This is a genomic window from Nonomuraea sp. NPDC005730 (assembly GCF_040630865.1).
Classification (GTDB): Bacteria; Actinomycetota; Actinomycetes; order Streptosporangiales; family Streptosporangiaceae; genus Nonomuraea.
The window spans coordinates 1-56,906 of the sequence record NZ_JBEXYK010000017.1; the positions used below are offsets into that span (position 1 = coordinate 1).

Genomic DNA, 56,906 nt, shown 5'->3' on the forward strand with positions numbered 1-56,906 from the left:
CGATATCTACCCGACTTGCTTCCCCCTCCCCCCCCCCCCGCTCTTCCTATCTTAACCCGCGGCGTGTAACGCCGTGGGGGCGGGCCGCCGCGGGCGCCCCGCCCTCTCGCATGTCCGCGTGTCGAAGCCTCATCCGGTGGGCACCGCTGCGTTACTCTGCCCTCAACTCACGGTCATCCTGCCTTGTCATGGTCGGGGTTGTCGGTCTCTCCCCCACCGAGGAGATCCATGTTGCGGCGACTCGCCCTGTTCCTGCCCCTCGCCCTCCTCCCCCTGGCCTCCCCGCCCACCGCCGCCGCCGCTGCTGTGACCACAGTGGTCAACGTCGCCCACCGGGGCGCGTCGGCGTACGCGCCGGAGAACACCGTCGCCGCCTTCCAGCTCGCCGCCCGCCAGGGGGCCGACATGTTCGAGCTGGACGTCCAGGAGACCAAGGACCACGAGCTGGTCCTGATGCACGACACCACCCTCGTCCGGACCACCGACGCCGAGCGCGTCCTGCCCGGCCTGGCGCCGTGGCGGGTGCGCGACCTCACGCTCGCGCAGATCCGCAGGCTGGACGCGGGCTCCTGGTTCGACCGGGAGTACACCGGCGAGCGGGTGCCGACCCTGCAGGAGGCGCTGCGCGCGATGGCCGGGTCCGGCGCCGGCATGCTGCTGGAGGTCAAGGAGCCGCGGCTCTACCCGGGCATCGAGGCCCGCATCGTCCGGGCGCTGCGCGCCGAGCCCTCCTGGCTCGGGCCGGGGCGGCTGGTGGCGCAGTCGTTCGACTGGGACTCGATGCGCGCCTTCCACCGGCTGCTGCCCGACGTGCCGATCGGGCTGCTCGGCACGCCGGGCACCGCCGCGCTGCCCGGTCTGGCCAGGTTCGCCGACCACGTCAACCCGCCGTACTCCGCGCTCACCCCTTCGTACGTGAAGCTGGCCCACGAGCACGGCATGAAGGTCTTCGCCTGGACGGTCGACAACCCCGACGACATGCAACGCCTGCTGACGTACCAGGTGGACGGCATCATCACCGACAAACCCGACGTCCTGCGCGACCTCCTGACCGGAACCTGACCCCGGAACGCCGATGAGGGGGACCCGTTCCCGGGCCCCCCTCATCTCAGTTCAGCGTGGATCAGCTGCAGCCGCTGGTCGAGCCGCAGCCCTCGCACACGTAGCAGCTTCCGGCCGGCCGCATCTTGGTGCCGCAGGTCATGCAGAGCGGCGCGTCGGCGGTGAACCGCTGGTGGCTCTCCAGCGTCAGCTCCCGGACCGGCTCGTCCTTCGGCTCGTCCTTCGGCTTCTCAATGGGCGCCGACTGGGCCAGCGCCTCCCGGTCGACCGCCTCCTGCAGCGCCGCCGGGTCCTCGCCGCGCTGCTGCGCGGCGCGCTCGGCCGCCGAGAAGATGCCGAGCGCCGCCCGCTCGTCGTAGGGCAGGTGGTCGAGGGCCAGGCGGCGGAAGATGTAGTCCATCACCGACGTGGCCATCCGGATGTCCGGGTCGTCCGTCATGCCCGCCGGCTCGAACCGCATGTTCACGAACTTGCTCATGTACGTCTCCAGCGGCACCCCGTACTGGAGACCGATGGAGATCGCCACCGAGAAGGCGTCCATGACGCCCGCCAGCGTCGAGCCCTGCTTGGACATCTTGAGGAAGACCTCGCCGAGCCCGTCGTCCGGGTAGGACGAAGCGGTCATGTAGCCCTTGGCGCCGCCCACGGTGAAGCGGGTGGTCATGCTGGGACGCTGGTTGGGCATGCGCCGCCGGGTCGGCCGGTTGACCTCGATGACCTTGACCTCGGGCTCGGCCTCGACGGCCTTCGGCTCGTCCTTCTTGGCGCCGGTGCCGGCCGACAGCGGCTGGCCGACCTTGCAGTTGTCGCGGTAGACGGCCAGCGCCTTCAGGCCGAGCTTCCAGCCCTCCAGGTAGACCTGCTCGATGTCGTCGATCGTGGCCGACTCCGGCAGGTTGACCGTCTTGGAGATCGCACCGGACAGGAACGGCTGGGTCGCCGCCATCATCCGCACGTGGCCCATCGGCGCGATGGCCCGCTCGCCCATCGCGCAGTCGAACACCTCGTAGTGCTCCTTGCGCAGGCCAGGGGCGTCGACGACGTGGCTGTGCTCGCCGATGTACTCGACGATGGCCTCGATCTGCTCCTGCTGGTAGCCGAGCTGCCTGAGCGCCCGCGGGATCGTCTGGTTGACGATCTGCATCGAGCCGCCGCCGACCAGCTTCTTGAACTTGACCAGCGCGAGGTCCGGCTCGATGCCGGTGGTGTCGCAGTCCATCATCAGGCCGATGGTGCCGGTGGGGGCGAGCAGGCTGGCCTGGGCGTTGCGGTAGCCGTTCTTCTCGCCGACCTTCAGGCACTCCGACCACTGGCGCGACGCCTCGGCGTGGATCTTCGCGTCCATGGTGCCGACCGTGCGCAGGTCGTCGTTGGCCGCGGCGTGCTTGCGCATGACCCGCTTGTGCGGCTCGGCGTTGCGGGCGTAACCGTCGTACGCCCCGACCACCCCGGCCAGCTCGGCGCTGCGCCGGTAGGACACACCGGTCATCAGCGACGTGATCGCCCCGGCCACCGCGCGGCCGCCGTCGGAGTCGTAGGCGTGGCCCGTGGCCATGAGCAGCGCGCCCAGGTTGGCGTAGCCGATGCCGAGCTGGCGGTAGGCCCGCGTGGTCTCGCCGATGCGCTCGGTCGGGAAGTCGGCGAAGGTGATCGAGATGTCCATCGCGGTGATGATCAGCTCGGTCAGCTTGACGAAGTCGGCGACGTTGAAGGTGTTGTCGTCCTTCAGGAACTTCAGCAGGTTGATGCTGGCCAGGTTGCACGAGGAGTTGTCCAGGTGCACGTACTCGGAGCACGGGTTGCTGGCGGTGATCCGGCCGGTCTCCGGCGTGGTGTGCCAGTCGTTGATCGTGTCGTCGTACTGCACGCCCGGGTCGGCGCACTCCCAGGCGGCCTTGGCCATCTTGCGGAACAGGTCCTTGGCGTCGACCTTCTCGATGACCTCGCCGGTCAGGCGGGCACGCAGGCCGAACTCGTCGCCCTTCTCCACCGCGCGCATGAACTCGTCGGAGACGCGCACCGAGTTGTTGGCGTTCTGGTACTGGACGGACACGATGTCCTTGCCGCCCAGGTCCATGTCGAAACCGGCGTCACGCAGGGCGCGGACCTTGTCCTCCTCGCGCGCCTTGGTCTCGATGAACTCCTCGATGTCGGGGTGGTCGACGTCGAGCACGACCATCTTGGCCGCCCGGCGCGTCGCGCCGCCCGACTTGATCGTGCCCGCGGAGGCGTCCGCGCCGCGCATGAAGCTGACCGGCCCGCTGGCCGTGCCGCCGCTGGAGAGCAGTTCCTTGGACGAACGGATGCGGGACAGGTTGACGCCCGACCCAGAACCGCCCTTGAAGATCACGCCCTCTTCCTTGTACCACTCCAGGATCGACTCCATCTGGTCGTCCACGGAGAGGATGAAACACGCGCTGACCTGCTGCGGCGAGGCGGTGCCCACGTTGAACCAGACCGGCGAGTTGAACGCGAAGACCTGGTGGACCAGCGCGTGCTTGAGCTCGTGGTCGAAGATCTCGGCGTCCTCGTCGCCGGCGAAGTAGCCGTGCTCGACGCCCGTCCGGGTGTAGACGCCGACCACCCGGTCGACGAGCTGCTTCAGGCTCCACTCGCGCTGCGGCGTGCCCACGGCGCCGCGGAAGTACTTGGTCGTCACGATGTTGGCCGCGTTCACCGACCAGAACTCGGGGAACTCGACACCCCGCTGCTCGAAGTTGATCGAGCCGTCGCGCCAGTTCGTCATCACGACGTCACGGCGCTCCCACTGGACCTCGTCATACGGGTGCACGCCGGGCTTCGTGAAGATCCGCTTCATCCTCAGCCCCTTACGCGGCCGCTTACCCCCGCGCGCCACTGAACCGCTGGCCGTGTCCGTCATGACTCCCCCTTCTCCGCCTTCAACTGTGAGATCTCGGCCTCGAAGTCCGCCAGGCTCTCGAAACCGCGATAAACCGATGCGAATCGCAGGTAGGCCACCTCGTCCAGCTCCCGGAGCGGGCCGAGGATCGCCAGGCCCACCTCGTTCGACGGCAGCTCGGCCGCGCCCTTGGCCCGGATGGCCTCCTCTACCCGCTGCCCGAGCTGTGCCAGCGAGTCCTCACTGACCGGCCTGCCCTGACAGGCCCGCCGCACGCCCGCGACGACCTTGTCCCGCGAGAACGGCTCCGTCACCCCGCTACGCTTGCTCACCATCAGCAGGACGGTCTCCTGCGTGGTGAACCTGCGCCCGCACTCGGGACAGGTGCGGCGGCGCCTGATGGCCGCGCCGTCGTCCGTGGACCGGCTGTCGATGACCCTGGTGTCAGGGTGGCGACAGAACGGACAGTGCACGGCTTCGCCTCCTCGACCCGCCCGGCCCACCACACGCGTAAAACCCTCGCCGCGGTACGCTCGCGCACGCCCCACGGCTCGCCATGGTGCGGTCACGGAAACACAAGGTGTGGTGAACCGACATCGGTGTAACTACTAGATGTTGTGGTCCAACCGTAGAAGCGCGCGACCATGAACGCAAGTTGAGCAACACCGTGGAGCTGAAGTCGCTGATCAGCCCCTCAGTCACAGGAGCCTCGGGCGTGTCGCCCCGGCCGGCGCCCCGCGCGCCGCACCGGGCCGGCCCCCTGTCACCCGACGGCGACCAGCCCAAACAGGCCCCACAAAGGTACCGGAGCCCACAGCCTCCCCCCACCTCCCACCACCCCCGAAGCCCCCTCCACTACCCCCACAGAACGCCCGGAACCCCTACGCCCCGCCCCCGTACGCCCCGCCTCCTTGAGCCCCGGTCCGCTTCCGCCCCCGGGCCCGTTCCTCGGGGCCCGTTCCCTTGAGCCAGGCCACCTGCCCACGTTCCGCTTCCTCGGGGGCGAGGCCGGGTGCCGGCTTTCCGCTTCCCTGGGCCAGGTCGGCCGAGCCCTCGTCCCGAGGCAGGGCGCGCCAGCGTGGGGCCCATCCCCTGGGCACCCCTTGGGGCCACGGGGCTCTACCCCCTGCACCCAGCGTCCGCGACCCCCGCAGCGTGTTCCCTCAGCCGACCTTCGCCCATGGCAACGCCCGGCCAGGCATCCCGGCACCCACAGCCACGTGACCAGGCACCCCGACGCCCACAGCGGAACCTCCGGGCATCCCGACGCCCACAGCCGCACGGCCGGCCGCCCGCGTCCCGAGCCAGAACCCGCCCAGGGAGAACAACACCATCGCCACCACCAGCACGATCCGCCCCCGCCGGGTCAGCCGCACCGGAGGAGCCGGAGCCTTGACGCCGGCGCCACCTCCAGAAACCACCCCGGCACCCCGCCTCCGCCGCCGCAACGTACGACGATTCCGCACAAGCCCCGCACCGTCACCGGCCGGAGCACCTTCCGCCCCCACAACACGTCCCAACATCTCCCGCCCCCCGCGAGCCTCACCGTCACCAGAACCCCCGTTCCCCCGCGCCCCCTGACGCCGCGAGCCCCCCGGCCCGCTCATCACCTGCCCCCGCTCCCGTCCCGCGACCTCCCCCGAGCGCCGCCCCCGTGCCATGAACCGCTCCGCCGTCCGTCCCGAGCGCCGCCCCTGCCTGCCCGACCGCTCGACCGACTCTCCCGAGTTCCGCCCCGGCTCGCCCAGCCGCTCCACCAACCGTCCCGAGCGCCGCCCCTGGTTGCTCGACCGCTCGGCGGTCTCCTCCTGGCGTCGTCCCTGCTCGTCCAACCGCTCGCCCCTCTTCCGGCGTCGCCCCTGTGGTGCGGGTTGCTCGGTCGACTCGCCAGAGCGCCGCCTTCGTACCTCGGGCCGGCCTGCGGGCTCACCCGAGCGCCGCCTGCGCAGGTCGGGGCGGCCCGTGGCCTCCCCCGGACGCCGCCGTTCCCAGGGGCGATCCGCTCGGGCTTCCGCCTGGCGCTCCTGCTGCCCTTCCGGCAGGATCGCCGAGTTCCGGCCCGCCTGTCGCGCCGCACGGCCCCCTCGCCCCCGCCTCTCCGACGCCTCCCCCTGAACTCGCCTCTCTGACGCCTCCCCCTGAACTCGCCTTCCCGGCGTCTCCGCCAGACCTCGCGTTCCCTGCCGCTCCGCCTCGCCTCGGCTTTCCCACCCCGCCGCCTCGCCCTCCGGGCGGTGTCCGCCCGCTTCGGGTGGCCGTCGGTGACGGGTGCCGGGCTCGGGCGGGCGGGCGCGGGGTTCGGTCATGTCCGTGCCGGGCGCGCCTTGCCTGCCTTCGGCTCGGCGGCGGGTGGTGAGCGTGTCGTCGGCGAGCGGCTGCCCACCGCCCTCGTGAGGCAGCGTCCGGTCAGCGTCCGTATCCGCGTCGGGACGCGGGGAGGGGACCAGCCACAGTCGGGGGCGGTCCGAGCCGCGGGCGGCTCCCCCGGAGCCGCCGGCGCGGCGCCGCCGGGTGTTCGAATCGGGAGCCGGTCGTTTTCCCGGATTTTCCTGGCGGCCGGAGTCGGTACGCGGGTCGTCGCCTCGTCGATCCCCGCCCCGGGTGGCGTCGGCGATGAGGGTGAGCCGATTGGCGTCTTCGCTGGTCGTGTCGGTGTTCGGGGTCGTTCGCACGATTGACCTCCCGCCGTCTGGCCCGAGGAAACGGCCAAAATAAGATCAGCAAATCGAACACGGTGTCGATCGAACTCCCGTACGATGTTGTACACCACGCTGGCGACAATTTCGAGGAAGACTCGAACAATTGTTTGAAGATGATCTTCAACAGCGATACGGTCGCTGTGTGCGACATCAAGACCACGGACCGGGAGGTTCGCCGGTGAGGCGGGCCGCCGCCAGGCGAGGAGGAAGAGCATGAGCGAGCGGGAAGACGCTAACGGGGTCACAGACCTCGCGGTGCGCCGGCGCGACTCCCTGGGCCTGACACCCAGGCAGCGCAAGATCCTCGAAGTGATCCGCGATTCGGTGCAGCAGCGCGGATACCCGCCCTCGATGCGCGAGATCGGCGAGGCCGTGCAGCTGACGAGCACGTCCAGCGTGTCGCACCAGTTGACCGCCCTGCAGCGCAAGGGCTACCTGCGGCGCGACCCGCACCGGCCGCGCGCCCTGGAGGTGCGCCTGCCCGGCGAGCCCGTGCTGTGGGTCGACCCCGACGCGACCGACGACGAGGCTCCGGTGAGCCGGCCGACCGCCGCCTACGTCCCGCTCGTGGGCCGCATCGCCGCCGGTGGCCCGATCCTGGCCGAGGAGAGCGTGGAAGACGTCTTCGCCCTGCCCAAGCAGCTCGTCGGCGAGGGCACGCTCTTCCTGCTCCAGGTCGCCGGTGACTCGATGATCGAGGCCGCCATCGCCGACGGCGACTGGGTGGTCGTCCGCCAGCAGCCGGTCGCCGAGAGCGGTGACATCGTGGCCGCCATGATCGAGGGCGAGGCCACGGTCAAGACGTTCAAGCGCAAGGACGGGCACGTGTGGCTGGTGCCTCACAACCCGAACTACGAGCCCATCCCCGGTGACGAGGCCAGCGTTCTGGGCAAGGTGGTGGCCGTCCTCCGCCGCCTCTAGTCCTCCGCCGGCCGGCCGCCCTCCCTGAGAGGCTGCGGCCGTCGTTCGATTTCTCGCGATCCGGCCTCCCTCGCACGGGGGCTGCGGTCGTCGGCGCCCTGTGGCGATTCCTCGCAAGTCGCACGCACCGAACGCCGCCCTCCAACGTCGAGGCCCTTCCATCCCGGCCTCGCGTGGGGGGCGGCGTCGTTTCGCCCGCTCGCCTTTCTCCCGGGACGTTCCTTCGGGCCCCGGACCAGAACGCGCCTGCCCCGACCGAGGCCTGAGCCTCCGTCCTCGCAGCGACGGGCGCCTCCACAACGCCCCCATCCGCGGGCACCGGCACCACGCGCACGCCTCCGCCCCGCCACACCGCACACTCCTAGACTGTGCCCGTGACCGACATGAATGCCCCAAAAGAGACCCCCGCCTCCAAAGAGATGAAGGACCTCAAAGAGACGCATGACGGTCTCAAATGGGCAATCACCGCCCCCGGTGTCATCCCCGCCTGGATCGCCGACATGGACCTGGCCACCGCCCCCGAGGTGGTCGAGGCCCTGACCCGCCGCGCCGCCGGCGATCTCGGCTACCCGACCTGGCTGGACAAGCCGCAGGGCGGCCCCCTGGCCGAGGCGTTCGCCGAGCGCATGGCCGCCCGCCACGGCTGGACGGCCGACCCCTCGCACGTCCACACGTTCAGCGACATCAACCAGGCCCTCCAGGTGCTGCTGCACCTCTGGACCAGGCCCGGGGACGGCGTCGCGCTGCACACCCCCGCCTACCACCCGTTCCTGACGACCCTCGGCGTGATGGAACGTCCGCTCGTCCCCATCCAGCTCGAACCGGACGGCGACGCGTGGCGGTTCAAGGTGCCCGACCTGTCCGGCTGCCGGGTGCTCCTGCTGGTCAACCCGCAGAACCCGACGGGCCGCGTGTTCACCCGCGCCGAGCTGGAAGAGCTGGCCGAGCACGTCGAACGCCACGACCTGCTGGTGCTGGCCGACGAGATCCACGCCGACCTCACCTACGAGTCCCACCGGCACATCCCCTTCGCCACGATCCTCCCCGAGCGCACGGTCACGCTCACCTCGGCGACGAAGGCGTTCAACCTGGGCGGCATCCGCTGCTCGGTCGCCCACATCGGGCACGCCGGGGTGCGCGCGGCCCTGGCGGCGCAGCCGCCGTTCCTCTTCGGGTCGACGCACCTGTTCGGGGTGGAGGCCACGGTCGCGGCCTGGCGGCACGGCGACGCCTGGCTGGACCGGACCCGGGCGCTGCTCGACCGCAACCGCCGGCTGATCGCCGAGCGGCTGCCGGACCGGTTCGGGTACCGGATGCCCCAGGCCACCTACCTGGCGTGGCTGCACACCGGGCGGCCCGGCATGGCCGAGGTCATCGAGCGGGAGGCCAGGGTGCGGCTCAACGACGGCGCGTCGTTCGGGCCGGGCGGCGCGGACTACGTACGGCTGAACTTCGCGACGACCGAACCGGTGCTCTCGGAGATCCTCACCAGACTGAGCTGAGAGAACCGGCGTTCCCGGAGATCCTCACCAGACTGTGCTGAGGGGCGGCCCCGGCGGGCCGCCCCTCAGGGCGGTCAGGCCAGCGGCGGCAGGTCCGGCGCGGTGGCGGCCGGACGCTCCTCCAACGCGGCGAGCGCCAGCTCGACCGCCTTCGCCAGCTGCGGGTCGCGGCCCGCCACCCGGTCCTGCGGCGTGATCACGACCTCGACGTCGGGATCGACGCCGTGGTTCTCCACCCCCCAGCCCGGCCCGTCCAGCCAGAACGCGTACCGCGGCTGGGTCACCACGGTCCCGTCCACCAGGGAGTAGCGCGAGTCGATGCCGATGACGCCGCCCCAGGTCCTGGTGCCGACCAGCGGGCCGAGGGCGCGGTTCTTGATCCCGGCGCTGACGATGTCGCCGTCGGACCCGGCGAACTCGTCGGCGACGGCCACGATGGGCCCGCGGGGCGAGTCCTCGGGGTAGCGCATCGGCTCGTAGCCGCGGGCCCGCGCCCAGCCGGTGACCTTGCGCGACAACTTCTCCAGCACCAGCTCCGACAGGTGCCCGCCGCCGTTCTCGCGCACGTCCACGACCAGTCCGTCGAAGGCCATCTCGGTCCGCAGGTCGCGGTGGAACTGTGCCCATCCCGAGGCCACCATGTCCGGGACGTGCAGGTAACCGAGCCGCCCGCCGGACGACTCGCGGACGAAGGCCCGCCGGCTCTCCACCCAGTCGTGGTAGCGCAGCTGGCTGTCGTCGGCGAGCGGGGTGACGACGACCCGGCGCGGCGAGCCGCCGGCCGCGGGCCGCACGGTCAGCTCCACGGGCTGGTCGGCGGTGCCGGACAGCAGCGCGAGCGGGCCGCGTACCGGATCGACCGGACGTCCGCCCACCGCCACGATCGCGTCGCCGGGACGGATCGCGACGCCGGGCGCGAGCAGCGGCGAGCGGGCCGCGTGGTCGGAGGTCTCGCCCGGCAGGATGCGCTCGACCCGCCAGGTCCCGTCCTCGTCCTTGGCCAGGTCGGCGCCGAGCAGGCCCTGGCGGCGGCGCGGATCGGTGACGCCGTCGTGGCCCCTGGCGTAGGCGTGCGAGGTGCCCAGCTCGCCCTGCACCTCCCACAGCAGGTCGATCAGCTCGGAGTGGCAGCCGAGGCGGTCGACCAGCGGCTCGTACCGGTCGAGCGTGGCCTGCCAGTCGACGCCGCCCATGTCCTCGCGCCAGAAGTGGTCGCGCATGAGCCGTCCGGCCTCGCGGTAGCCCTGGCGCCACTCGGCGACCGGGTCGATCTGGACGGTGATCCGGTCGAGGTCGATCGTGACGACCTCGTCGCCCTCGCCGGCCGCCCGCGTCTGCAGGCCGTTCTTGCCGTTGGTGACGAGCCTGGTGCCGTCGCCGCTGACCTCGAAGGCCCGCACCTCCTTGCCCAGCTCGGCCTTGGCGCGCTTCTTGAGGTCGTAGCGTTCGAGCACGATCTCGGTGACCGGCTCGGTGCCGTCGCCGAGCTGGCCCGCAAGGGGGTGGCGGAGCCAGAGCAGCGCGTCCTTGGCGGTCCTGAGGTTGCCGTAGCGGCCCGCCGGCACGGGTACGGGCACCACGCGAGAGGCCAGCGCCTCCGGGTCCACCTCGGTACGCGGCGGCGCGTCGTCCTTCTTGTCGTCCTTGCCGGGCTTGTCGTCCTCCCCGTTGAACCCGCGCCCCTGCAACGAGGGGTCGAACGGCGACGGCGTGGCGGCCTGCAGCGGCACGATGTACGGCCGGCAGCCCGCCGGGAACGACAGGTCGAACACGTGCGCGTCGTACACCGGGTCGAACGTGCGCACCGACAGGAAGGCCAGGTGCTTGCCGTCCTTGGTGAACACCGGGTCGTAGTCGGAGAAGCGCAGCGGCGTCACGTCGATCACGGACGTGCCGTCCACGCGGCCCATCTTGATCTGCGACAGCGGCTCGTGGTCGGGGTGCACCCAGGCCAGCCAGCCGGAGTCCGGCGAGAAGGTGACCCCGCTGATGTCGCCCTGCGTGGTGCGGTCGAGCTCGCGCAGGTCGCCCGACTCCAGGTCCACGACGAGCAGCCGCCCGTCGTGCGTGGCCACGGCCGCGTGCTTGCCGTCGGGCGCGGCGGTCAGTTCGAGCACCCTGCCGAGCTGCCCGCCGGCCAGGCTCCTGATCTCGCCGCCGGGGGTGCCGATCTCCAGCCCGTCCTCGCCGCCGGCGTCGGAGACCCACACGGCCCGCCCGTCGGCGCCGAGGGCGCGCGGCAGGCGTACCCGCACGCCGGGTTCCACCCGGAGCGCGCCCGCGGGCCCGTCGCGGTGGGTCACCCAGTGCGCGGTGCCGCGGATCTCGACCGCGCTGGCCCGTCCGGTCGCGTCCGGGGAGAAGCCGCCGACGCGCGTGGGCGCGGGCCGCCGGGCCCGTCCCGGCCGCGGGCCGCCGAGCTTCACCTCCAGCTTGTACGGCTCGGCGTCGAGGCTCTCCAGCAGCCACAGGTCCCCCGCGTGGCTGTAGATCACCCGCTCACCGTCGCTCGTGGCGTGACGGGCGTAGAACTCGTCGTGGCTGGTGTGCCGGCGCACGTCGGACCCGTCGGGAAGGGCCGAGTAGAGGTTCCCCACCCCGTCCGCGTCGGACAGGTAGACGATCCGGTCGCCGACCCAGTTCACCGCCCAGTACTGGGCGGGGCTGTCGGCGAACAGCCTGGCGAACTCCCCGTCGCCGTCGGCGTCGACCCAGATCTTGGCCGCCGTACCGCCCCGGTAGCGCTTCCACTGGGACGGCTCGCGCCAGACCGGCGACACCGTGGCCACCTTCGCGCCGCTGACGGCCGCCTCGCCGACCCACCCGTACGGCAGCCGCTCGGCCGGCCCTCCGTCGAGCGGCACGGCGTACGCCCACAGCCGGGTACGTGACGCCTCCCCGGTGGAGCTGACCGCGAGCACGGCTCCGTCCGCGGTCCAGCCGCGGACGCCGGTCATGGCGTTGCCCCAGTGCGTCAGCCGGGTGCCCTCGGCGCCGTCGAGCTCGGCCGCGAACACCTCGGGAGCGCCCTCCTTGCCGCTGGTCCACGCGATGCGCGAGCCGTCGGGCGAGAACCGCGGGGAGGAGACCGGCACGCGGTCGGCGGTGAAGCGCCAGGCCCGGCCGCCGGCGACGGGGGCGAGCCAGACATCGTCGTCGGCGACGAAGGTGACCAGGTCACCGGACAGATGTGGATATCTCAGGTATGCGCCATATGTCACAGCTAGACACTAATGCGAGACACCAAACGAGCTAAAGATTTTCTCTCACAGCAGGGTCCACCCTCCGCGAACAGCCAAGACCGTCCGATGTCCCGGATGTGCGGTGAACGGCAGGGAAGGAGCCAATCGCCACAAATCACACGCTGTGAGGAATCATGCGACTTTTCGTCCGCCCGCACCAGCTTCCGGGCCGCCTGGCCGCCGCCGCCATCATCCTCAACTCCGGGATCGGCAAGACCAAGGCCGACGAGCAGACGGCGGCCGGCCTGCACGGCATGGCCGCGGGCACGTACCCGTTCCTGCGCGGCCTGGACCCGGTGGCCTTCACCCGGCTGCTGTCGAAGGGCGAGCTCGCCCTCGGGGCCGCGCTCGTCCTGCCGTTCGTGCCGTCGTTGCTGGCCGGCGCGGGGCTGACCGCGTTCGCGGCGGGGCTGCTCGGGCTCTACGTCAGGACGCCGGGCATGCGCGAGGAGGGCAGCCTGCGCCCGACCCAGCAGGGCATCGGCCTGTCCAAGGACCTCTGGCTGCTGGCCATCGGCCTGGGGCTGGTGATCGAGGAGCTGCGCGGTGGCGATTGATCTCCGGACGCCCGACCCTAATCCGGACAAAGCTGGGTAGCCGGAGCGCATGGTACAAATCGGCTACACCTTGATGTCCGAGCAGACCCCGGCCCGCGAACTCGTGGACTACGCCGCCACCGCCGAGCGCGTCGGCTTCGACTACGCGGTCATCTCCGACCACTACTTCCCGTGGATCGAGGAGATGGGCCACTCGCCATACTGCTGGTCGGTGCTGGGCGCGGCGGCGCAGGTCACCCAGCGCCTGCCGCTCATGACGTACGTGACCTGCCCCATCATGCGTTACCACCCGGCCGTGGTGGCGCAGAAGGCGGCCACGATGGGGGTGCTGAGCGAGGGCAGGTTCACCCTGGGCCTGGGCGCCGGTGAGAACCTCAACGAGCACGTCGTCGGCGAGGGCTGGCCGCCGGTGGACACCAGGCACCGGATGTTCGCCGAGGCCGTGCAGATCATCAAGGAGCTGTTCAGCGGCGAGTACGTCACCTACCAGGGCGAGTTCTTCGACGTCGACTCCGCCAAGCTCTACGACCTGCCGGACGAGCAGGTGCCGATCGGCATCGCCGCCTCCGGCGGCCGGTCGGCCGAGCTCGCCGCGGAGCTGGGCGACGTGCTGGTCATCAACGACCCGATGCCCGAGGTGGTGCAGCAGTTCCACGCCGCGGGCGGCCAGGGCAAGCCGGTCTACGGCCAGCTTCCCATCGCCTACGACACCGACCCCGAGGCCGCCAAGGAGCGGGCGCACCGGCTGTGGCGCTGGTCGGGCGTGGGCGGCTGGAAGGTCATGGCCGAGCTGCCCGGCCCGGTGAACTTCACCGCCGCGGCCGGCTCGGTACGCCCCGAGGACGTCGCCGAGAGCGTGCCCTGCGGCGACGACCTGGACGCGGTCGTGCAGGGCGTCAAGAAGTTCGCCGACGCCGGGTACACGCACGTGGCGCTCGTGCAGATCGGGCACGACCAGCAGGAGCCGTTCTTCGACTGGGCGGAGAAGGAGCTCCTGCCGGCCCTGCGCCGGCTCTAGACGCCTACGGGACGATGTTGACCAGCTTGGGCGCGCGCACGATCACCTTGCGCGGCGCGCCCTGGAGGTAGGCGGCCACCTTGTCGGAGGCCAGGGCCAGGGCCCGCAGCTCGTCCTCGGAGATGTCGGGGGCGACCTCCAGCCGGTCGCGCACCTTGCCCGCCACCTGCACCACGCACGTGACCGACTCCTGCACCAGCAGCGCGGGGTCGGCGACCGGCCAGCCGGCGAAGGCGACCGGACCGGTGCGGCCCAGGCGCTCCCAGCCCTCCTCGGCGACGTAGGGCGCCACCAGCGACAGCATGACGGCCAGCGACTCGGCGGCCTCGCGCACCGCCGGGTCGGCCGCGCCGGGACCGGAGTCGATGGCCTTACGGGCGGCCGAGGTCAGCTCCATCATGCGGGCCACCGCGACGTTGAAGCGCTGCGACTCGACCAGCTTGGTGACCTCGTCGATCGTGCGGTGGGTGACCTTGCGCAGCTCGACGTCGCCGCCCTCGAACGGCACGCCGGGCTCGGCGGTCGGCTCCGACATCACGCGCAGCACGCGGGCCAGGAACTTCTGCGAGGCGGCCGGCGAGACGTCGGCCCAGTCGATGTCGTCCTCCGGCGGACCGGCGAAGATCATCGTCAGGCGTACGGCGTCGACGCCGTACGCGTCGATCTGCTGGCCCAGGTCGATGCCGTTGCCCAGGGACTTCGACATCGCCTTGCCGCCGTTGATCACCTGCCCCTGGTTCAGCATGCGCAGGAACGGCTCGGTGAAGCTCACCATGCCCATGTCGTGCAGGACCTTGGTGAAGAAGCGCGAGTACAGCAGGTGGAGGACGGCGTGCTCGATGCCGCCGACGTACTGGTCGATCGGGCCCCACTTGCGCACCTGCTCGGGGTCGAACGGCCCGTCGGTGTAGCCGGGCGAGGTGTAGCGCAGGAAGTACCAGGACGAGTCGACGAACGTGTCCATCGTGTCGGTGTCGCGCTTGGCCGGCCCGCCGCACTTGGGGCACTCGACGTTGACCCAGTCGGTGGCACTGGCCAGCGGGGAGACGCCCTTGGGCGCCAGCGCCTCGCCGCGCAGGTCGGGCAGCGTGACGGGCAGCTGCTCGTCGGGGACGGGCACCTCGCCGCAGTCGGCGCAGTGGATGATCGGGATCGGCGTGCCCCAGAAGCGCTGGCGGGACAGCAGCCAGTCGCGCAGCCGGAAGTTGACCGCGCCGGTGCCCCGGCCCTCGACCTCCAGGATCTCGATGATCTTGGCGATTGCCTCGACCTTGGTCAGCCCGTCGAGGGGGCCGGAGTTGACCAGCGTGCCCTCGCCGGGCGTGGCCTCGCCGGTCTCGCCGGGGTCGGCCAGGCCGGTGTGGACGACGACCTTGACCGGCAGCTCGAACTTCCTGGCGAAGTCGAGGTCGCGCTGGTCGTGGGCGGGCACGGCCATGATCGCGCCGTGGCCGTAGTCGGACAGCACGTAGTCGGCCGCCCAGACCGGGATGCGCTCGCCGCTGACCGGGTTGACCGCGTGGCGGCCCAGGAAGACGCCGCTCTTCTCCTTGTCGGTGGACAGGCGCTCGATGTCGCTCAGCTTGGCGACCTCGGCGCGGTAGGCCTCGAAGGCCGGGCGCTGCTCGTCGGTGACGATCTCGTCGGCCAGCGCGGCGTCGACCGCGACCACGAAGAACGTGGCGCCGTACAGGGTGTCGGGGCGCGTGGTGTAGACGTGGACCGGCTCGTCGCGGCCCTCGATCTCGAACAGCACGTCGGCGCCCTCGGAGCGGCCGATCCAGTTGCGCTGCATGGTCAGCAGGCGCTCGGGCCAGCCGTCGAGCTGCTCCATGTCGTCCAGCAGGCGCTGGGCGTAGTCAGTGATCTTGAAGTACCACTGCGTCAGCTCGCGGCGGATGACGTCGGCGCCGCAGCGCTCGCACCTGCCGGCCACGACCTGCTCGTTGGCCAGCACCGTCTGGTCGTTGGGGCACCAGTTGACCAGGCCGCCCTTGCGGTAGGCCAGGCCGCGCTCGAAGAAGCGGTTGAACAGCCACTGGTTCCAGCGGTAGTACTCGGGGTCGCTGGTGTGCAGGCGGCGCGACCAGTCGAAGGAGATGCCGTAGCGCCGGAAGGAGTTGGCCTGCGTCTCGATGTTGGCGTAGGTCCACTCGGCGGGGTGGGCGTTGCGCTTGATCGCGGCGTTCTCGGCGGGCAGGCCGAAGGAGTCCCAGCCGATCGGGTGCAGGACGTTGTAGCCCTGCTGCATCCAGTAGCGCGCGACGACGTCGCCGATGGCGAACACCTCGCCGTGGCCCATGTGGAGGTCGCCCGACGGGTAGGGGAACATGTCGAGCATGTAGCGCCGCTCCCGGGGGTCGGCCGCGTCCTCGCTCGCCCGGTGGGGCTCCTGTTCCTCCCATCGCTGCTGCCACTTGGCCTGCAGCGCCTGCGGGTCGTACTCACTCACGGCTACTGTCCTTCTGGCTTGACTCGGACCCATAAGAAAACCCCTCGTGCACGACGAGGGGTAGCCGCGACGGCGAGACCTCTCAGGGCCGTCGCGGCCCGCTAAGAAGCAGGGTCGCGGAACGCATGTGTCAAGCCTAGCGCACGTCTTCGACGGAATGCAGATACTCCGGCGACCGGCGCAGGCACAATAGACCCTTCAGGTCCAGCGAGACCTGATGGTGATGTATCCGTTGTGACCTCATATGTCCCTTTAGAATACTGTCGTCGCGTGGTGTACCCAGCTGAGCCAGATCGACCGGAGGGCGACCTGCCGCTGCAGGATCCGCCAACCGATCCGCACGGCTTCGCTCGTTTCGCTGCGAAACCAGCCGTATCTCCTGGAAAATCCCATGAGATCATGCCTGGTACGTCAAATCCGGATATAGCGGCACATCCGGACACAACCTCGGGAGGGCCGGCAGCAATGTCAACGGAGAATTCCGCGAGCTCCGGGGCGTCGCACCTGCCACCGTCCTGGCCGGAGGTCCGCAACGACGTGCCTTCCTCCTGGCCGTCCGGCGGGCAGGAGTCCTCCGGCGTGCCGATGTCGTGGCCGGAGGCCGCCCCGGCCCAGCCGTCCTGGCCCGAGGCCCCGCAGGCGCCTTCCTGGCCCGAGCCGCCGCGCCCCGACACCTCCTGGCCCGACGTCCCGCGCAACGACTCACCGCGGAACGATCTCCCTCGCAACGACTCTTCGCGCAACGACTCTTCGCGGAACGACGGCCGCGGGCAGCAGCGGGGCGGCGACGCGTCGTGGCCGGAGCCGGCGCGGCCGTCCTGGCCCGACCCGCCCCGGCAGGAGCAGGGCTGGCCCGAGACCCCCCGCCAGGAGGTCCCCGTCTCCTGGCCGGAGCAGCAGCAGCCGGTCCAGCCGCAGGACCCGGTGCCCGCCTGGTCGCAGCCGCCGACGCCGTCCCCCGGCGCGTGGTCCAACCTGTCCACGCCGGCGCCCTGGCCCAACAGCCCCGCCCCCGCCCCGTCGGCGCCCGTCGCCGACCCGCTGGACCACACGGTCACGCTGGGCCGCGCGCCCGGCCCGCTCGACGCTCCCGTCCAGCCCGCGCCGTCGCCGCTCGACGGGCCCGGCGCGCCGTCCGCCGTCCCGGCCGACGAGCACACCGTCATGTACGGCGGCCGGCAGGCCGACACCATGGTGGGCGGCCCCGCGATGCCCCCGGGCCCGCTCGCGGCGGCCCACGTCGGCGCGCCCCCGGCCGGACCGGGCATGCCCGGCGACGGCCACCCCGACCAGCCGCGCCCCGGCTCGAACCTGAACCGCGACCCCTCCGACCCCGACCGCCGGTTCGTGACGGCCGGCCAGATCAGCGGCTCGCGCACCCCGCCCCCCGACCGTCAGCAGGAGCTCTGGAACAACGTCTTCGGCGACGAGTACCAGGGCGGCGACCACGACTCCCTGGACGACGAGCAGGGCAAGCCCATCTGGGTCTACGCGCTCGGCGGCTCGGTCGTGATCGCCTTGATCGCGGCGCTGCTGTGGGCCTTCCTCGCGGGCCCGCTGGCCGGCGAGGACACCCCGGAGGGCAAGACCGCCTCCTCCCCCGCGGCCTCGGCGGGCCCGACGAAGACGGGCCCGGGCAAGCGCTCCACCACGATCCCCGCCCTGCCCAAGTACCCGGGCAAGGCGTCCCCGGTGACCGGCCGGGTCGAGGACGCGGCGGCCGGCGTCTCCCTGCCCCGCCTGGGCGGCAGCTGGCAGCTCGACCAGCGGGCCACGGTCAAGTCCACGTTCGGCTACGACACCCGCCAGTACACGGAGGTCGCGCCCGACAAGTACGCCCAGGTCATGTCGGGCCCGCTGCCGGCGAACCTGTCCTCCCTGTACCAGGAGGACGACCTGGAGCCGGTCATCAGGCGCATGGTGCTGCAGGCCCGCAAGGACTTCTACCCCGACGGCAACAAGGTCAGGAAGATCGCACAGCAGCCGATCAAGGTGGGCAACTCCACCGGCCGGCTCATCGCGTACGCCATGACCGCCGGCACGGAGAAGGCCACGATCGTCACGATGGCGGTCAACACCGGCGGCAGCGCGCCCGCCATCGTGTTCGTGTCGATCCCGGACGAGGGCAAGCAGCTGCTTCCGGACATCCGTACCGTGATGAACCAGCTCAAGCTGACCGCGCAGTCCTGAGCCCCGGCCGCGGCCGCGCCCGGCTCAGAACGTGCACTCCATGTGCTTGATCCCGTTGATGAACGAGGAGTGCAGGCGGTCGGGCCTGCCGCCCTCGATCTGCGGCACCCGGCGCAGCAGCTCGCGGAACATCACCGTGATCTCCCGCCGGGCCAGGTGGGCGCCGAGGCAGAAGTGCGGCCCCGGCCCGCCGAAACCGACGTGCGGGTTGGGGTGGCGGGTGATGTCGAAGCGGTACGGGTCGGCGAACACCCGCTCGTCCCGGTTCGCCGCCCAGTAGAACAGCACCACCTTCTCGCCGGCGCGGTAGAGGTGGCCGTTCATCTCGTGGTCGCGGGTGACCTTGCGGCGCATGAAGTTCACCGGTGAGGCCAGCCGGACGATCTCCTCCACGGCCCCGGGGGCGCGGCCCTCGACGTCCTGCAGCCACAGGGCGCGCTGGTCGGGGTTCTTGGTGAGCAGGCGCAGGCCGTAGGAGATGGCGTTCCTGGTCGTCTCGTTGCCCGCGACCACCAGCAGGATGAAGAACGACCCGAGCTCCTGCATCGTCAGCCGTTCGCCGTCGATGTTGGCGTTGACCAGCGAGGACGTCAGGTCGTTGGTGGGGTTGGCGGTGCGGTGGGCGGCGAGGTCCTGGACGAGCTGCTGCAGCTCCATGCCGGCGGTGAGCAGGCGGGTGGCGAGCTGGTCGAGGTCGCCGCCGGTGTACTCGGGGTCGAAGCCGCCGAGGATGATGTTCGAGCGGTCGAAGACGAACCGGTAGTCGCGCTCGGGGATGCCCATCATGTCGCAGATGATCTTCAGCGGAAGGCGGGCGGCCACGTCGGTGACGAAGTCGCCGCCGGGACCGGCGGCCACCAGGTCGTCGACGATGCGCACGGCGGCGGCGTCGACGTCCGACTCGAACTGTTTGATCATCTTGGGGGTGAACGCGCGGGAGACGATCCTGCGCAGCCGGGCGTGCCGGGGGTCGTCCATGTTGATCATGGAGCCGAAGTACTCGGTGAACTCGGCGGGCATGTCGGGGATGTTCGTCGCGCCGCCGTCGCCGGAGCAGAAGACCTCGGGGTTGCGGCTCGCCTCCAGGATGTCGGCGTGCCTGGCCAGCGCGTAGTAGCCGGGCCCCTTGGGCGCGACGGCCATCTCCATCTCCTCGAAGAAGGCCGGCGTCTCGCGGGCGCGCAACCGGTCGAACGCCGCCTCGCGCTCGCTCATGGGCCTGGCCCAGAAGTTCCGGTCCGAAAGGTCGAAGTCCAGGACGGTCATAGGGCCATCATTCGGAAAGCGACCACTTACGTCAATGGGTTCGACGTACACCGTACGTGGCTGCCGGAAAAACCGGTGGCTCGCGAGGACGGGGCTTTTGTAGGGTGCCGCGCATGACGTTCTTCTTCCTCCTCGGCTAGCGATCCGCCGGCGGGCCGTGGGCTGACCCACCGCCGGTGATGCGGGGCGGCCTGCCGCCGTCCCGGGTCGCTACGTGGGAGAAGAACAGTTGTTGCTCACCTTGGCGGTGGCCAGGGCGGTGCGTGGCACCGAGCCCTTGGTCGCGGCGGAGATCAGGCGTGCCCGTCTCGGGGCCGTCGTCGGCGTCCGCCATCGGGAGGTGTGGTTCGAGGTCCGGCCCGGCGCCGGGCTCCTGGGATTGCGCACCGCGGACGACGTACTGCTGGCCGCGGCCGTGGTGGACGGGGTCGGCCACGGCCGCTCCGCGCTCGCCCGGCTGGCGCGGGCGGCCCGCGGGATCGACCTCGGCGCGCCCGGCGGCCCCGACGTCGAGGTCTCGGCCTCGTTCGTGGGACGCCGCAACTACACCAGGCACGAGATCGAGGACGCCGTCGGAACCGAGCTGGCCCGGTCGTGGCGGCTGCGCTACCACTCCCGGCGGGACGGCGGCCGGCCACCCGCGGGGGCGACGGCCTGGCGGGTGACGATCGAGGGCGACCAGGCGGTCATCGCCCGGCGGGCCGGTGACCGGCCGCTGCACCGCCGGCCGTACAAGACGGCCTCGATCCCGGGCACGCTGCACCCGCCGCTGGCCGCGGCGATGGCCCAGCTCGCCGGGCTGGGCACCGAGGGCTTCCGCGGCGTCGTGCTCGATCCCTGCTCCGGGGCGGGCACCACGCTCATCGAGGCGCACGCGCTCGCGCCGCACGCCGGGCTCGCCGGGTTCGCCGGGTTCGACCGCGACCCGGCCGCCGTCGCCGCGGCCGCCGCGAACGCGCGGGCCGCCCTGCCCCCGGACGATCCGGACCCGTTTCGCTGGGGGCTCGCCGACGCCGGACGGCTCCCGGTGGCGGACGGAAGCGTGCGGCGGGTGCTGGTGAACCCGCCCTGGGGACGGCAGGTGCCGCCGCGCGGCCTGCTCGGGCCCGGCCTGGACCCGTTGTGGCGGGAGGTGCGGCGGGTGCTGGAACCCGGCGGCCTGGCCGTGGCGCTGCTCCACGACGATCCCGGCGCCGGCGGGACACCGGGTGGCGCGCCGGACGGGTTCGCGGTCGAGCAGGCGGTCCGGGTGAGCCTGTCAGGGCGCCACCCGGTGATCACCGTACTCAGCAGGCGGGACCGAGCCGGTCGAGGCGCCACCCGGTGATCGCGGCGGTCAGGAGGCGGGGCCGAGCCAGTCGAGGATGAGACGGTTGACCTCCGCGGGCCGTTCCAGGTGCAGGAAGTGGCCCGCGTCCGCCACCAGCTCGGCGCGCGACCCCGGCGGCAGGCCGCCGGCCGCGTCCTTGGCCATCTCCGCCCCCATGCACCCGTCCCGCTCGCCGTGCAGGTACAGGACCGGGCCCGCGGTGGCGGGATCGACGTCCGGGTAGCGGCCCGAGGGGGGCGTGGTGCCGAGCGCGGCGCGGTAGTAGCCGATGGCCGCCGCCATGTTGGCGGGCTCGCCCAGGCTGCGCCGGACGAACGCCAGGTCCTCGGCCGGGTCGTGGCCGGGCGACCAGTCCCGCCACAGCCGGTCGAGGAAGGCCGGGTCGGCGGCGGCCGGCTCGGCCAGCACGGTCTGGAACAGGAAGATGTAGAACGACCGCTTGAGCTGCTCGTACGCCAGCAACCCCGGGAGCTGCGCGCCCGGCGGCGGCACCGCGAGCGCGACGGCCCGGCGGAAACGCCCGGCCAGGGCGTAGGCGGGGAAGGCCCCCCAGTCGTGCCCGACGATCACCGCGTTCTCGTCGCCGCCGAGCTCCTCGTGCAACGCGCGCACGTCGGCGACCAGGGCCGCCTCCTCGTACGCGCCGTCGGCCGGGATCTCGGTGGGCGCGTAGCCGCGGCTGAACGGCGCCACCGCGCGGTAGCCGCGTCGGGCCAGCTCGGGCATCAGGTGCCGCCAGGTGTGCGCGGTGTCGGGGAACCCGTGCAGGCACAACGCCAGCGGCCCCTCCCCCACGGTCAGATACGCGAACTCCACACCGTTGGCATGGATCGTTCTGATCTCCATGACTGCGAAACCTAGCATTCGCCTCCTCCCAGGAGTACCACTCCACAAGGGGCCTCTCATCGTGAGGAGCAGGCATGCGACGCGGATGGTTCTCGCTCTCGCCTCACTGACCATCATGCTCGTGGTGGTGGACCTGACCGCCGTGACGATCGCGCTGCCCGACATCCGCGCCGCCCTGGGAGCGATCCTGGCCGAGGTGCAGTGGGTGGTGGACGCGTACGCGCTGACGCTGGCCGCGCTGCTGGGCGGCTGCACCTATCGCACCCTGCACGTGCGGGGCCCCCTGGAGGCGAGCCCGGTCGAGGCCGGGGTGCGTTTCCGGCCTTCAGCGTGGCCGCGGTCATCGGCCCGATCGCGGTCGGCCGGGTGCTGCACCGCTGGCCCATGGGCGTGCTGATCGCCGCCGACCCGGCGCCGGCGGGCGCGCTGCCGCCGCCGGCCCTGGCGGGCAGGCGGGTCAGTCGGTCTCCGGCCAGTCCCAGCCCAGCTGGAGGAACAGGCCCAGCCGGTCGCTGACCGCGCGGATCTCGCTGATCCGGCCCTCGCGCAGAGTGACCAGGAAGATCGCCTCGACCTCGAAGCTGCGCCCGGTGGGCACGGGCATGCGCGGGTGGGTGCCGGAGTGCGTGCCGGTCATGCGGATCCGGGCGACCAGCTTGTCCCCCTCGGCGACGACCTCCTCGACCTCGATGTGGAACGGGTCGAACGCGTCGAGCTGCATCCGGATGCCCTCGAAGGCGGCGCCGGGCTCGTCCGGCTCACCAAAGATGATCTTGTTGTGGTCGACGACGTCGGAGGTCAGGTAGGCGCCCAGGTCGTCGAGGCGGCGTTCGTTGACGGCGGTGAAGAAGTCGGCGATCACGGTCGGCTCTCTCTCTTACGATGTAAGACGGCAGTATCTTACGGTGTATGAGAGAGCGGATGTCAAGGGAGCGGGTGCTGGAAGCGGCGCTCGAACTCCTCGATCGCGAGGGCGCGGCCGGGCTGTCCATGCGCAGGCTGGGCAAGGAGCTGGGCGTGGAGGCGATGACGCTCTACTACTACGTGCCGAACAAGGACGCGGTCCTCGACGGGCTGGTCGAGCTGGTGCTCTCGCGCGTCACGATCGAGCCCTCCGGCGACTGGCGGGTGTGGATGCGGGCGTTCGCCGAGTCGATCAGGGCCGAGCTGCTGCGGCATCCGGCGCTCATGCCGGTGGTCGCGATCCGGCCGGTGGCCACGCCGGGAGCCCTGGGCATGGTCGAAGGCGCCGCCGCCGCGCTGACCCGGGCGGGCTTCACGGCCAGGGAGGCGCTGCACATGATCAACGCGGTGTCGACGTTCGTGATCGGGCACACGCTGGCCGAGGCCGGGCCGGACAGCCCGCAGCAGCCCGACCTGGACCTGGCGGACTATCCGGTGCTGGCGCGGGCGGTCGCCGACGGCCTCGGCACGCCCGAGGACCACCGGGAGCGCTTCGGGCTGGCCGTGGCGGCCCTGCTCAGCGGACTTGCTCCGCGAACCCCCGCAGCAGGCACGCCAGCCCGAACTCGAACTGGTCGCCGAAGCTGAGGTCGTCGGCCTCGACCACCCGCCGGTTGAACTCCGGGTAGGCGCCGGTGGCCATCACCTCGCGGATGTAGGGGCCGACCACGGCCCGCCACTCCTGCTCCGACAGCCCGGTACGGCGCAACGCCTCCTGCTCGGCCAGCTCCTTGGCCACCGCGCCGAGCACGTAGTCGCCGATCACCCCGATCACGGCGGCGGCCCGGGTGATGTCGGAGGTCAGCGACCGGGCCGCGGACAGCGCGTGCTCCACCCGCCGCAGCGAGTTGGGCCCGAGCGCCGGCCTGCTCGTCATCAGCGCGGCCAGCCACGGATGGCGCAACACGCCCGCGCGCTGGTCACGGGCCACCCCGGCCAGGTCGGCCCGCCAGTCTCCGGTCAGCGGGCCGGGCTCGCCCTCGCCCCACACCGCGTCGACCATGAGGTCGAGCAGCTCGTCGCGGTTCTCCAGGTAGCGGTAGAGCGAGGTGGTGCCCGACTTGACCTCGCTCGCCACCCGGCGCATGGACACCGCGTCGAGGCCCTCGGCGTCGGCCACCGCGATCGCGGCCCGCACGATCGCCTCGACGCTCAGGGCCTGACGCTTCGGCGCGTACGGCTCGCGACTCCACACCAGTGACATCCGGCTCCCCCCCTCTGGCCTTCATCGTACGCCTGTGGTTACAGTGTGCCCATGACGGAAACAGTGTTCCCACGAATCATCGACGTCCTGATCGTCGGCGGCGGCAGCGTCGGGCTGAGCGCGGCCGTGTTCCTCGCCCGCCACGGCGTGCCCGCCCTGGTCGTCGAACGCGAGCCCGGCCCGCGGGCGCACCCCCGCGCCACCGGCATCGGCCCGCGGACGGTCGAGCTGCTCCGCGAGGCGGGTCTGGAGCGGGCGGTGGACGAGGTGGCCATCGACATGACGAACGCGACCCTCGGCAAGATCACCGTGGACACGCTGGCCGGCGCCGACCTCGCCGCGATCGCGGCCGACCTGCCCGCCCGGACGCGGACGTTCGACGCGGCGGCCTACAGCCCGGCCCGGCTGCGCGGCATATGCCCGCAGAACCGGCTGGACCGGGTGCTGCTCGACGCCGCCCGCGAGCGCGGCGCGCACGTCGCGTACGACACCGAACTGCTCTCCCTGGACCAGGACGCCGACGGCGTGACGGCGGTCGTGTCCGGCCCGGACGGGACCCGCACCCTGCGCGCCCGCTACGTGATCGCCGCGGACGGCGTGCGCAGCGGGGTGCGCGCGGCGCTCGGCATCGGCGTGACCGGCCCCGGCGCACTCGGCCCCGAGCTGCACAACGTCATGTTCCACGCCGACCTGAGCCACCTGACCGACGGGTACGGCTTCGCGCTCGCCGAGATCACCACCCCCGACGCGCCCGGCATGCTCATGGCGATCGACGGCGAGACCGAATGGGTCTTCCACACCGCCCAGGAACCGAGCCCCGACCTGGTCAGGACCGCGATCGGCGACCCCGGCCTGAAGGTCGGGATCGTCAGCGTGCTCGGCTGGCGGGCCCGCGGCCAGGTCGCCGACCGGTTCCGCGCAGGGCGCGTCCTCCTGGCCGGCGACGCGGCGCACGCCGTGCCGCCGACGGGCGCGTTCGGGCTGAACACGGGGGTCGCCGACGCCCACAACCTGGCCTGGAAGCTGGCCCGCGTGCTGACCGGCCGGTCGGCGCCCGCGCTGCTGGACACCTACCACGACGAGCGGCGGCCGGTCGCGCTGCTGGCGCTGGAGCAGTCGCAGCTGCGCATGCGGGACCTGCGGATGCACTTCGGCTCCGGCCCCGAGGCCGCCCGGCTCAGGGCGGAGGCGGGCGCGGTGAACGCCCCGATCGTGCACGTCGGCTACCGTTACGGCGGCGCCTCGGCGGTCGAGGGCCTGCCCTCCACCGAGGACGTGACGCTCTGCCTCGACGGCACGCCCGGCTCGCGGCTGCCGCACGTGTGGATCGGCGAGCGGTCCAGCCTCGACCTGGTCGGGCCCGATTTCAGTGTGTTCACCGGCACGCCGGTGCCTGACCCGGGCGTCCCGGTGCACGTGGTCGAGGGCTGGCCGTACGGAACCGTGCTGGTGCGGCCGGACGGGTTCGTGGCCTGGCGCGGCGCGGACGACGCCCTGGCCGAGGCGGTCAGAACGTGTACGGCAGGCGCTTGATGCCGTTGATGAAGTTCGACAGCAGGAAGTCGGGCTCGCCGGCCGTCCTGATGCCGGGCAGGCGGGTGAACAGCTCGCGGAACATCACGCTCATCTCCCGGCGCGCCAGGTGGGCGCCCAGGCAGTAGTGGGGCCCCGGGCCGCCGAAGCCGACATGCGGATTGGGGTCGCGGGTGATGTCGAAGACGTCCGGGTCGGTGAAGACGGACTCGTCGCGGTTGGCCGAGTTGTAGAAGAGCAGCACCTTGTCGCCCTTCTTGTACGGCACGCCGTTCAGCTCGTGGTCCCGGGTCAGCGTGCGGCGGAACTGGATCACCGGGGTCGCGAAGCGCACGATCTCGTCGCACGCCCGGCCGACCCGCGCGTCGAAGTCGGCCAGCAGCAGTTCCCGCTGGCCGGGATGGTCGGTGAACAGCTTCAGACCGTAGGCGATGGCGTTGCGGGTGGTCTCGCTGCCGGCCACCACCAGCAGGATGAAGAACGACCCCAGCTCCTGCGGGCTGAGCCGCTCCTCGCCGCCCACGAGCAGGCTGACCAGGTCGCCGGTCGGGCGTTTGCGGCGCTCGTCGCCGAGGCGGGCGGCCATCCTGTTCAGCGAGTAGCCGGCGCGCAGCAGCTTGGCCAGGCCGCGGGCGACGTTGACGCGGCTGAAGTCCGGGTCGATGCCGGTGTACTCGGGGTCGGCGTTGCCGAGGATGACGTTGGTCCGCCGCAACACCGTGTCATGAAATTTCGGCGGGATCCCCATCATGTCGCAGATGACCCGGACGGGGAGCCGGGCGGCGACCTGCGCCACGAAGTCGCCCGGCCCCTGCTCGATCGCCTGGTCCACGATCTCGGCGGCGGCCCTGGCCAGGTCCTCCTCCATCTTCGACAGGATGCGCGGGGTGAAGGCCCTGGAGACGATCCTGCGCAGGCGGGCGTGGCGCGGGTCGTCCATGTTGATCATCGAGCCGAAGTAGACGCTGAGCCAGCGTGGCATGTCGGGGATGCTGTTGGAGCACGGCTCGCTGCTGAAGACGGCCGCGTTCCTGCTGGCCTCGGTCACGTCGGCGTGGCGCACGAGGGCGTGGTAGCCGGGCCCGCCGCCGATGAACGGCACGGTCTGCTCCGGCACGAAGAGGGGCCGTTCGAGCCGGCGCAGGCGGCGGAAGGTCTCCAAGCGGTCCGCCTGCGGCAGTCCCCAGAACGGTATCTGCGAGATGTCCAGATCCGCGGAGAGCGTCATACCGTACAAGCCTTGGGCAAGTGCTCACTTACGTCAAGGTCCGCCGCGTCGCGGCGCCCGGCTACCGGTTCCCCAGGATCAACTCGGAGCCCTTCTCGCCGATCATGATCGCGGGGGCGTGCGTGTGGCCGCGGTTGAGCGTCGGCATGACGGACACGTCCACCACCCTGAGCCCTTCGAGGCCGCGCACCCGGAGCGACGGGTCCACGACCGACCCCTCGTCGACGCCCATCCGGCAGGTGCCGACGGGGTGGTAGAGGGTCTCGCCGCGTTCGCGCACCCACTGGGCCAGCTCCTCGTCGCTCTCCGGCCCCCAGTACGGCGCCATCGGGCCGCCCGCGTACCGCTTCATCGCGCTCGTCGCGAACACCTGCTTGGCCGTCCTGAGCCCGGCGACCAGGCGTTTGACGTCGGCCTCCGCGCTCAGGTAGCCGGGGTCGATCAGCACGTCCCGGCCGCTCAGCCCGACCCTGCCGCGGCTCTCCGGCTGCAGCAGGACGACGCCGACGGTCAGGCCGTGGCCGGTCGGCGGGGTGAGCCCGTGGTCGACGAACGGGCCGGGGGCGAAGACGAGCTCGATGTCGGGGGCGGGCTCCTCGGCCGAGGTCCTGACGAAGGCGACCGCCTCGCCGACGTTCGTGGTGAGCATGCCCGAGCGCAGCACGATGTAGCGCAGCAGGTTCACCAGGGACTCGGCCTTGGTCAGCGTCACCGGCTCCTTGCACTCGACGTACACGCCGGAGGCGAGGTGGTCCTGGAGGTTCTTGCCGACCTCGGGCAGCTCGCGCACGACCGGCACCCCCGCGTCGCGCAGCTCCTCGGCCGCGCCCACCCCGGAGCGCATCAGCAGGTACGGCGAGCCGATCGCCCCCGCCGACAGGACGACCTCCTTCGCCGCCCTGACCAGGGTGCCGCCGCTGTGCTCGATGCCGACGGCGCGGGAGCCCTCGAACACCACGCGGTCCACGGTCGCGCCGGTGAGAACGGTGAGGTTGGGCCTGGCGGCGGCCGGGCGCAGGTAGGCGTCGGCCGCGCTCCACCTGCGGCCGCGGTTCTGGGTGACGGGGGTGGGGCTGTAGCCCTCGTTGGAGCGGCCGTTCAGCTCCGCCAGCCGGGTCAGGCCCAGCTCCTCGCAGGCCCGCAGGAAGGCCGCCGTGGTGACGTTGGGGCTGCGCAGCTCGGAGACGTAGAGCGGGCCGGAGGTGCCGTAGACGCCGCCGTGGTTGCTGCCGACGCGCTGCTCGGCCCTGGTGAAGTAGGGCAGGACCTCCTCGTACGTCCAGCCGGGCACGCCCCACTGGTCGTAGTCCTCCTGGCAGCCGCGCACCCACATCTGCGCGTTGAGCGAGGACGAGCCGCCGATCACCCGCCCGCGCGGCCAGTAGAGCTCGCGGCCGGACATCTCGCCCTGCTTGGCCGTCGTGAAGTTCCAGTCGTAGTCGGTCTTGAACAGCTTGGCGAAGCCGGCGGGCATGCGGATCTCCAGCTTGTCGTCATGCCCGCCCGCCTCGACCAGCGCCACCGACACCGACGGGTCCGCCGACAGCCGGTTGGCCAGCACGCACCCGGCGGACCCCGCTCCGACGATCACGTAGTCGTACTGCATGAGCACTCCAGGGGGCTAAGTAACCTGTCACTTGCTTACTCCAGGTGAGCTGGCGCGTCCATATGCATCTGTAACCTTGGTTACCTACCGGTCGGTATGGGCGGATGCCAAGATGGCCGCAAGCGCGTACAGAGGAGGAAGGCGTTCATGCTCAACTTGTCGGTCGTCCTGGAGGACAGCGCCAGAAACAACCCCGACGGCACGGCGATCGTCTTCGGCGACATGCGCCTGCCGTACGGCATGATCGACACTGTCGCCCGCCAGGTGGCGAACCTGCTGGTGTCGCGGGGCATCGGCAAGGGCGACAAGGTGGCGCTGGCCTGTCCCAACCTGCCGTACTTCCCGTTCGTCTACTTCGGCATCCTCAAGGCCGGCGCCACCGTGGTGCCGCTGAACGTGCTGCTGCAGGGCCGGGAGATCGCCTACCACCTCGACGACAGCGACGCCAAGGCGCTGTTCTGCTTCGAGGGCTCGCCGGAGCTGCCGCTGGGCGAGCGCGGCAAGGCGGGCTTCGAGGCCGCGGACGGCTGCGAGCACTTCTTCGTGCTGCCCGCCACCCCGCTGGCCACCGAGTCCCCGTACGGCGAGACGGTGTGGGCGGCGCTCAACGGCGTGCCGGCCGACTTCGAGACCGTGCAGACCGACCCCGAGGACACCGCCGTGATCCTCTACACCTCGGGCACCACGGGCCAGCCCAAGGGCGCCGAGCTCAGCCACCAGAACATGCTGATGAACGCCCTGATCAGCGACCGGATGTTCCCCCGCAGCGAGGGCGGCGACACCTACCTCGCGGTGCTGCCGCTGTTCCACTCCTTCGGCCAGACGACCGTCATGAACACCGCCTTCATGCGCGGCGCGACGGTCGTGCTGATGCCGCGCTTCGAGCCGGGCGAGGCCCTGGAGCTCATGCGCAGGGAGAACGTGACGACCTTCGCCGGCGTCCCGACGATGTACTGGGGCATGCTCACGAAGATCCACGCCGAGGGCGCCGAGGTGCCGCGCAGCCTGAAGGTGGCCGTGGCCGGCGGCGCGTCCTCGCCGGTGGAGGTGCTGAAGGACTTCGAGCAGACCTTCGGCATCGGCATCCTGGAGGGGTACGGCCTGTCGGAGACCTCCCCCGTGGCCAGCTTCAACCAGCTCGGACGGCCCACCAAGCCCGGCACGATCGGCACGCCCATCTGGGGCGTGGAGATGAAGCTGATCGAGGGCGACTGGAAGACGGTCGAGGGCGAGGGCCCCGGCGAGATCGCCATCCGCGGCCACAACGTCATGAAGGGCTACTACGGCCGCCCGGAGGCGACGTCCGAGGTGCTGAAGGACGGCTGGTTCCGCACCGGCGACATCGCCACCCGCGACGCCGACGGCTACTACGCCATCATCGACCGGGCCAAGGACATGATCATCCGTGGCGGCTTCAACGTCTACCCGCGTGAGCTGGAGGAGGTGCTCATGACCCACGAGGCGGTGTCGCTGGCGGCGGTCGTGGGCGTCCCGCACGAGTCGCACGGCGAGGAGGTCAAGGCGTACGTCATCCGCACGCCCGGCTCGTCGGTCACCGAGGACGAGCTGATCGCCTGGGCCAAGGAGAACATGGCGGCCTACAAGTACCCGAGGATCGTCGAGTTCCGCGACGCCCTGCCGATGACGGCGACGGGCAAGATCCTCAAGCGCGAGCTGCGCTGACCGGCCGCGGCGCGGGCCCCGGCCCGCGCCTTCCGGCCGCACCGACTCCTGCGCCGACCAGCGTGCCGGCCTCTGCGCCGGCCACCGAGCCGGCCACCGAGCCGGTCGCCAAGGCGCGGCCGCTCGTGCTGTTCGACCTGGACAACACGCTGATCGACCGGCTGGCCGCGTTCCGGCTGTGGGCGGCCGAGTTCGCCGCGGGGCGCGGGCTGGGCGCCGACGCCGTGGACTGGCTGGTGCGGCTGGACGCCGACGGGTCCGTGCCGATGGACGTCTTCTTCGCCCGCGTACGCGAGCGCTTCGCGCTTGCCGAGCCCGTCCAGGAGTTGTGGCGGGCCTACCGGGCCAGGCTGCCGTGGCTGGTGGAGTGCCGTGCCGAGGTGCTGGCGGGGCTCGACCGGCTGCGGGCGGCGGGGTGGGCGGTCGGGATCGTGACGAACGGGATGACCGACAACCAGACGGGCAAGATCCGGCGTACCGGGCTGGCCGAGCGGGTGGACGGCTGGGCGATCTCCGGTGCGGAGGGCGTGCGGAAACCCGGCGCGCGGCTGTTCCGGATCGCCGCCGCCCGGTGCGGAGCCGTGCCGGCGGGCGGGTGGATGGTGGGCGACGACCCGGACAAGGACATCGCGGGCGGACGCGCGGCCGGATTGCGGACGATCTGGATCGACCGCGGGACGGGCGCGGCGGCTCCCCCTGCCGACCTGGCGGTGGACGACGTGCTCGCGGCCATGGAGCTGTTGATCGGGATGCCGGGCGGCGAGGGCGGCCGCTAATGTGGCCGGATGCGTGACAGGCCCGCGGATCTGGACGAATCGCTGCTGGTGTCCGCCCTGGAGGCGTGGGGGATCGAGGCCGTCGGGCTGACGTACGCGCCGGTGGGCTTCGGCGACCACCACTGGATCGCGACCGGCGCCGACGGACGGCGCTGGTTCCTCACCGCCGCCACCCTCCCCCACGAACCGCGGGCGGCCGGTGAGCTGGACGGGGTGGCGCGAGTGGCGTTCGGGGAGCTGGGGCGGGCGCTGGAGACGGCGGCGGCGCTGTCCGCGACCCTGAGGTTCGTGGTCGCGCCCGTGCCGGACCTCGACGGCGGCGCGCTGCTCCGCCCGCTCGCCGCCCGGTACGCGCTGAGCGTATTCCCGTTCGTCGACGGCGTCACCGGCGGCTTCGACGACGAGCCGGCCGACCACGACCGCGCCCAGGTCATCGACCTGCTGGCCGAGCTGCACGGCACGGCCCCACCCCCGTCGACCCCGTCCCGCCCGCTGCAGCCGGCCGGACGGGCGGCGCTGGAGCGCGCCCTCGCCGAGACCGGCCGCCCGTGGACCGGCGGCCCGTACGCCGAGCCCGCCCGGGCCCTGCTCGCCCGCCACGCCGGAACCCTGCACACCCGGCTGCGCGACTTCGACCGCGGATGCCGCGACCTTGGCCCTCCCGTCGTCACCCACGGCGAACCGCACCCCGGCAACCTGCTCCGGCACGAGGGCCGCTGCCTGCTGGTCGACTGGGACACCGTCGGCCTGGCCGTACCGGAACGGGACCTGTGGCTGGTCGCCAGGACCCCCGGCGACCTGGCCAGGTACGCCGCCGCCACCGGCCGTACGCCCGACCCCGCCGCCCTGGCCCTCTACCGGCTGCGCTGGAGCCTCGACGACGTGGCCGAGTACGTCGCCCTGTTCCGCGCCCCGCACGGCCACACCCGCGACGCCGAGCTGAGCTGGCACTTCCTCACCCGCACGGTCGAGGACCTGGCCGCCGGCCGGGCCGCCGCCTTCTGAGCGTTCCCTGTGGTCAGGCGCCGAGCAGTTCGGCGAGCACCGCGGCCTCGCTGATCTCGGGCTGCTTGGTGGCGGTGAGCAGGGTCAGCGGGCCCTGCCCGGCGAGCTCGCGCAGGTGCGCCACCGCCTCGGCCCGCTCCGGCTCGGCCAGCTCGTCCCGGTAGCGGTGGCCGAACTCCGCGAACCGGTCGGGGTCGTGCCGGTACCAGGTGCGCAGCTCGGTGGAGGGAGCGACCTGTTTGCACCATTCGTCGAGGTGGGCGTCGGCCTTGGCCAGCCCGCGCGGCCACAGCCGGTCGACCAGCACCCTGGCGCCGTCGTCCGGCGCGGGCTCCTCGTAGACCCGGCGCACCCGAACCTTGTTCCCAGCCGTCACCGTCCGTCCCTCCCTCGACCGTGACACCACGCTACGCCGGGCGATGCCAAGCGCCGTTCAGGGACCCGGCCGGTGGACGTCTAGGATCCGGGATGTGGACGAGCCGATCCCCGACGCGCTGCTGCCCGTGCTGCGCGACCTGCGCGCCACCTGCGGGGTGCGCCCGGACCTGCGGGAGGAGACGCCGCTGTGGGGCGGCGAGCGGGTGCTCATGCTGTTCGCGCCCGACGGCAGCGGCGTGGGTCTGCGCCTCGACGTCGGCGGCGGCCCGGCCGAGCAGGTGGCCGACCTGGCCGACCAGGCGCAGGAGTGGGCGGTCGAGGCGCTGTGGGGGCAGGGGCTGCCCGCGGTGTGGCCGGAGTGCCCCGAGCATCCCGGCACCCACCCGCTGGCCGCGACGGTGGTGGACGGCGTCGCGACGTGGTCGTGCCCGCACACCCGCGCGCCCGTCGCCGCAGTGGGCCACCTCTGACCCCGGACAAGCCGCGAGCGTGGCGGGCGTCCCGCCCGGGGGCGGGCGCGTCCGTCAGGGGGTCTCGGCGCCCCAGTCCCAGAGCGCCTGGAGCACCGGGCCGAGGCGGCGGCCGCGCGGGGTGAGCGCGTAGTGGACCCGCGGCGGCCAGCCGGATTCCCGGCGGCGGTCGAGCACGCCCGCGCCCGTCAGGTGGGCCAGCCGCTCGGACAACACCTTGTCCGACAGCGCGGGCAGGGCCCGGCGCAGCTCGCTGAAGGTGCGCTCGCCGTGCAGGAGCTCACGGACCACCAGGGTCGTCCAGCGGCCGTGCAGGGCCGCGAGGGTGATCTCCACCGGACAGGACGGGCTCGGCGCGGCGACCTCGGCGCGAGGATCGTCCGGCAGGCCCGGGTGACCAACCGTTTGGGAAGTCACGAGAGCGCCTCCTAACGTGTGCCGCGTCCACCTGAGACCTGATTGCGAGAGGACGTGCGACGATGACGAGGCTACTTGCCGAACGCCCCGAGGACGTGCCCGCGGTGTTCGCCGAGCGGTTCAACACGGGCGACCCGGCGGCCCTGGCGGAGGTGTACGAGAGCGGGGCCGTGTTCGTCCCCGAGCCGGGGACCGGCCTGACCGGCGCGGCGGCCCGCGCCGCCAACGAACGGTTCCAGGCGCTCGGGCTGCCGATCGTGGTCCGGCCGCGGCACGTCTACGCGACCGGCGACCTGGCGCTGCTGATCGTCGACTGGGTCATCGACGGCACCGGCCACGACGGGCAGCCGGTGCACATCGAGGGCACCGCCACCGACGTCGCCCGCCGCGGCCAGGACGGCCGCTGGCGGTACGTCATCGACAACCCCTTCGGCGTGGCGGGGTGAGCCGTGGGGAGAGGGCGGCGGGCCCTCTCCCGCCCGTCACGGCCAGCTGACCGCCGGGCGCAGCTGCACGCCGGACCGGCCGTCGTCGTCGAGCTTGACGCCCAGCACCTGGTGCAGCTGGACCTTGTTGCGCTCGAAGCCCACGATGCAGCCCGCCATGTACAGGGCCCACACCCTGGCCGTGCCCATCCCGACCTCCTGGACGGCCTCGTCCCAGTTGGCGTCGAGGTTGTCGCACCAGTGGCGCAGGGTCTTGGCGTAGTGCTCGCGCAGGTTCTCCTCGTGGCGGATCTCGAAGCCGATGTCCTCCATCTGCCTGACCAGCCAGCCCACGGACTCCAGCTCGCCGTCGGGGAAGACGTAGCGGTTGATGAAGCCGCCCTTGTTGAACGTCTTCTCCTTGCCCGTCGGGCGGGTGATGCAGTGGTTGAGCAGCCGGCCGCCGGGCTTGAGCTTGCCGTAGAGGAACTCGAAGTACGACGGGACGTTGTCCTTGCCGATGTGCTCGGTCAGGCCGATGGAGCTGACCGCGTCGAAGCCGGTCTCCCGCACGTCGCGGTAGTCCATGAAGCGCACTTCGGCGAGGTCCTGGAGGCCCGCGTCGGCGATCGCCTTCTGGGCCCACTCGGCCTGCTGGCGGCTCAGCGTCACGCCCAGCGCCTTGACGCCGTAGTGCTTGGCGGCGTGGATGACCATGCCGCCCCAGCCGCAGCCGACGTCGAGCAGGCGCATGCCCGGCTTGAGGTCGAGCTTCCTGGCCACCAGGTCGAACTTGGTGTACTGGGCCTCCTCCAGCGTCGCGTCCTCCTCGGGGAAGGTCGCGCACGTGTAGGCCATGGACGGCCCCAGCACCCACCGGTAGAACCGGTTGGACACGTCGTAGTGGTGGTGGATCGCCTCGGCGTCACGCTGCTTGGCGTGCCGCGAGCCGAGCCGGGCCAGGGCGCTCTGGCGCACCTCCTGCGGGGGCGGCGGCACCCGCATGAGCAACGGCTTGACGCCCAGCGACCGTACGGCGGCGAGCTTCTCGCCCGCGGTCAGGTCGTTGGTGGTGATGTTCCACATGCGGTCGAGCAGGGTGTACAGGTCGCCGTGCACGTCGATGTGGCCCGAGATGTACGCCCTGGCCAGGCCCAGTTCCCCGGGGGCCTGCGCCAGGTAGGCCACCGCGATGGGCGACTTGACCTCAAGACCGAGGTCGGCGCCGTCGGGACCGGCCTTGCTGCCGTCGTAGGCCATGAACGAGATGTTCGCTTCAGAGCCGACGATCTTCTCAAAGATGCTTGCGAGAGCCATGCTCACCTTCCCCGTACACACTTTTCGTACAGGTCCAGCAGGCGACCGTTCGGGTCGTATTCCCGCTTGACCGGCCAATAAGCATCACCGTTGTACAGCTCCCAGAACTGCTCACGGGCGTAGAAGGAGGTCGAGTAGAGCGACTTGTGGCCGTCCAGCTCGTGTACCGAGTCCTCGATGAGCTTGTTGTAGTAGCCGTCGAACTGGCCGCGCGGCAGCGGGACCATGCCCCAGAAGCCGAAGTTGACGTAGAGCTTGCCCGGCTCCAGCGGGTACAGCGGCCACTGGGAGCTCGCCCGCAGCGGGCACATCCAGACGGGGGTCATGCCCACCTTGTCGTGGAAGAACTCCAGGAACTGCGCGCCGCGCTCGATCGGCACCTCGACGTCCTGGATGACCGACTCCTGGACGGGCTGGTCGCGCCACCGGTCGATGCGGGCGGTCAGGCCGGTCCGCCGGTCGAGGGCGACGAGTCTGCGGTAGACGTCGGAGCGCATCCAGCGGCGCGGCATCAGCGAGCGGACCACCGGCTGCTGCACGCCGAACGCCCGCGAGCACCAGAACCAGTCGGTGTCCCAGCGCCACAGGTAGTCGTGGATGCTCAGCCAGTCGCGGCTGCGCTGCCTGATCGACTGGTAGTAGATGCGCATGCCGGTGTAGTCGGAGACGTAGGGCGCGCGGTCGGCGAAGCGGCCCAGCGTGATGTACATCTCCTCCGGGTCGAAGAAGACGCCGTCCACGAAGTCGACCTGCTCGCCGTCGTGCACCATGCTGTCGCAGATCTCCTGCATGGCCAGCATGCACTTGGCCGCGTCGGTGAACCTGATGTGCGTCAGGTGCACGTACGGCTGGACCTTGCGGAGCTTGATCCGGATGCGCAGGGCGTAGCCGAGCGTCCCGTAGGAGTTGGGGAAGGCGCGGAACAGATCCTGGTGCTCGTTGTCGTCGCGGGCCACGATGATGTGGCCGTCGCCGGTGAGGATCTCCAGTTCCTCCACCGACTCGTGCGGGAGGCCGTCCCTGAAGCTGGTCGACTCGATGCCGAGGCCGGTCACGGCGCCGCCGAGCGTGATCGTCTTGAGCTGCGGCACCACGTACGGCATGAGCCCGTGCGGCAACGTGGCCTCGACGAGGTGCTCGTACGTGGTCATGCCCTGGACCTCGGCCGTCATCGTCGCCGGGTCGACGCTGATGACCTCGTCGAGGTCTCTGGCCGACAGCTTGGCCGTCCTGCCTCCGTCACGGAACCTGAACAGGTTGGACGTGGACTTGGCCAACCGGGGAGCGGCGTCGCCGGGGATCTCGGCGTAGGACTGCCGGATCTGCTCTACTGCCCGTTGGTGTGTCGACATCGTCGTCGTCACGGAAGCACCCCCTTGAGCTGGTAGAGATCGTCCGTAAGACCGTATCTCCCGCAGCCCGGCTCGAACAGACCGGGGTCGTTAAAGACACGAAAACTGTTCATCGTGCCAGGTGAAACGCCTATGTGGCAGGCAAATGCGGAAATCTCCTGCGAACCAGGGGTGAGACCCCGTTGAGCACGGCACGCACCTCTCGTCCCTCCAGTGCCGCGGTGAGGTTGTCCAGCGTGGCCGTGAGCAGGCGCGTCGTCGCTTCGGGCGTCACCCCGGCGGCGTGCGGCGACAGCAGCACGTCCGGCAGATCGCGCAGCGGATCGCCGGCGGGCAGCGGCTCGGTGTCGAACACGTCGAGCGCGGCCCCGCCGAGGTGCCCGTCGCGCAGCGCAGCGACCAGCGCCGCCTGGTCGACGACGCCGCCCCTGGCCGCGTTGACCAGCAGCGCGCCCCGCTTCATGCGGCGCGGGTCGATCAGCCCGCGGGTCTCCTCCGACAGCGCGATCACCACGACCAGCACGTCGCTGGCGGCCACCAGCGTCTCCAGGTCGGCGCGGCCGGGTGCCTGCCGCGGGGACCTGGTCCAGTAGGAGACCTCGCAGCCCAGGGCGCCGAACAGGCGCACGCAGTTCTCGCCGATCGGGCCGTACCCGACGACGCCGACCCGGCGGCCGCTCAGCTCGCGCGGGCGCAGGCCCTGCTGCGGCCACTCCCCCGCGCGCACGGCGGCGTCGGCGGCCCCCAGCCGGCGCGACAGCGACAGCGTGGCGGCCAGGCACCACTCCGACACCGCGACGGCGCTGACGCCCGGCGTGTTGGCCAGCGGCACCCCGGCCTCGGCCAGGGCGGCCAGGTCGTGGCCGTCGACGCCCACGGAGGGCTGCTGCACGAAGGCCAGCGCGGGCGCGTGCTTGACCGCCTCGGCGTCGAGCACGAGCGTGGAGGTCCAGTCGCCGAGCACGATCTCGGCCTCGGGCAGCGCGGCCAGCAGCCCGGCCCGGTCACGGGTGGCGGGCACGCGGACCGTCACCCGGTCGCCGAGCGGGGCGAGCAGGCCGCGCGTCGCCTCCTCGGGGAGCGGCGGCAGGGCGAGCAGGTTCCAGGGGCTCATGCCTTCACCGTAAAGCTGTCGATCACCTGTCGCATCAGTCCCCTGTTGCGCAGCCACTGGTCCTGGGCGACCGTCCAGGACAGGATGTAGGCCGTCTCGCCGGACACCACCGCGCGGCGCACCTCGTGGTAGGTCATGCCCGGCCTGATCCAGTGCGTGCCGGCGGCGCTGGCGGCGGTCCAGGAGAACTCCCACTCGACCGCCCTGACGCCCCGGTGGTCGACCACGCGGCGGCCGCGGCTGATCACCTCCTGGCCCTCCTGCCGCAGCGTCTCCTCCGAGTCACGCAGGATCTGGTTGGCGTCGAGGCTGGAGAACAGGGCCTGGACGCCGAGGTGGGCGTTGCCGTCGCGGCGCGTCCACTCGGTGGCGGACTCGCCCAGCGCGCCCCGCCAGCCGATCGGGCGCAGGATCGACCAGCCGTCCCGCGAGGTCCACGCGCGTACCACCGGGCGCACCCGCCGCACGGTCGGCGTGGGGGTCGCCGACGGCGTCCGGCTCGTCGTGGGCTGCTGCGAGGGGGACGGGCTCAGCGGGCTGGCCGCGGCGGCCGGCTGGGCGGTGCGCGGGGCGCCCTCGGCGGGCGTGGCGAGCTTGAAGTAGGCGACCGCGCCGCCCGCGACGACCACCACGGCGGCGGCGGCCACGGCCAGCACGGCCCGCCCGCGCCCGCTGCCCGGCTTCTTCTCCGGCAGGTCGGTGTAGGCCGGCTTGGCCGCCACCTCGATGGCCGCGAGCAGCCGGTCGGCCTCCTCGGCGTCCACCCGGTCGGCGGGCTCCTTGCGCAGCAGGCCCTTCAGGATCGGATGCATGACCGGCGGGATGCGCCGGTAGTCGGGCTCCTCGTTGAGCAGCGCGTTGATCGTCGCCATGGCCTCGCCGCGGTCGAAGGGCGAGCGGCCGACCATCGCGGCGAACAGCGTCGCGCCGAGCGACCACAGGTCGGAGGGCGGTCCGGCCTCGTCCGCGCGCACCCGTTCGGGGGCCAGGAAGCTGGGCGAGCCGGTCACCATGCCCGTCCTGGTCAGCGAGGCGTCGCCCTCGACCGTGGCGATGCCGAAGTCCATCAGCACCACGCGGCCGTCGTCGGCGAGCAGGATGTTGGCGGGCTTGACGTCTCTGTGCAGGATCCCGGCCTGGTGGGCGGCCTTGAGCGCCGACAGCACCTGGCGGCCCACGTCGGCCGCCTGCCGTACGGGCAGGGCCCCCGAGGTGGCCACCACCTCTTCGAGCGAGGGGTGCGCGACCAGCTCCATGACGATCCAGGGCCGGCCGCCCTCCTCGACCACGTCGTAGACCGCGACCACGGAGGGGTGGTTGAGCTTGGCCGCCGTACGGGCCTCGCGGGCGGTGCGCATGAGGTGGCGCTCCTGCTCGCCCGGCGACAGCCCCTCGGGCAGCAGCACTTCCTTGATGGCCACCTGCCGGTTGAGCAGCGTGTCGTAGCCCTCCCAGACGACGCCCATACCCCCGCGGCCCAGTTCGCGCAGTAACTGGTAGCGCCTGGCGACAAGCCCGTTGCTCTCCGAAACCATGTCCTACCCCTGTAGCGGCGCGAGCGCCTGCTGCAGACAGCCGCTTGACGCCGGCGATCTGTAGACCACCCGAACAGTGGGCAAGTTTCCCATACCTCCCACGAGTTCGCGGGAAGGACGCAAAAGGCCGCTTGCCACGACTTGCCGAATGTTGTTCTACTGAGGCAGGTTCGGAGCCGTGAAGCCAAGCGTTTGCCGGCGCAACTGTCGAGGAGATGTCCATGTCGAAGGGTAGTGGCGGCCCGCTGGCCGGAGTGCGCGTGCTGGAGCTCGCCGGGCTGGCCCCGGGGCCGTTCGCCGGGATGATGCTGGCCGACCACGGCGCGGAGGTGTTGCGGGTCGACCGGGTGAAGGCCGTCTCCGACAGACCTCGTACGGACGTCATGGACCGCGGCAAGCGGACGATCGGCCTGGACCTGAAGTCGCCCGAGGGCGTGGCCGCCTTCAAGGAGCTGGCCCGCAACGCCGACGCGGTGATCGAGGTCTTCCGCCCCGGCGTCGCCGAACGGCTCGGCATCGGCCCCGCAGACCTGCACGCGGTGAACGAGCGGCTGATCTACGGCCGGATGACCGGCTGGGGCCAGGACGGCCCGCTCGCGCCCACCGCGGGCCACGACATCGACTACATCGCGATCTCCGGCGTGCTGTCGATGCTCGGCCGCGAGGACGGCAAGCCGACCCCGCCGATCAACATCCTCGGCGACTTCGCCGGCGGCGGCCTCATGCTCGCCTACGGCGTGCTGCTGGCCCTGTTCGAACGCGAGCGCACCGGCAAGGGCCGGGTGATCGACGCCGCCATGGTGGACGGCGCCGCCCTGCTGTTCTCGATGTTCTACCAGGCCGCGCAGAGCGGCTTCTGGGGCCCGCGCGGCACCAACCTGCTCGACACCGGCGCCCCCCAGTACGACACCTACGAGACCGCCGACGGCGGCTTCCTGGCCGTCGGCTCGCTCGAACCGCAGTTCTGGGACGCCATGGTGAACCTGATGGGCCTGACCGGCCTGCCCGACCGGAACGACAGGACGCAGTGGCCCGCGCTCAAGGCCCGGCTGGCCGAGGAGTTCGCCAGGCGCACCCGTGCCGAGTGGGAGGCCCTGTTCGAGGGCTCGGACGCCTGCGTCTCGCCCGTCCTTTCCATGGCCGAGGCCGCGCGGCACCCGCACAACGTCGCCCGGGGCACGTTCGCCGAGGTCGGCGGCGTGACGCACCCGGTGCCCGCGCCGCGCCTGCTCGGCGTGCCGGCCCCGGACCTGTCGCCCGCCACCCGCCTCGCGGACCTGTCCGCGTGGGGGCTGCCGGCGGCGGAGGCGGAGAAGTTGCGGGAGCAGGGCGTGCTGGCCTGAGCCCTCGTCAGGGGCGGGACGGCGTCGCCGGTCGCGCGTGGGCGGCGTAGTCCTTGAGACGGATCGAGTCGTGCAGGCGCACCCCCTTGCTACTGATCTTGGTCGCGGCCCTGGTCAGGGCGACCGGCACGTGGTTGACCAGCCGGATGCCCTGGGCCAGCGCCCACACGTCGAAGCGGCTCCCCGGGACGATCCCCCTGGCCGCGCGGCGGGCGAAGGCGCGGCTGCGGCGCACGTACTCGCCGATCTCGGCCTCGTAGGCGGGGTAGGCCGTGCGGTGGTCGCCGCCGTGCGCGGCCAGCTCGCCCGCCAGCACGTACGCCCCCACGACCGCCAGGCTCGTGCTGCCGCCCACGGCCGGCCCCGGGCAGTAACCGGCGTCGCCGGCCAGCGTCACCCGGCCGCGTGACCAGGAGTCGAGCCTGAGCTGGGTGATGGAGTCGAAGTAGAAGACGGACGTGCGGTCCACCTCGTCCAGGATCCTGGGGACCTGCCAGCCGAGGCCGCCGAACCGCTCGCGCAGCAGTTCCTTCTGCCGGGCCACGTCCCGATGGTGGTAGTCGAGCGGCTCCGGCGTCCTGAACAGGAATCCGGCCCGCGCGTCGTCCATGTGCGCGGCGCTGTAGACGGCGGCCATGTAGCCCTCGCCCGCCATGGCCTCCATCCGGCCGTCGAGGCCCATGAAGTCGGGCACGGAGGCGACGGCGAGGTACGCGCCGATCCAGGTGGTGAAGCGCTCCTCGGGGCCGAAGGTCAGGCGGCGCACGTTGGAGTGCAGTCCGTCGGCGCCGATCACCAGGTCGAAGCGGTCCTGCCGGCCGCTGTCGAAGCGCACCTCGCCGTCCTCGGAGATCGAGGCGATGGAGTCGCCGAAGACGTAGGCGGCGTCGTGCCGGGTGGCCTCGTAGAGGACCTCGCTCAGGTCGTCGCGCATGATCTCGACGTGCCGGTCGGAGACGGCGGTGAGGACGCGGCGCAGTTCCAGCCGCACGGGCCGCGCCCGGCCCGCGCGGTGGACGGTGAGCCAGTCGGTGCCGGTCCTCCTCGCCGTGACCGGCTCCAGGAGCCCCATCTTCTCGACGATGTCCATGGCGGGCCGGAACAGGTCCACCGCGTGGCCGCCCGACCTCCTGAGCGCCGGGGCCCGTTCGACGACCGTGACCTCGAAGCCGTACCTGGTCAGCCAGTACGCCAGCACCGGCCCGGTGACGCTGGCGCCCGAGACGAGGACCTTCATGGCCGCCTCCTTACTTAACGGTTGGTAAGTCCACGCTAGCACGCGTCCTTACTTAACGGTAGGTAAGGGATAAACTTCAGGCATGCCCAGTGACACCAAGTCCCGTATCCAGGCGGTGGCCCGCGAGCTGTTCGCCGAGCAGGGCGTGCAGAACACCAGCCTGCGCCAGATCTCCGACCGGCTGGGCATCACCAAGCCCGCGCTCTACTACCACTTCGCCTCGCGCGACGACCTGGTGCGCAGCATCGTGCAGCCGCTGGTGGAGGACTTCGAGCGCTTCACCGCAAGGCAGCGGCCCGGCGACCCGCGCGCGCTGCTCGACGACTACTTCGAGCTCATGTGGCGCCACCGCGACGTGACCGGGATGATGGTGCGCGACATCTCGATCCTGGCCTACCTCGACCTGGGTCAGCGCATGTTCGAATGGCGGCGCGAGCTGATCGCCCTGCTGCTCGGCCCCGACCTCACGCAGGCCCAGCAGATCCGCGCCACGCTGGCGCTCGGCGGCATGGCCGACTGCACGGTCGAGTACGCCGGCCTCCCCCTGGAGGAGGTCAAGCCGACGGCGGTCGAGGCGGCGGCCGAGGCGCTCGGCCTGTGACTCCTGCGGCCTAGACGGCCACGTAGAGGTCAGCGCCCTCGAAGTGATGGACCTCCAGGTCCGTGGTGAAGGCGCGGGAGGGCTGGCCACCCGACTCGGTGTGCCGCCACACCTGCTGCCACGCCTCGATCAGCGCCTGCGGCAGCTGGCCGCGGGCCTCCAGCCTGATCGACTTGGCGGCCGGCACGCGCACCGCCACCATGCCCTCGGGCAGGCGCGGCACCGTGCGCACGCCGATGCCGACGATCTGCGTGTAGGCGCCGGTGTGGTCGCTCTCGTAGTCGGTCAGCACCGCGTAGAGGTTCTCGTCGATGCGGCCCGGCACGTGCGCGAAGGCCCCCGGTGCGCCCGCCCGCTGCCACAGCGCGGGCAGCGCGGCCCGGGCCGGATCCGCCTCGTCGGCGTTCGTCGTGCGTACGGCGAAGCCCACGACGGTCAGCTCGGCCCGTTCGACGATGTCCACGACATACCTCCCCCAAATGTGTCCCCGGCCGATCATAAGCCCCGGAGAACGGGGGAAACCCCTTGTTAGCCCTGTCACCCCATAAGATGGATGAACGTGAAGTTTCTCAACGACCAAGAGCCTCGTTACGATTTGACTTACAGCGACGTGTTCATGGTGCCGTCGCGCTCCTCGGTCGGATCGCGGCTCGCGGTCGACCTCTCCACGAACGACGGCACAGGAACCACGATCCCCGTCGTCGTCGCCAACATGACCGCGGTCGCCGGCCGCCGCATGGCCGAGACCGTGGCCCGCCGCGGCGGGATCACCGTGATCCCCCAGGACATCCCCCTCGACGTCGTCGCCGACGTGGTCGACTGGGTCAAGAAGCGCGACCTGGTCCACGACACGCCGCTCACCCTCACACCGCACGACACCGTGGGCGAGGCGCTGCAACTGCTGCCCAAGCGCGCCCACAACGCGGTCATCGTCGTCGACTGGGACAACCGGCCCGTCGGCGTGGTGACCGAGGCCGACTGCCAGGGCGTGGACATGTACACGCAGCTGTCGGAGGTCATGTCGAGCGAGCTGCTGACGCTGCCCGCCGGGCTCGACCCGCGCGCCGCCTTCGACCGCCTGCACGAGGGCCGCCACCGCCTCGCGCCCATCGTGGACGACGAGGGCCGGCTGGTCGGCATCCTCACCCGTACGGGCGCGCTGCGGGCCACGCTCTACCAGCCCGCGCTCGACGCCCAGGGCCGCCTGCGCGTCGCCGCGGCCGTCGGCGTGAACGGCGACGTCGCCGCCAAGGCCAAGGAGCTGCTGGAGGCCGGGGCCGACTGCCTGGTCGTGGACACCGCCCACGGCCACCAGGAGAAGATGATCGCCGCCCTGCGCGCCGTCCGGGCGCTCGACCCCGGCGTGCCGGTCGCGGCGGGCAACGTGGTGACCGCCGAGGGCGTGCGCGACCTGGTCGAGGCGGGGGCCGACATCCTCAAGGTCGGCGTGGGGCCGGGCGCCATGTGCACCACGCGGATGATGACCGGCGTCGGGCGTCCGCAGTTCTCGGCGGTGCTCGAATGCTCGACCGAGGCCCGCCGGCTCGGCAGGCACGTCTGGGCGGACGGCGGCGTCCGGCACCCCCGCGACGTGGCCCTGGCGCTGGCGGCCGGGGCGTCCAACGTGATGATCGGCTCGTGGTTCGCCGGCACGTACGAGTCGCCCGGCGACGCCCGTACCGACGCCGACGGGCGCAAGTACAAGGAGAACTTCGGCATGGCCTCCTCCCGGGCCGTACGGCTCAGGACGGCCGAGGACTCCGCCTACGACCGGGCCAGGAAGGCGCTGTTCGAGGAGGGCATCTCGACCTCGCGCATGTACCTCGACCCCAAGCGGCCCAGCGTGGAGGACCAGATCGACGGGATCGTCGCGGGCCTGCGGTCGTCGTGCACGTACGCGGGCGCGGCCAACCTGGAGGAGTTCCACCAGCAGGCCGTCGTCGGCATCCAGAGCTCCTCCGGTTACGCGGAGGGCATGCCGCTCCACCAGAGCTGGTGACCTTCCGGCGCCGATGACCCCGGCGACGCGCCCGCCGAGCGGCCCGGCGCCGGGAGAAAGGGCGGCCATGAACGACGGCCGTACCCCGACGGCATAGAGTCGTCGGGTTATTGTCACCGTCAACAGGAGCACTTTCGTGGCACTCGAGAAGCCCGAGATCGACTTCCCCGAGGGCAACCCGCCCGCCGACCTGGAGATCGTCGACCTCGTCGAAGGCACTGGCCCCGAGGCCAAGCCGGGCCACAACGTCAGCGTCCACTACGTGGGTGTCTCGTTCTCGTCCGGGGAGGAGTTCGACGCGTCGTGGAACCGCGGCCAGGCGTTCGAGTTCCCGCTCGGGGGCGGCCGCGTCATCGCGGGCTGGGACCGCGGGGTCGCCGGGATGAAGGTCGGCGGCCGTCGCAAGCTCGTCATCCCGCCGCACCTCGGTTACGGCGACCGCGGCGCGCCGCCGCGCATCAAGGGCGGCGAGACGCTGATCTTCGTGGTCGACCTGCTCGGCGTCAGCTAGATCGGGAACGGGCGGGCCGCCGACGGCGGCCCGCCCGGCTACCCCTGCTTTGGAAAACCCGGGACATATCGGGTGGGGAAATGTCGGCGTGGTGAGGCACGATAGCGGTGTGCTTCTGATCGACGTGGTCCGGACCTCCGACGCGGTGACGCGCACCTCCGCACGGCTGGGCAAGGTCGGGCATCTGGCCGAGCTGCTCGCCCGGGTCGGCCCGGACGAGGCGGAGATCGCCATCGCCTACCTGTCGGGCGACCTGCCGCAACGCCAGATCGGCGTGGGCTGGCGCTCGCTGGAGGACGTCCCGCAGCCCAAACTCGCCGCCACCGCCACCCTCACAGCCGTCGACGCGCTGCTGACCCGGATCAAGGCCGTCTCCGGCCCCGGCTCGCAGGCGGCGCGCAGGGCGCTGGTCGCCGAGCTGTTCGCCGGGCTGACCAGCCAGGAGCAGCAGTTCATGCGCAGGCTGCTCAACGGCGAGCTGCGCCAGGGCGCCCTCGACGGCGTGATGATCGAAGCGCTGGCCAAGGCGTCCGGCGCGCCGTCGGCCGACGTGCGGCGGGCGCTCACCCTGCGCGGCTGGCTGCCCGCCGTGGGCGCGGCGGCCCTGACGGGCGGCGTGGCGGCGCTGCACGCGTTCAAGCTGGAGGTGGGGCGGCCGGTCTCCCCCATGCTCGCCGGCAGCGCGCCCAACGTGGCCGCCGCGCTGGACAAGGCCGGCTCGCCCGCGTCCCTGGAGTGGAAGCTCGACGGCGTACGCGTGCAGGCCCACCGCTCGGGCACGCAGGTGCGGGTCTTCACCCGTACCCTCGACGACATCACCCCGCAGGTGCCCGAGCTGGTCGAGGCGGTGCTCGGCCTCGACTCCGCCGACCTGGTGCTCGACGGCGAGGTCCTCGCGCTGCGGCCGGACGGGCGTCCCCACCCGTTCCAGGTGACCGCGAGCCGCGTCTCCAGCAAGACCGACGTCGCCAGGCTGCGCGAGCAGACCCCGCTCAGCGTGTTCTTCTTCGACGCGCTGCGCGCCGACGGCGCCGACCTGCTCGACCTGCCGTACTCGCAGCGCCAGGAGGCCCTGGCCCGCGCCGTCCCGCCCGGCCTGCTGACGCCGCGGCTGATCACCGCCGACGTGGCCGAGGCGGAGAAGTTCTTCACCGACGTGGTCAAGGCGGGCCACGAGGGCCTGGTGGTGAAGTCCCTGTCCTCCCCGTACGCGGCCGGCCGGCGCGGCGCTGGCTGGATCAAGGTCAAGCCCCGGCACACGCTCGACCTGGTGGTCCTGGCGGCCGAGTGGGGCCACGGCCGGCGCGAGGGCAAGCTGTCCAACCTCCACCTGGGCGCGCGCGACCCCGAGGGCGGGTTCGTCATGCTCGGCAAGACGTTCAAGGGGCTCACCGACGAGCTGCTGGCCTGGCAGACCGAACGCTTCCTCGAACTCGCCGACGGTCCCACCGACGAATGGGCGGTCAAGCTGCGGCCCGAACTGGTCGTGGAGATCGCCTTCGACGGCGTGCAGCGTTCGCCGCGCTACCCCGGCGGGATGGCGCTGCGCTTCGCCCGGGTGCTGCGCTACCGCCCGGACAAACGCCCCGAGGACGCCGACACCGTAGCCACCGTCCGCTCCCTCATGCTCTGACCCCCGCTTGCCGGGCTGTACGTCCGGAGCGGGGACGGCACGCTGAGGTAGGCGAGGGGTTTGCCTGGCGTTGCGATCGCAGCCTTGGGTCAGGTTGGGCCCGTTCGCGGTCTGAGGTCGGATTGGCCTGAGGCATGGCCTTAGACGAGTTCTGTCGTTCTTCGGAAACCCCAAGATCCTCGGCGTACGCTCGGCGTTCTGGGCCTCTTGCGCCCTTAAGTGATATATGTCACTGTATGTCGCATTAAGTTGTCTTTACCTGCTGTTTGTCGCATATGTTCGTCCTCGCCCGCCGGATGCCCCATCCCTTGCGGGCGGACAGGCCGTCACACGCCTCCCACCCCCCTTGACCTGGCCTTTCCCCTTCCTGTCCCCTAGCTAGGACCGTGGTTTACCTTGGGCCAGCACTCCCACAAATCGTCCCCCAACGACCGCAAGCTCTCCTCGGGCAAGCGCCGCTGGACCGCCATCGCCGCTGGGGCCGCCGTAGTGGCCGCCGCATCGACCACCGCCTGGGCCGCCGTCGGCAACGACGCCCCCGGCACCACCGCCGCCAAGGACGCCGCCACGGCGACCACCTCCACCGGCACCCCCAACCCGCCGGTCGCGGCCAACGTCTCCCAGGCCAGGACCACCACCCCGGCTCCCACGGCTTCGAGCCCCAGCGCCTCGACCTCCACCGCTTCGGGGCCGAGCGCGAAGGGCGTCCCGAACTCCCCGCACGGCGCCACCCCCGCGCCGAAGGCCCCCACCGCCGCCCGGCCCGACGCCACCGAAACGTCGGCATCCGACACAGCCGCGTCCGACACGGCGGCATCGGACACGACAGCGTCCGGTACGGCGAAGAAGACGGCCAAGACCGTCAAGCCGGTCAAGCTCCGGGCCACGAAGCCGAAGGTCCGCGTCCTGTCCTCCGGGACCTGTGGCGCCTCGTACTACGGCGAGCCCCAGATGACGGCCAGTGGCGAACGCTTCAACCCCTCCGCCATGACCGCCGCTCACAAGACCCTCCCGCTGGGCAGCCGCGTCCGCGTCACCAACCCGCGTAACGGCTCGTCGGTCACCGTACGCATCAACGACCGCGGCCCGTACGTGGGCGGCCGGTGCCTCGACCTCTCCACGGCCGCGTTCGACGCGATCGGCAGCCTGGGCGCGGGCGTGATGACCGTCCGCTACGAAGTCCTGGCCCGCTGACCGCCTCCGGTCTCTCCTCGGCCCCGTCTCGCTCGTTCGTCACCCGGGGGCGGGGCGGACCCTCCCCCAGCACCGCCCCCACGAATTCCCACAAATGCCCCGCACCTGACCCCGGACAGCCCAGTCCCGATCCCCCGGGTCAGTTCTCAGAGTGCGTTAAGCGAGCTAATGCCCCCTTCGTCGTTGCGGTTGGTTGGATGAGGTCTGCTGGTCGGTCAGCCGGCGTCCGGCCTACGGGCGCGGCCGGCGCGGACACCGGACCGCTCGTGAGCAGGTTCTCTGCGCATACCGCGACCGAGCTGGTCACGGTCAGCCCGGTGTCCGCGGCGGCGGGCGTCACGCCGTAGGGCTTTACACGGACACCTACTGTCGAAGGTCGGTCGTCGCGGGACCGGCCGGGACGGCGGGGGTTCGAGGCCATGTCCGGGCGGAGCGCAGGATGAAGGCCAGGAGCAGCACCTCGATTCCGATGGAGAGGCCGTAGAAGGGGGCCCATTCCCAGGACTCCCCTACCGCGTTGAACACCGAGTAGGGGATGTAGAGCGATGCAACGACGAGGTTCGTGGCGCGGTTCACCCGGGCGGGCAGCGTCATGGAGAGCATCACCATCAGGGCCGGGATCGCCACGGACGCGAGCATCATGGTCAACAACGTCGGGCTGGTGTCGAACTCGAAGACGACGCCGGCACGGAGGTTGTCGATGACGCCGGGCTTGTGGAGGTGGAAGTAGTCGACGTAGATGTAGAGGAACATGAAGCTGGTCCATGCGGCGGCGAGCTTGGCGTGCACGGGGACCGACCGGCTGTCGAGCAGGTTCGGGGTTCTCGTTCGGATGGTCATCGGTTCTTCTTTCGACAGGAGCGGTCCCTCCGCCGGACTGGCGGCAGGGATGTACCGAGGCCGCGCTCACCTGGACGAGCACATCGCCTCGACCGGGCAGCGGTAGCCCGGACCAACGACTCGAGCGCTGAGGGCAGGCCGTAACGGTGCTGGTCGGCGGCCTGCATCGTCGTCGCCCCGGCCGGACTCGCCCCCGGCACCAGGCGTGCTCCGGCACTTGATCGCTGTTCGATTCCCACAGAAGCCTCCTCACGTCCGAGCTACGACTCCGGCGATTTCGTACACCGTACGTCGTACAGCGTACTACGAGTAGTACGCTGTACCATGGCCGTGCGCTGGACGATTGTCAAGCCGCTCGAGCGAGCGAGAGGAGACCCGTGTCTGCGAGGGAACAACGCCAGGCGGCGTCAGACGCGGCGCTGAGCAAGCAACGGGTGGTGGTCGAGGCGGTCCGGCTCGCCGACCGCGAGGGGGTCGACGGGCTGAGCATGCGCCGGCTGGCCGGCGCGCTCGGCGCGGGCGCGATGTCGCTCTACTACTACGTGGCGAACAAGGAAGAGTTGCTGGACGCCATGATCGACGTCGTGTTCGAGGAGATCGAGCTCCCGCCCGAAGAGACCGACTGGCAGTCAGCGATGCGATGTCGGGCGGTATCCACCCGACAGGTTCTCGCACGCCACCCGTGGGCGATCAGCCTGATGGAGTCGCGGACATCGCCGGGGCCGGCGAACCTCCGCCACCGCGAAGCGGTCACCGCCTGCCTGCGGAGGGCCGGCTTCCCGGTCTTGATGGCGACGCACGCCAACTGGTTGCTCGACAGCTATGTATACGGTTTCGCCCTGCAGGAAGCCAGCCTGCCGTTCGACACCGCCGATGAGTTCGCGGACATGACCGAGGACGTCTTCCTGCCCCAGCTTCCTCCTGACGAGTTCCCCTACCTCAACGAGTCCGCCGCGGTGCTCGCCGCTGCCGGCTACGACCCGGCGGAGGAGTTCACCTTCGGCCTCGACCTCGTCCTGGCCGCCCTAGAGCCCCTGAGAGTGCCTACGTGAGCCTCCATCCGTGATGCCGTCATGTGATCGTGTGGATTTGTAGTGGTACCGCCGGTCTGCGGGTCCAGTTGTGCTGGGATGGCGCGGCGACTGAGCGCAAGCCGTACCCGAGCGACTTAACCGACGCTCAGTGGGCGTTGATCGAACCGGTCCTCACGGCATGGAAGGCCGCGCACCCCTCGGTCAGCGGCCACGAAGGCAACCATGCGCTGCGGGAGATCGCCAACGCGTTCCGCTACCAGGGACGAACCGGCGTCCAATGGGACTGTCTCCCGCACGATCTGCCGCCCAAGGGCGCGACGTACCACTACACCCGCGAACAGGCCCTGACCCGCCAGATCGAGCAGCCCCAGACCGACATCGACTCCCTGACCGCGCGCTCAGTGAACTCAGCCAGGAGGCCGAGCATCTGCGGACCAGCCGCAAGACGCTCCTGTCCCTCGCTGAAGCGGACCCTGCTCCGGCCGAACCGGACGCGCCGCCGCTGGTCGGCTTCGATCATCCCGACTACCAGCAGATCCTCACCGTCTTCGGCCAGACCGGCGGCTCGCTGCGTGCCCGCGACCTGGCTCTGGCGGCGGTTCTGATCCCGTGATCCCTCGGGACCACTCCCCGGACGTCTCCTCAATCACGGTCCCGAACCGCGGTTCCGATGCCTCCGGCCCCCGACCCGAAATCCTCCGGACCCCGACACCCCGAAGACGTCCCCCGAAATCCCCGGACATCCCCCAACGTCCCTCGGTCCCGATACCGCAGGCCCCGATCCGGATCCCCACCGTTCCCGGACGTCCCCGACATCCCTCGGGACCACTCCCCGGACGTCTCCTCGATCACGATCCCGAACCGCGGTTCCGATACCTCGGGCCCCCGACCCGAAATCCTCCGGACCCTCGGCATCCCCGGACACCCCGATGCGGTTCTGATCCCGTGATCCCTCGACCCCGCCCCCCGGCTCCCGATATCCCGGGGACGCCCCCGATGCCCCCGGACGTCCCCCAACGTCCCTCGGTCGCGGTGCCGCGCGGCCTCCCCCGGCCCTCCGCCATTCCCGGACGTCCCCCGACATCCTTCGGGCCCGATCTGAGTTCCCCGGCCCCCGACACCTCTTGGTCCTGATCCAGCCTCCCGGATATCCCCCCGACATCCGCTATCCGCGAGGCCCCCGCATCTGCAGTCCGCGCGTCCGTTCGGTGGCTCCAGCCGCGCGTCGCACTTGCCCCCAGCCCGTGCGCACGCCGCCGTTCCGCCGAGAGCTGGCTCCCCCGCGTGCTGCCGAGAGGCGTTACTTGACCAGCCGGACCGTCAGCGGGTAGCGGAAGCTGCTCTCCGCCAGGGCCGAGATGCCACCGACGATGCCCAGGACGACGGCGCCGACCCAGATCACCGGCAGCAGCACGATGCCGATGACGGTGAGCGGCAGGATGCAGGTGGCCCCCACCACGGTGAGCTGGAAGTTCAGGGCCTCCAGCGCCTGCCGCCGCAGGTACGGAGAGGTCTTGGCCGCCGTGAGCAGCAGGATCAACGGGCCCACCACCGGGATCCCGATGGCCATCAGCAGGTGGCCGAAGGCGGCCTGGACGCGTTCGTTGCTCTCCGGAGCCCGCTCCGGACGGACCGGCCGAGGCATCGGCGGCGCGAATCTCGGCACCGCCATCGCCCCGTACAGCTCGTTCATGATGGGCAACAGGTCGCCGTGGGTACGCGCGGTCATCGCACGCTCCAGCCGGTCGTCGAACTCCAGCTTGTCGAACCGGCCCTCCGCGTAGGCGGCCTTGACGTGCTCGACGACGTGCTCTCGGTCCTGGTGGGTGACGCGCAGATGAGCTGGCGGCACCTGTCCCGGCCCGGGGGTCTTGGGTACCCCAGCCATGATGGTCATGCCTCTCCTTGGAATCGGCAGTCAACCTTCATACTGCGTCCTCGGAGCCGGACGTGCCATCGGGAGAAACCCCGAGCTGTCCCCGAGATCATCCCCGACACCGGCGCTCCGGACGGTATAAAAAGGATCCATGAGATGGCGAGACCGCTACGGTATCCGTCGGCTGCGCGGGCAGAAGATCGCGCGGTTCGACCGCGAGGCGACCGATGCCGACATCGAAGCGCTCATCGCCTTCGCACGTTCGCGGCGTGGCGTCGAGTTCTACGTCGAGCCTGAGACGTTCGCCACCGACACGACCGCTGTGGCGGTGGCCGACGACGGCGAGTGGACCAGGCGCAGGGTCGGGTCGCCCGCGGTGATCCACAAGGTGGCCCGAGATCTGGCGTTACCGGTGTACGACGTGCAGCTGACGGGCTATCCCCCTCGGATGCGGGCGTACAACGAGCGCCGGCGGCGCGAAGAAGGCGGCCTGTAGTTCTGGCGGGAAGGGTGCTGGTGGAGGCCACCGGCACCCTTTCTTCATGCGCTCCCACCCGCCTCCGGGTGCCGGTCGGGCCCCGGCGGGGACGGGGCGTCGTCGAGCAGGCCGAGCATGGGGATCAGCCAGCCGCCGTTCGCCGGGCCCATGGCGGTGTCGAGCTCGGCGGGGGTGGGCAGGCGGTCTCGGACGACGGCGGGTGAGAGCAGGCTCTGCAGGGCGTGCATCAGGAGGTTGGCCATCGAGTAGTGGGGGTCGGTGGTGAGGGCGCGTTCGAGGGCGATGGTGGCCAGGATGTTGTCGCCCGCGCGCCAGGCCGCCATGGCCAGCAGGGAGGCGGCCGGCGGGACGAAACGGGGCTCCAGGCGGCGGGTGAGGTCTTTCCACAGAGGCAGGTGGGCCTCGCGCATCATGGTCCAGGCTTCGTCGCGGACTCTGATCACGGTCAGGGCCAGGCCCAGCCGGGCGGCTGCGATGTCGTCGAGGCGAACGCCGCCGGTGTGGGCGGTCAGGGTCGCGCGGACTTCGGCGAGCGCCTCGGCGACGTAGCCGCGGGCGAAGGTGTCCAGGTCGGGGGCGGCCGTCAGGCGGGCTCGCACCTCGGCGACGGCGGCGGCGGTGGCCTGGCGCATCGCCATGCGGACCGGGCCGGCGGCGGGGGCGATCGTGCGTTCGAGACTGCGGCGGTCGGGGAGGGCGACCAGGCCGCGAACCGTGGCCTCGGCGGCGATCTGGCTGGTGGTCGGGTCGTAGGGGGTGCCTTCGGGCGGGCAGCAGCGGGGTAGGTCGCAGACGTAGGACCAGTAGCGGCCTTCGTGGGCGCGGAGCGCCTCGCCCACGCGGATCTCCGACGCGGCGGCCAGCAGCCTGGCCTCGTCGACGGCGGGCGTGACCGTGTCGCCGCTGCCGTAGCCGACGATGACCAGCTCGGTGACGCCTTCACGGGAGAGGAGGCCGGGGAGGGGGTCGAGGGTGCCCCGGGGGAACGGGAGGTCCCACCGCGCGGCCACCTTGGCCTGGCCGCGGTGGAGGCCGATCACGACCAGGCTGTCGTGAGGGTGGAAGCCGACCAGGTAGGGGACGGCGGCCAGGATGTCGGCCGGGCTGGTCAGGGTGAGGCAGGGGGCCGGGGCGTTGGTCGTCATGAGCGTCAAGGGTGCCGGGGAGGCCCGTCTCGAAAGCGCCCGAGCGCGGTTCTGTGGACGACGAGCGCCCCGACGGCCCACCCTGTGGACGACCGCGGAGGGCGAAACAGACCGGCAGGTCAGGCGGGTGGGGCCGCAGGTGGGGATCACGCGGATGGGGATCAGGCCGGTGGGATCACGCGGGTGGGGATCAGGCCGGTGGGGTCAGGTGGGTGGGGTTGGGGGTGGGGTCCAGGGGTGGGGTGGGGGCGATGCGGGCGCGTACGAGGAGGGCGGCGCCGGCCACCGCGGCCGGCATGGCCACCACCGCCACGAACGGCACCAGGAACAGCAGGAACCCCACCACCCCGAACCCCAGCGTGGTCGCCATGTTCCGGCGCAGCAGCGCGAAGCGTTCCTTCCTGGCCACCCCCCGGCGTTCGAGGGCCAGCGTGGTCAGCTCGACCGTCAGGAAGAACCCTGAGATGAAGGCCCCGAGCACGGGCACCACCGTCTGGCCGATCACCGGCACGAACCCCAGGAAGAACAGCGGCACGGTGAACAGCAGCACGTAGAACAGGGTGACCAGGCTGTCCCTGATCGAGCGGGGCAGCGTACGCCACCACGGCTGCTCCACCGCGCCGGGCAGCGGGTCGGCCTCGGCCGAGAGGCGTTCGTAGAACGGCTCGCCGATCGCCAGCGTCAGCGCCGCGAACGTCAGCACCGCCAGCGCCAGCCCGCCGAGGAAGAGCGCGATGCCCACCAGCGTGCGGAACAGGTCGACCCAGCTCCACGAGTCGGCGAACGGGGTGAAGAACTCGGCCAGGTCGCGCGCGTGGGTGCCGAGCAGGATCAGCGCCGCCACGTAGACGGCGAACGCGATCACCGCCGGGATCAGCCCGAACAGCCACCACCGGCCGTGCCGCGACACCCAGCCGAGACCCTGGAAGAAGAAGCCGACGCCGGCGGCGAAGTCGCGCAGAGATCGCATGCCCGGCAGGCTAGCGCCAGAACGACGTGATCGCGTAACCCAGCTCGTCGAACAGCTCGCGCAGCAGCGGCAGGGACACCCCGAGCACGTTGCCGTGGTCGCCCTCGATGCCCTCGACGAACCAGCCGCCGCGCCCCTCGATGCTGAACCCGCCGGCCAGGCCGAGCGGTTCGCCGGTGGCGACGTAGGCGGCGATCTCCTCCTCCGACGGCTGGCCGAAGCGCACCACGGTGGAGGCCACCTGCGCCGCCTGCCGGCCCGCCGGCACGTCGATCACGCAGTGGCCGGTCACCAGGCGGCCGGTGCGGCCGCGCATGATCCGCCAGCGCTGGACGGCCTCCTCGGGCGTGCCGGGCTTGCCGTAGGGGCGGCCGTCGAGCTCGAGGATCGAGTCGCAGCCGATGACCAGGCCCTCCTCCAGCCCGCTCGCGACCGCCTCCGCCTTGGCCTTGGCCAGGACGAGGCTGAGCGCCGCCGGTGAGTGCGCGGAGAAGGCGTCCTCGTCGACCCCGGAGACGATCACCTTGGGGTCGAGGCCGGCGTTGCGCAGCACGGTGAGGCGGGTGGGCGAGGCAGAGGCCAGAACGATCATCGTCCCAGCTTACCGAAGGCCCGCGCGGTCACCAGTCGTGGTTGGGGGTGCCCCTGGCGGGCTGCCGGTCGGCCGGGTCGTACGGGCCGCCCTGGGCCGGGACGGTGCCGCCGAAGATGCCGCTGAGCAGGCCGTCGAGCAGGTGGCCGAGGCCGCCGGGCAGCGAGGCCTGCTCCTCGCGCAGGTCGGCGGCCAGGGCGGAGGCGTCCATGTTGGCCCTCGCGGCGCGGCCGGCCAGGAGGGACATGACCATGGGGGCGACGAGCGGGAGCAGCCTCATGATGGTGCCGGAGCTGACGCAGGCCAGTTGCGAGAGCCCGGCCGCGGCCCGTTCGGTGCCCTGGCCACCGAGGACGTGGCCGAGGATGCTGTGGCCGTCGCGGGTCAGCGAGGCCACGTCGCCGTTGAAGGGGTCGGCGTCGACGTGGTCGTCGAGGGCGCCGCGCAGGGCCTCGGCGCCGTCGGGGTGCTCGGCGTTGCGGGCCATGCCGCCGATCACGGTGCCGGCCACGGCCTCGACGACCTTGCGCGCCGTGGCCGTGTCGGTGCCGAGCATGCCGGCGATCTGGTCTACGCCTGAGTCGCCGAGCTGGGTGAGGAGCTCGTCATTCAGTGTCAAGGCAGTCCCCCGATCCGAGTCGCGGGAGACGTTCCCCGGCCGTGATCGAGGCAAGGCCGGGGTTCCGCTAAGTCTCGGGAAAGGCGGGTCTGCCGTGGCTCAGTCGAGGGCGGGCTGCTTGCTGCCGCTGGCCAGGCCGGCGGCGGCGTACGCGCTCGCCTCGTCGAGCGTCTCGTGTTCGAGCAGGGCCGCCACGATGCCGTCGAGCCGTTCGCGGTTCTCGGTGAGCACCTGGACGGCGCGCTCGTAGCACTCGTCCACGATGCGCCGCGCCTCCTCGTCGACGGTGGCCAGCGTGGCCGGCGACGCCTGCGGCGAGGAGCCGTCGTTGGGCAGGATGGTCAGCGGGCCGATCTTCTCCGACATGCCCCAGCGGCCCACCATGCCGCGCGCGATCATGGTGACCTGTTCGAGGTCGTTCTCGGCGCCGGTGGTGATGATGCCGTAGACGACCTGCTCGGCCGCCATGCCGCCGAGCGCGCCGGTGATGCGCCCGCGCAGGTACGGCTCGTCGTAGGCGTAGCGGTCGGTGTCGGGGGTGGACAGCGTGACGCCGAGCGCCCGGCCGCGGGGGATGATCGAGATCTTCCTGACCGGGTCGGCGCCGGGCTGGAGCATGCCGAGCAGGGCGTGCCCGGCCTCGTGGAAGGCGGTGCGGGTGCGCTCCTCCTCCGGCATCACGATGCTGCGGGCCGCGCCGAGCTGGAGCTTCTCCAGCGCGTCCGCGAAGTCGGACATGTCGACCTTCTCCTTGCCGCGCTTGGCGGCGAGGAGTGCGGCCTCGTTGACCAGGTTGGCCAGGTCGGCGCCGGTCATGCCGGGCGTGGTCTTGGCGATGCGGTCGAGGCTGACCCCGCCGTCGAGCGGCACGCCGCGCGAGTGGACCTCCAGGATGGCCGTGCGTCCGGCCGCGTCGGGCAGGCCCACCTGCACCGTACGGTCGAAGCGCCCAGGGCGCAGCAGCGCCGGGTCGAGGATCTCGGGCCGGTTGGTGGCCCCGATGACGATCACGCCCTCGGCGCCGGAGAAGCCGTCCATCTCGGTGAGGATCTGGTTGAGCGTCTGCTCGCGCTCGTCGTGGCCGCCGATGCCGCCCGCGCCGCCGCGGGCCCGTCCGATGGCGTCGATCTCGTCGATGAACACGATCGAGGGCGCGACCTTGCGGGCCTCCTCGAACAGGTCGCGGACGCGCGAGGCGCCCACGCCGACGATCATCTCGATGAACTCGGAGGCGCTGGCCGAGAAGTACGGCACCTTGGCCTCGCCCGCCACGGCCCTGGCCAGCAGCGTCTTGCCGGTGCCGGGAGGGCCGGCGAGCAGCACGCCCTTGGGCAGCTTGGCGCCCAGCCTGCGGTACTTGCCGGGGTCCTTGAGGTAGTCGACGACCTCGACGAGCTCGTTCTCCACCTCGTCGATGCCGGCGACGTCGTCGAACGTGACGCGCACCTTGCCGGCCTCGACCGGCTTGGCGGCCTTGGACTTGCCGAGCCCGCTCAGGCCGCCGCCCATCATGCTGGCGCCGCGGCGCATGATCCAGATCCACAGGCCGGCCAGCAGCAGCACGGGCAGCAGCGACAGCAGCAGGTTGGAGAAGAAGCCGCGGGTCAGCGGCTTGGACGTGGTCTCCACCTGGGCCGACTTGAGCTGCTGGTCGAGCTGGTCGGTGTTGGCGAAGGCGGGGATCTCGGTCTGGAACTTGGTGTAGGACTCGTTGCTCTCGGGGTTCTTGGCCGCGCTCCTCAGGTCGCCCTCGACCGACAGGCCCTGGGCGTAGATGTCCTTGACGTTCTTCGCGTCGACCTGCTTGGTGAACTCGGTGTAGGAGATCGTCTCGACCGAGTTGTTGTCGACCAGCGAGGAGA

General features: G+C 71.5%; 49 protein-coding genes (1 of these 49 running past the window's edge). 24 read left to right on the top strand and 25 right to left on the bottom strand.

Translation table 11 applies throughout. The annotated features are described in order from the left end of the window. Positions 1–228: 228 nt before the first annotated feature. A complete protein-coding gene (locus ABZ444_RS21335) occupies positions 229–1,062 on the top strand; it encodes a glycerophosphodiester phosphodiesterase family protein (protein WP_357999426.1) in 834 nt (277 codons plus the stop codon). A 61-nt stretch (positions 1,063–1,123) separates the two neighbouring features. Here ABZ444_RS21335 and ABZ444_RS21340 read toward each other — a convergent pair whose 3' ends face one another. Together ABZ444_RS21340 and nrdR are read right to left on the bottom strand one after the other, a co-directional pair. Continuing rightward, positions 1,124–3,943, bottom strand: a complete 2,820-nt coding sequence (locus tag ABZ444_RS21340; protein ID WP_357999428.1) for a vitamin B12-dependent ribonucleotide reductase — start codon at positions 3,941–3,943, stop codon at positions 1,124–1,126. After that, positions 3,940–4,395 (bottom strand): transcriptional regulator NrdR, encoded by a 456-nt coding sequence (nrdR, locus tag ABZ444_RS21345; protein ID WP_103955744.1) that lies wholly within the window; start codon positions 4,393–4,395, stop codon positions 3,940–3,942. Before nrdR ends, ABZ444_RS21340 begins: the two co-directional genes overlap by 4 nt. A 2,439-nt stretch (positions 4,396–6,834) precedes the next feature. Here nrdR and lexA point away from each other — a divergent pair. Together lexA and ABZ444_RS21355 are read left to right on the top strand one after the other, a co-directional pair. After that, the gene (gene lexA / locus ABZ444_RS21350) at positions 6,835–7,542 is read left to right on the top strand and encodes a transcriptional repressor LexA (RefSeq protein ID WP_352325993.1); all 708 of its coding nucleotides are present in this window, start codon (positions 6,835–6,837) and stop codon (positions 7,540–7,542) included. A gap of 419 nt (positions 7,543–7,961) precedes the next feature. Beyond that, the gene (locus ABZ444_RS21355; protein WP_357999431.1) at positions 7,962–9,044 is read left to right on the top strand and encodes an aminotransferase class I/II-fold pyridoxal phosphate-dependent enzyme; all 1,083 of its coding nucleotides are present in this window, start codon (positions 7,962–7,964) and stop codon (positions 9,042–9,044) included. A gap of 74 nt (positions 9,045–9,118) precedes the next feature. On the opposite strand, the gene ABZ444_RS21360 is transcribed toward ABZ444_RS21355, so the two are convergent. Continuing rightward, a complete protein-coding gene (locus ABZ444_RS21360; RefSeq protein ID WP_357999434.1) occupies positions 9,119–12,265 on the bottom strand; it encodes a PDZ domain-containing protein in 3,147 nt (1,048 codons plus the stop codon). A gap of 155 nt (positions 12,266–12,420) precedes the next feature. On the opposite strand from ABZ444_RS21360, the gene ABZ444_RS21365 reads away from it, so the two are divergent. Together ABZ444_RS21365 and ABZ444_RS21370 are read left to right on the top strand one after the other, a co-directional pair. Further along, positions 12,421–12,843, top strand: coding sequence for a hypothetical protein (locus tag ABZ444_RS21365; protein ID WP_357999437.1), 423 nt, complete (start codon positions 12,421–12,423; stop codon positions 12,841–12,843). A gap of 49 nt (positions 12,844–12,892) precedes the next feature. Further along, a complete protein-coding gene (locus ABZ444_RS21370; protein ID WP_357999440.1) occupies positions 12,893–13,861 on the top strand; it encodes a TIGR03557 family F420-dependent LLM class oxidoreductase in 969 nt (322 codons plus the stop codon). 4 nt (positions 13,862–13,865) lie between these two features. On the opposite strand, the gene leuS is transcribed toward ABZ444_RS21370, so the two are convergent. Continuing rightward, positions 13,866–16,346: a leucine--tRNA ligase gene (gene leuS, locus ABZ444_RS21375; protein WP_357999443.1), complete on the bottom strand. Its 2,481-nt coding sequence runs from the start codon at positions 16,344–16,346 to the stop codon at positions 13,866–13,868. Between the two features lie 504 nt (positions 16,347–16,850). On the opposite strand from leuS, the gene ABZ444_RS21380 reads away from it, so the two are divergent. After that, complete coding sequence (locus ABZ444_RS21380; RefSeq protein WP_357999446.1) at positions 16,851–18,503, top strand: hypothetical protein; 1,653 nt, start codon at positions 16,851–16,853, stop codon at positions 18,501–18,503. A gap of 24 nt (positions 18,504–18,527) precedes the next feature. On the opposite strand, the gene ABZ444_RS21385 is transcribed toward ABZ444_RS21380, so the two are convergent. Further along, positions 18,528–19,769: a cytochrome P450 gene (locus tag ABZ444_RS21385; RefSeq protein WP_357999449.1), complete on the bottom strand. Its 1,242-nt coding sequence runs from the start codon at positions 19,767–19,769 to the stop codon at positions 18,528–18,530. A 229-nt stretch (positions 19,770–19,998) separates the two neighbouring features. Between ABZ444_RS21385 and ABZ444_RS21390 the strand changes: the two genes are divergently transcribed. Then, entirely contained in the window at positions 19,999–21,096 is a 1,098-nt protein-coding gene (locus tag ABZ444_RS21390; RefSeq protein WP_357999452.1) for an RNA methyltransferase, read from the top strand. Positions 21,097–21,105: 9 nt separating this feature from the next. Here ABZ444_RS21390 and ABZ444_RS21395 read toward each other — a convergent pair whose 3' ends face one another. Further along, the gene (locus ABZ444_RS21395) at positions 21,106–21,945 is read right to left on the bottom strand and encodes an alpha/beta hydrolase (protein ID WP_357999455.1); all 840 of its coding nucleotides are present in this window, start codon (positions 21,943–21,945) and stop codon (positions 21,106–21,108) included. Between the two features lie 85 nt (positions 21,946–22,030). Between ABZ444_RS21395 and ABZ444_RS21400 the strand changes: the two genes are divergently transcribed. Then, complete coding sequence (locus ABZ444_RS21400) at positions 22,031–22,342, top strand: hypothetical protein (RefSeq protein ID WP_357999458.1); 312 nt, start codon at positions 22,031–22,033, stop codon at positions 22,340–22,342. A 60-nt stretch (positions 22,343–22,402) separates the two neighbouring features. Here ABZ444_RS21400 and ABZ444_RS21405 read toward each other — a convergent pair whose 3' ends face one another. Beyond that, the gene (locus tag ABZ444_RS21405) at positions 22,403–22,807 is read right to left on the bottom strand and encodes an ester cyclase (protein ID WP_357999461.1); all 405 of its coding nucleotides are present in this window, start codon (positions 22,805–22,807) and stop codon (positions 22,403–22,405) included. A gap of 47 nt (positions 22,808–22,854) precedes the next feature. Here ABZ444_RS21405 and ABZ444_RS21410 point away from each other — a divergent pair, with 47 nt between their 5' ends. Then, positions 22,855–23,496 (top strand): TetR/AcrR family transcriptional regulator C-terminal domain-containing protein, encoded by a 642-nt coding sequence (locus ABZ444_RS21410; RefSeq protein WP_357999464.1) that lies wholly within the window; start codon positions 22,855–22,857, stop codon positions 23,494–23,496. Here ABZ444_RS21410 and ABZ444_RS21415 read toward each other — a convergent pair. After that, entirely contained in the window at positions 23,426–24,112 is a 687-nt protein-coding gene (locus ABZ444_RS21415) for a TetR/AcrR family transcriptional regulator C-terminal domain-containing protein (protein ID WP_357999467.1), read from the bottom strand. The two genes, ABZ444_RS21410 and ABZ444_RS21415, sit on opposite strands and share 71 nt — an antisense overlap. A gap of 51 nt (positions 24,113–24,163) precedes the next feature. Between ABZ444_RS21415 and ABZ444_RS21420 the strand changes: the two genes are divergently transcribed. Beyond that, positions 24,164–25,645 carry an FAD-dependent oxidoreductase gene (locus tag ABZ444_RS21420; RefSeq protein ID WP_357999469.1) on the top strand — a complete coding sequence of 494 codons (1,482 nt, stop codon included), beginning with the start codon at positions 24,164–24,166 and terminating at the stop codon, positions 25,643–25,645. Here ABZ444_RS21420 and ABZ444_RS21425 read toward each other — a convergent pair. Beyond that, a complete protein-coding gene (locus ABZ444_RS21425; RefSeq protein ID WP_357999472.1) occupies positions 25,620–26,873 on the bottom strand; it encodes a cytochrome P450 in 1,254 nt (417 codons plus the stop codon). The genes ABZ444_RS21420 and ABZ444_RS21425 overlap by 26 nt on opposite strands. 61 nt (positions 26,874–26,934) lie before the next feature. Further along, positions 26,935–28,479, bottom strand: a complete 1,545-nt coding sequence (locus ABZ444_RS21430; RefSeq protein WP_357999475.1) for a GMC family oxidoreductase N-terminal domain-containing protein — start codon at positions 28,477–28,479, stop codon at positions 26,935–26,937. A gap of 147 nt (positions 28,480–28,626) precedes the next feature. Here ABZ444_RS21430 and ABZ444_RS21435 point away from each other — a divergent pair, with 147 nt between their 5' ends. From ABZ444_RS21435 to ABZ444_RS21445, 3 genes are all read left to right on the top strand, one after another. Beyond that, entirely contained in the window at positions 28,627–30,162 is a 1,536-nt protein-coding gene (locus tag ABZ444_RS21435) for a long-chain fatty acid--CoA ligase (protein WP_357999478.1), read from the top strand. Positions 30,163–30,224: 62 nt separating this feature from the next. Beyond that, positions 30,225–30,938: an HAD-IA family hydrolase gene (locus tag ABZ444_RS21440; protein WP_357999481.1), complete on the top strand. Its 714-nt coding sequence runs from the start codon at positions 30,225–30,227 to the stop codon at positions 30,936–30,938. A gap of 9 nt (positions 30,939–30,947) precedes the next feature. Beyond that, positions 30,948–31,943, top strand: coding sequence for a phosphotransferase (locus tag ABZ444_RS21445; protein ID WP_357999484.1), 996 nt, complete (start codon positions 30,948–30,950; stop codon positions 31,941–31,943). Between the two features lie 13 nt (positions 31,944–31,956). Here the strand turns inward: ABZ444_RS21445 and ABZ444_RS21450 are convergent, their stop codons facing one another. Next, the gene (locus tag ABZ444_RS21450; RefSeq protein WP_357999487.1) at positions 31,957–32,319 is read right to left on the bottom strand and encodes a DUF488 family protein; all 363 of its coding nucleotides are present in this window, start codon (positions 32,317–32,319) and stop codon (positions 31,957–31,959) included. 94 nt (positions 32,320–32,413) lie between these two features. On the opposite strand from ABZ444_RS21450, the gene ABZ444_RS21455 reads away from it, so the two are divergent. Further along, on the top strand, positions 32,414–32,791 hold the full coding sequence (locus ABZ444_RS21455) for a hypothetical protein (protein WP_357999490.1): 378 nt from the start codon (positions 32,414–32,416) through the stop codon (positions 32,789–32,791). Positions 32,792–32,845: 54 nt separating this feature from the next. Here ABZ444_RS21455 and ABZ444_RS21460 read toward each other — a convergent pair whose 3' ends face one another. After that, the gene (locus tag ABZ444_RS21460) at positions 32,846–33,208 is read right to left on the bottom strand and encodes a helix-turn-helix domain-containing protein (RefSeq protein ID WP_357965800.1); all 363 of its coding nucleotides are present in this window, start codon (positions 33,206–33,208) and stop codon (positions 32,846–32,848) included. 62 nt (positions 33,209–33,270) lie between these two features. On the opposite strand from ABZ444_RS21460, the gene ABZ444_RS21465 reads away from it, so the two are divergent. Next, positions 33,271–33,654, top strand: a complete 384-nt coding sequence (locus tag ABZ444_RS21465; RefSeq protein WP_357999493.1) for a DUF4440 domain-containing protein — start codon at positions 33,271–33,273, stop codon at positions 33,652–33,654. 36 nt (positions 33,655–33,690) lie between these two features. On the opposite strand, the gene ABZ444_RS21470 is transcribed toward ABZ444_RS21465, so the two are convergent. The 4 genes from ABZ444_RS21470 to ABZ444_RS21485 form a co-directional block, all read right to left on the bottom strand. Continuing rightward, on the bottom strand, positions 33,691–34,950 hold the full coding sequence (locus tag ABZ444_RS21470; RefSeq protein ID WP_357999496.1) for a cyclopropane-fatty-acyl-phospholipid synthase family protein: 1,260 nt from the start codon (positions 34,948–34,950) through the stop codon (positions 33,691–33,693). A gap of 2 nt (positions 34,951–34,952) precedes the next feature. Next, on the bottom strand, positions 34,953–36,302 hold the full coding sequence (locus ABZ444_RS21475) for an FAD-binding oxidoreductase (protein WP_357999765.1): 1,350 nt from the start codon (positions 36,300–36,302) through the stop codon (positions 34,953–34,955). A gap of 130 nt (positions 36,303–36,432) precedes the next feature. Continuing rightward, positions 36,433–37,416 carry a 2-hydroxyacid dehydrogenase gene (locus ABZ444_RS21480; protein WP_357999499.1) on the bottom strand — a complete coding sequence of 328 codons (984 nt, stop codon included), beginning with the start codon at positions 37,414–37,416 and terminating at the stop codon, positions 36,433–36,435. Next, a complete protein-coding gene (locus ABZ444_RS21485) occupies positions 37,413–38,951 on the bottom strand; it encodes a serine/threonine-protein kinase (RefSeq protein ID WP_357999502.1) in 1,539 nt (512 codons plus the stop codon). Before ABZ444_RS21485 ends, ABZ444_RS21480 begins: the two co-directional genes overlap by 4 nt. 221 nt (positions 38,952–39,172) lie before the next feature. On the opposite strand from ABZ444_RS21485, the gene ABZ444_RS21490 reads away from it, so the two are divergent. Next, entirely contained in the window at positions 39,173–40,294 is a 1,122-nt protein-coding gene (locus ABZ444_RS21490) for a CaiB/BaiF CoA-transferase family protein (protein WP_357999505.1), read from the top strand. Positions 40,295–40,301: 7 nt separating this feature from the next. On the opposite strand, the gene ABZ444_RS21495 is transcribed toward ABZ444_RS21490, so the two are convergent. After that, on the bottom strand, positions 40,302–41,531 hold the full coding sequence (locus ABZ444_RS21495; protein ID WP_357999508.1) for an FAD-dependent monooxygenase: 1,230 nt from the start codon (positions 41,529–41,531) through the stop codon (positions 40,302–40,304). 82 nt (positions 41,532–41,613) lie between these two features. Between ABZ444_RS21495 and ABZ444_RS21500 the strand changes: the two genes are divergently transcribed. After that, positions 41,614–42,132, top strand: coding sequence for a helix-turn-helix domain-containing protein (locus ABZ444_RS21500; protein ID WP_357999511.1), 519 nt, complete (start codon positions 41,614–41,616; stop codon positions 42,130–42,132). Positions 42,133–42,142: 10 nt separating this feature from the next. Here ABZ444_RS21500 and ABZ444_RS21505 read toward each other — a convergent pair whose 3' ends face one another. Continuing rightward, positions 42,143–42,595 carry an effector binding domain-containing protein gene (locus ABZ444_RS21505; RefSeq protein WP_357965819.1) on the bottom strand — a complete coding sequence of 151 codons (453 nt, stop codon included), beginning with the start codon at positions 42,593–42,595 and terminating at the stop codon, positions 42,143–42,145. A gap of 96 nt (positions 42,596–42,691) precedes the next feature. Here ABZ444_RS21505 and ABZ444_RS21510 point away from each other — a divergent pair, with 96 nt between their 5' ends. The 4 genes from ABZ444_RS21510 to ABZ444_RS21525 all read left to right on the top strand — a co-directional run bounded on the left by ABZ444_RS21510 (position 42,692) and on the right by ABZ444_RS21525 (position 47,469). Further along, on the top strand, positions 42,692–44,131 hold the full coding sequence (locus ABZ444_RS21510; RefSeq protein WP_357999514.1) for a GuaB1 family IMP dehydrogenase-related protein: 1,440 nt from the start codon (positions 42,692–42,694) through the stop codon (positions 44,129–44,131). Between the two features lie 136 nt (positions 44,132–44,267). Continuing rightward, positions 44,268–44,642: an FKBP-type peptidyl-prolyl cis-trans isomerase gene (locus tag ABZ444_RS21515; protein WP_352357863.1), complete on the top strand. Its 375-nt coding sequence runs from the start codon at positions 44,268–44,270 to the stop codon at positions 44,640–44,642. Between the two features lie 109 nt (positions 44,643–44,751). Beyond that, entirely contained in the window at positions 44,752–46,275 is a 1,524-nt protein-coding gene (locus tag ABZ444_RS21520; protein WP_357999517.1) for an ATP-dependent DNA ligase, read from the top strand. A gap of 396 nt (positions 46,276–46,671) precedes the next feature. After that, positions 46,672–47,469, top strand: a complete 798-nt coding sequence (locus ABZ444_RS21525; RefSeq protein WP_357999520.1) for a septal ring lytic transglycosylase RlpA family protein — start codon at positions 46,672–46,674, stop codon at positions 47,467–47,469. 363 nt (positions 47,470–47,832) lie between these two features. Here the strand turns inward: ABZ444_RS21525 and ABZ444_RS21530 are convergent, their stop codons facing one another. Beyond that, the gene (locus ABZ444_RS21530; protein ID WP_357999523.1) at positions 47,833–48,309 is read right to left on the bottom strand and encodes a DUF6326 family protein; all 477 of its coding nucleotides are present in this window, start codon (positions 48,307–48,309) and stop codon (positions 47,833–47,835) included. A 434-nt stretch (positions 48,310–48,743) separates the two neighbouring features. On the opposite strand from ABZ444_RS21530, the gene ABZ444_RS21535 reads away from it, so the two are divergent. Both ABZ444_RS21535 and ABZ444_RS21540 read left to right on the top strand, forming a co-directional pair. Next, a complete protein-coding gene (locus tag ABZ444_RS21535; protein ID WP_357999526.1) occupies positions 48,744–49,361 on the top strand; it encodes a TetR/AcrR family transcriptional regulator C-terminal domain-containing protein in 618 nt (205 codons plus the stop codon). 23 nt (positions 49,362–49,384) lie between these two features. Further along, on the top strand, positions 49,385–49,948 hold the full coding sequence (locus tag ABZ444_RS21540; RefSeq protein ID WP_357999529.1) for a transposase: 564 nt from the start codon (positions 49,385–49,387) through the stop codon (positions 49,946–49,948). 695 nt (positions 49,949–50,643) lie between these two features. Here ABZ444_RS21540 and ABZ444_RS21545 read toward each other — a convergent pair. Further along, positions 50,644–51,240 carry a DUF1707 and DUF4870 domain-containing protein gene (locus tag ABZ444_RS21545; protein WP_357999532.1) on the bottom strand — a complete coding sequence of 199 codons (597 nt, stop codon included), beginning with the start codon at positions 51,238–51,240 and terminating at the stop codon, positions 50,644–50,646. A 130-nt stretch (positions 51,241–51,370) separates the two neighbouring features. Here ABZ444_RS21545 and ABZ444_RS21550 point away from each other — a divergent pair, with 130 nt between their 5' ends. After that, positions 51,371–51,715 carry a hypothetical protein gene (locus ABZ444_RS21550; RefSeq protein WP_357999535.1) on the top strand — a complete coding sequence of 115 codons (345 nt, stop codon included), beginning with the start codon at positions 51,371–51,373 and terminating at the stop codon, positions 51,713–51,715. Positions 51,716–51,759: 44 nt separating this feature from the next. On the opposite strand, the gene ABZ444_RS21555 is transcribed toward ABZ444_RS21550, so the two are convergent. From ABZ444_RS21555 to ftsH, 5 genes are all read right to left on the bottom strand, one after another. Further along, positions 51,760–52,863 (bottom strand): DUF4192 domain-containing protein, encoded by a 1,104-nt coding sequence (locus ABZ444_RS21555; protein ID WP_357999538.1) that lies wholly within the window; start codon positions 52,861–52,863, stop codon positions 51,760–51,762. A gap of 190 nt (positions 52,864–53,053) precedes the next feature. Next, on the bottom strand, positions 53,054–53,833 hold the full coding sequence (locus ABZ444_RS21560) for an EI24 domain-containing protein (protein ID WP_357999541.1): 780 nt from the start codon (positions 53,831–53,833) through the stop codon (positions 53,054–53,056). A gap of 10 nt (positions 53,834–53,843) precedes the next feature. Then, the gene (locus ABZ444_RS21565) at positions 53,844–54,425 is read right to left on the bottom strand and encodes a nucleoside triphosphate pyrophosphatase (protein WP_357999544.1); all 582 of its coding nucleotides are present in this window, start codon (positions 54,423–54,425) and stop codon (positions 53,844–53,846) included. Positions 54,426–54,453: 28 nt separating this feature from the next. Beyond that, positions 54,454–55,044, bottom strand: a complete 591-nt coding sequence (locus tag ABZ444_RS21570; RefSeq protein WP_357999547.1) for a DUF937 domain-containing protein — start codon at positions 55,042–55,044, stop codon at positions 54,454–54,456. Between the two features lie 99 nt (positions 55,045–55,143). Further along, positions 55,144–56,906 carry the 3' portion of an ATP-dependent zinc metalloprotease FtsH gene (ftsH, locus tag ABZ444_RS21575; RefSeq protein WP_357984867.1) on the bottom strand. Its footprint extends 157 nt past the window's final position, so 1,763 of the gene's 1,920 nt are visible here — the last part of the coding sequence; its start codon lies off the right edge, out of view; it ends in the stop codon at positions 55,144–55,146.

Coding starts and splice junctions, on each gene's coding strand:
- ABZ444_RS21335 (WP_357999426.1), top strand. CDS start 229: ATGTTGCGGCGACTCGCCCTGTTCCTGCCCCTCGCCCTCCTCCCCCTG.
- ABZ444_RS21340 (WP_357999428.1), bottom strand. CDS start 3,943: ATGACGGACACGGCCAGCGGTTCAGTGGCGCGCGGGGGTAAGCGGCCG.
- lexA (WP_352325993.1), top strand. CDS start 6,835: ATGAGCGAGCGGGAAGACGCTAACGGGGTCACAGACCTCGCGGTGCGC.
- ABZ444_RS21355 (WP_357999431.1), top strand. CDS start 7,962: ATGAAGGACCTCAAAGAGACGCATGACGGTCTCAAATGGGCAATCACC.
- ABZ444_RS21365 (WP_357999437.1), top strand. CDS start 12,421: ATGCGACTTTTCGTCCGCCCGCACCAGCTTCCGGGCCGCCTGGCCGCC.
- ABZ444_RS21370 (WP_357999440.1), top strand. CDS start 12,893: ATGGTACAAATCGGCTACACCTTGATGTCCGAGCAGACCCCGGCCCGC.
- leuS (WP_357999443.1), bottom strand. CDS start 16,346: ATGGGTCCGAGTCAAGCCAGAAGGACAGTAGCCGTGAGTGAGTACGAC.
- ABZ444_RS21385 (WP_357999449.1), bottom strand. CDS start 19,769: ATGACCGTCCTGGACTTCGACCTTTCGGACCGGAACTTCTGGGCCAGG.
- ABZ444_RS21395 (WP_357999455.1), bottom strand. CDS start 21,945: ATGGAGATCAGAACGATCCATGCCAACGGTGTGGAGTTCGCGTATCTG.
- ABZ444_RS21400 (WP_357999458.1), top strand. CDS start 22,031: ATGGTTCTCGCTCTCGCCTCACTGACCATCATGCTCGTGGTGGTGGAC.
- ABZ444_RS21410 (WP_357999464.1), top strand. CDS start 22,855: ATGAGAGAGCGGATGTCAAGGGAGCGGGTGCTGGAAGCGGCGCTCGAA.
- ABZ444_RS21415 (WP_357999467.1), bottom strand. CDS start 24,112: ATGTCACTGGTGTGGAGTCGCGAGCCGTACGCGCCGAAGCGTCAGGCC.
- ABZ444_RS21420 (WP_357999469.1), top strand. CDS start 24,164: ATGACGGAAACAGTGTTCCCACGAATCATCGACGTCCTGATCGTCGGC.
- ABZ444_RS21425 (WP_357999472.1), bottom strand. CDS start 26,873: ATGACGCTCTCCGCGGATCTGGACATCTCGCAGATACCGTTCTGGGGA.
- ABZ444_RS21430 (WP_357999475.1), bottom strand. CDS start 28,479: ATGCAGTACGACTACGTGATCGTCGGAGCGGGGTCCGCCGGGTGCGTG.
- ABZ444_RS21435 (WP_357999478.1), top strand. CDS start 28,627: ATGCTCAACTTGTCGGTCGTCCTGGAGGACAGCGCCAGAAACAACCCC.
- ABZ444_RS21445 (WP_357999484.1), top strand. CDS start 30,948: ATGCGTGACAGGCCCGCGGATCTGGACGAATCGCTGCTGGTGTCCGCC.
- ABZ444_RS21465 (WP_357999493.1), top strand. CDS start 33,271: ATGACGAGGCTACTTGCCGAACGCCCCGAGGACGTGCCCGCGGTGTTC.
- ABZ444_RS21470 (WP_357999496.1), bottom strand. CDS start 34,950: ATGGCTCTCGCAAGCATCTTTGAGAAGATCGTCGGCTCTGAAGCGAAC.
- ABZ444_RS21475 (WP_357999765.1), bottom strand. CDS start 36,302: ATGTCGACACACCAACGGGCAGTAGAGCAGATCCGGCAGTCCTACGCC.
- ABZ444_RS21480 (WP_357999499.1), bottom strand. CDS start 37,416: ATGAGCCCCTGGAACCTGCTCGCCCTGCCGCCGCTCCCCGAGGAGGCG.
- ABZ444_RS21485 (WP_357999502.1), bottom strand. CDS start 38,951: ATGGTTTCGGAGAGCAACGGGCTTGTCGCCAGGCGCTACCAGTTACTG.
- ABZ444_RS21490 (WP_357999505.1), top strand. CDS start 39,173: ATGTCGAAGGGTAGTGGCGGCCCGCTGGCCGGAGTGCGCGTGCTGGAG.
- ABZ444_RS21495 (WP_357999508.1), bottom strand. CDS start 41,531: ATGAAGGTCCTCGTCTCGGGCGCCAGCGTCACCGGGCCGGTGCTGGCG.
- ABZ444_RS21500 (WP_357999511.1), top strand. CDS start 41,614: ATGCCCAGTGACACCAAGTCCCGTATCCAGGCGGTGGCCCGCGAGCTG.
- ABZ444_RS21530 (WP_357999523.1), bottom strand. CDS start 48,309: ATGACCATCCGAACGAGAACCCCGAACCTGCTCGACAGCCGGTCGGTC.
- ABZ444_RS21545 (WP_357999532.1), bottom strand. CDS start 51,240: ATGACCATCATGGCTGGGGTACCCAAGACCCCCGGGCCGGGACAGGTG.
- ABZ444_RS21550 (WP_357999535.1), top strand. CDS start 51,371: ATGAGATGGCGAGACCGCTACGGTATCCGTCGGCTGCGCGGGCAGAAG.
- ABZ444_RS21555 (WP_357999538.1), bottom strand. CDS start 52,863: ATGACGACCAACGCCCCGGCCCCCTGCCTCACCCTGACCAGCCCGGCC.
- ABZ444_RS21560 (WP_357999541.1), bottom strand. CDS start 53,833: ATGCGATCTCTGCGCGACTTCGCCGCCGGCGTCGGCTTCTTCTTCCAG.
- ABZ444_RS21565 (WP_357999544.1), bottom strand. CDS start 54,425: ATGATCGTTCTGGCCTCTGCCTCGCCCACCCGCCTCACCGTGCTGCGC.